Genomic DNA, 51,234 nt, shown 5'->3' on the forward strand with positions numbered 1-51,234 from the left:
TTTTTATATTTATAATTAGGTATATTGAAATTTTCCTGACTTTGAGGATAAGTCATTGAATTATGACAATTAATATTTTTGTTTGCGCTGGGCAGATGAGCCAATATTCATCGCTTCACGATATTTGGCCACCGTTCGGCGAGCAATATCGATACCTTCAGAAAGCAGCTGATCTTTTATGCGATTGTCAGACAGCGGTTTTTTGGGGTCTTCATCCGCTATCAGCTTCTTAATCATCGCGCTGATAGCCGTCGAGGAGATGTCGCCATCGCTACTACTGACATGCGATGAGAAGAAATGCTTGAGTGAAAACAAGCCTTGCGGTGTCAAAATGCTTTTGCTAGTGGTCAAACGCGAGACGGTCGATTCGTGTAAATCAACCTCTTCAGCGATGACTTTTAGGATAAGCGGTTGCATGGCAGTCGCGCCGTGCTGCAAAAACTCTTGCTGATAGCGCACGATACTGGTCGCTACCTTTAACAGGTTTTGATTGCGCTCTTCGATACTACGAATAAACAGCCGCGCATCGGTGAGATTTTCACGCAAATATTGATTGTCAGGGCTGTCATCGCCACGTTTGACCAAATTGGCATATTCTTGATTGACCCGTAGTTTTGGTAATGTCTCAGGGTTCAGTCGTACCTGCCAGCCATCTATTTGTGCAGTAGCATTGGCTCTATTGCTATTATTGGTGTTCTGAGTATTGTGGCGACGAATAGGCGTGACTAGCACATCAGGAATGTCATAACTGGCAGGCGGTTGAGCGTAATCTGGCTGATTACTTTGAAACAGCAAACCTGGCGAAGGGTTTAAGCTGCGTAATAGAGTGAGCGCAGGGGTAATATGCTCAGGTGCCAACCCTGTCCGTTCAGTCAGCGCTTTGATATTATTACTGACTAAATGCTCACTGGCGGACAATAGCGCTTGCGCCTCTTTGAGATAGTCAGTATCAGCATCGAGCTTGACCAGCTGAATCGCTAGACACTCACTTAAATTGCGCGCACCGACGCCCAATGGATCGCACGATTGAATAACGCGCAGTACCGCCATGACTTCATCATGCTCAACGCGCTCCTCCCATTGATAAAAGCTTGCCATGGTCTCAAAGCTTTGTAATAGCTCATCAATATCAAGGCGCACAAAACCCATATCATCCATCGAGTCCATCAGATATTCTGCAATCAGCATGTCCGTCTCTGAGAGACGCTTAAAGTTAAGCTGCCAACGCACATGATCCTGTATCGTGGCGCAAGTAGCGCCTTGATAGCGATCAAACTCATCGTAATCTGATTTTGCTAAAGCACTAGAAGCACTGCCAGCACTAAAATGACTGGCATCAAAACGGTCAGTATCAAAGCGACTATCGTCATCACTGTCTAACGCTTGATAATCTGTCGCACCCTCATCGATACCTGACTGCTGTAGTTTATCGAAGCTATCCGCTGAACCATCACTGTAATCGCCCGTACTATCGTCGTCATAGCTGGAAGTAGTAGATGAGGCGGTAAATGAATCAGCGCCAGCAGCTTGGTTCCAAGTATCGAGGGTTAATGGCTCGCTAAAGTCATCCACCATCGTATCGTTATTGCTCTCGTATTCGTCTTCCTCATCCTCGATACGTTCAAGCAGCGGATTACTATCCAGCTTGGCCTGAACCTCTTGTGCGAGCTCAAGACTAGAGAGCTGCAACAATTTAATGGCTTGCTGCATTTGCGGGGTGAGCTTTTGTGATGTACTTAGCGTGGTCGCCAATCCGAACGACATACTCATAGGTAGCTTATTACACTCCAATCGTGGTGATATAGTCTATAGTTAATCCTGTATAAATCAGATACAGCGTTTGGCTTGCTTAGCCTACTGTTTGTAGCACTTCCAATCGCCTGCTTTGTATCTAAATTATGTTGAACCAACTATATGTTATGCTGATTAAGGTCGTGAGTTCATATTATCAGGTCATGACGATAGCATTTTTTGCCACAATTTTGCTATGATAATTTATACCCCATGCGCACGAGCTTTTAATACCTTTTTTATAAAAATACCGAGATACAGATTTTACTGCCTGAATGAATCAAGATTTCAGCACATATAACCTGTTAATAATGACAAGCTTATTATGATAAGAAAGATGAGATAAGCGCCTTGTCAGCTCAAGAATAACTGAGGAGCAAACTATGAATAATCCTATAAATAATACGCAATTCACCATTGCTGCGATCCAAATGAACAGTCAGCAAAACACGGATAACAACTTAGCAGATATAAAAGCCGCCATCATTGATGCCCGTGCCCAAGGTGCTCAGCTGGTTGTGCTACCAGAAAACTGCTGCAGCATGGGTGAGCAGTTTGCCACTGCTGAGCAATTTGATGCACTATCAGCGACGTTGGCGGATTACGCTCGTACCTACGGTATTTATCTGCTGGTCGGCTCTCTGCCCTGTGTTTATCGCCCAGATGGCATGGTCGTACCTGATGGTAGATTGCGTCAAGTCAGCCAGTTATTTGCCCCTGATGGCAAAAGGGTTGCACGCTATGACAAAATTCATTTATTTACAGCGACGGTGGCAGATAAGCAAGGCAACTATAATGAAGCCGCCACGTTTGAGCCGGGCACACAAACCGTCATCGCACCGATTGAGGTAAATGATGCCGTGTATCAATTGGGGATGATGGTTTGCTTTGATTTGCGTTTCCCCGCCTTGGCGCAGCGTTTGCGGCAAGCGGGTGCTGACATATTGAGCGCGCCGTCAGCCTTTACTTATTTGACGGGGCAAGCACATTGGTCGCTGTTGCTGCGTGCGCGTGCGCTAGACAGTCAATGTATGGTGATTGGCGCGGCACAAGGCGGTGACCATCTCTATAAAAATGGGAGTACACGGCAGACGTGGGGACATACCGCCATCACCGCTTTTGATGGCACTATTATAAATAGTTATGATGATAGTGCACTGAGTAAGCAGGCTATGGGCAAAGAAGCTGTTGTTCAAGAACGGCAAAATTATGAAATCGTCTTGGCAACTTTTGATAAGGCTGCCCAAGCGCAAGGTCGGCAAAAGATGCCCATCTTTGACTGCCATCGTTTGGCCTAAAGGTAGCGCTGGTTTGTTTTAGAAGAAAGCTTTTAGAACTTTAGACTTTATAAAATTTATATTCTACATTGAGTCTTTGTCATTTTGCGCATGAGTCGCGCGCGGATGGGCGCGATCATAGACTTGCGTAAGCTTAGCAAAATCCACATGGGTATAAATTTGTGTGGTGCTAATGTCGCTATGCCCAAGCATCTCTTGTACCGCTCGCAAGTCACCGCTGCCCGACAGCATGTGCGAGGCAAAGCAATGGCGCAATAGATGCGGATACATATTTTGTGCGATACCCGCACGGGTAGCAGCGACCTTTAAGCGTTGTTGCACTGCTCGCGTTGACAAGCGTGTGCCCAATTTTTCACTGATAAATAATGCGGTGTCCATCTGCTCTACCCACAGGTTACGATGCGGTAGATAGCGCGTAATCGCTTCTGCTGCTTTGACGCCCAATGGTACTAGGCGCGTCTTATTGCCTTTACCTGTCACTCGTACCCGCAAATCAGACAAATCCACATCTGCCATATCTAGGGCGACCAACTCGCCGACACGTAGACCGCTGCTATAAAGCAGTTCAAACATCGCTTTATCACGCAACCATAAGCGCGCTTGCTCCGGCGTATCAGGGATTTCTTGATCCAGTAATTGCGTCAGTAAGTCCACGTCAGCGATCGACGGTAGTGGTCGAGGACTGCGCTTAAGCTGATAGCCGGTTGTTGGATTGATACGTGCTAAATCCTCTTCGATCAGCCACCCATAAAAATGGCGGATGGCGGACAGCTCTTGCTGGACACTAGCAAGTGCTAGCTTATCTTCATCGAGTCGTTGACTGATATGCTGGGCAAGTTGGCGCTTATCACAGCGCGTCCACGTCAAGCGCTTGCCGCGTAAAAACAGAGCCAGTTGGTTCAGCCCCGCAAAATAAGCGGTCAATGTATGAGGTGAATGATTGCGCACTGACAAAGTGTTTAGCCAACGATGCACAGGTGCGAGCAGCTCTCGTAACGCAGCATCGGACTCGATAGTGGCCGCCAGCTCGACTGATAGCCATGATTTTGACTTAGAATCTACTGTAGGCGCGGTCGTCATTGTCTATTAGCCTTCTGGATTGGGCTTGATGCCCGCTTGCGCCATCAGACCATCTGGGCTAAATACGCCCTCGTAGACAAATGCCGTTGGCCCCGTCATCATGACCGAATAGCCCGGCTGCCATTTGATAATCATGCTACCGCCATAGAGCTGTGCGCGCACATCTTCGCCTTCATCGAGCCAGCCTTCACGGATACCGACCGCCACTGCCGCACATGCGCCAGTACCACAAGCTTGGGTCTCGCCGACACCGCGCTCATAGACACGTAGACGAATATGACGCTGGTTCATCACTTGCATGAAGCCGACATTGACACGGTCGGGAAATGCCGGATGTGACTCAATGGCTTTGCCCAAAGTTTCAACATCGGCATCGAGTACGTTGTCGACTTTTATAACGGCATGCGGGTTGCCCATATTGGCAACATAAAGCTGTACAGGCGTTCCATTAACGTCTAGATGATAAGTGTTTTGAATTTTGGTGGTGGCTCTCGGAGTAAATGGAATCTCGTTTGGCTCAAATTTCGGCTTGCCCATATCGACTTCTACCCAACCATAACGATCAGTGGTCAAAGAAATAATACCGCTCGCTGTCTCAACACGCAGACGCTGCTTAAATGACAGTTTACGTGCTTGCACAAAACGTGCAAAACAACGTGCGCCATTGCCACACTGCTCGACCTCGGTGCCATCAGTATTAAAAATACGATAACCAAAATCGACATCAGGGCGCATGGGCGGTTCAACCACGAGCAATTGATCGAAGCCAATGCCCAAATGACGATCACCCAACAACTGCACCAAATCCTTGGTTAATTCTAAGCGCTGGGTCACCAAATCGATGACCATAAAATCATTGCCCAGACCATGCATTTTTGTAAATTCTATGAGCATATCCTTGAGTCCTATCCTATTTTTATGTATGTGTTATATTAGCACGCTGTCAGATACAATCATAATTATCACCGCTATCAAATACTAAGTTATATTTATCCTTTAAAACCAATATCTTGATAAAGCTCTGCTATAAAAAAACCCACTATCAGTACGATAGTGGGTTTTTTTATATTCAAATGTCATGGCAGACATTAATAATATTACTCGGCTTGCCACAGCGTTTCGTCTGCATATAACGCTTCAATGGTTTCGCGTTTGCGAATCAGCTGATGGCGATCATTAGCCACCATGACCTCACTAGCACGCGGACGCGAATTATAATTGCTACTCATGGTAAAGCCATAAGCACCAGCGCCCGTTATCGCTAAAACATCACCTGTAGCAAGCGACAACAAACGGTCTTTCGCTAAGAAATCCCCTGTTTCGCAGATAGCACCAACGATATCCCACGGCTGCGTACCGTCACTATCTAGACCATTCTGCGGTAATGTTTCAGGAATCACAGCCATTTCAGCTTGGTATAAAGCTGGACGAATCAAATCGTTCATCGCGGCATCAACAATGGCAAAATTCTTATGCTCGGTTGGCTTTAATACGTCAACTGTGGTCAATAAGATACCGGCATTGGCCACAATACTACGACCCGGCTCAAAGAATACCGTCAGGCCAAGCGCGCTTAATTTAGGCAATAACGCCTCGGCAAACTCATCGATAGTCACAGGCGTTTCATCAATATAACGCACCCCTAAGCCGCCGCCCAAATCGATATGGAGTAGCTCGATACCTTTGTCGCGCAGGCTATGCACCAGTTCAATGATTTTATCGAGCGCGGCAACAAATGGCTCAACCTCAGTCAACTGCGAGCCAATATGACAATCAATTCCGACGATATCGATATGCGACAGTTCTGCCGCTTGCTGATAGACAGCAGCCGCATCTTCATGGGCGATGCCGAATTTGTTGTCTTTTAAACCTGTTGAGATGTACGGATGGGTGTTGGCATCGACATCTGGATTGACCCGTAGTGATATCGGCGCAGGCTTATCAAGTGACTTTGCGACTTCATTGATTAAGGTCAGCTCGCTAATCGACTCGACATTGAAGCAACCAATACCTTGGGTCAGTGCATATTCGATATCACCGCGAGTTTTACCCACGCCGGAGAATACCACGCGCGCAGCTTCGCCACCTGCTGCCAACACTCGCATCAGCTCGCCACGCGAGACAATATCAAACCCTGCACCCGCTTGCGCTAGGATACCGAGCACGGCTAGATTAGAGTTGGCCTTAACCGCATAACAAACTTGATGCTTTAGACTAGAAAAGCTATCCGTATAGGCTTGATAGACGTCTAATATCGCCTGTTTTGAGTAAACATAACAAGGCGTGCCATAATGCTTGGCCAACGCTGCGACACTAACTTGCTCCATATATAAAGCGTCGTCGCGATAGTGTAGTGCTGGTAAGTGGGCAGTTAAAGCGTTAGGGTCGATATATAACCCTTGCTCAGTCTGGGTGGTGACTGACTCACCAATAGTAACATCGGTTACGCCTGCGTGTTGCTCAGAATGACTCATATAAACATCTCTAATTTCATCAGGTTATCAAGGGTAAAGGTTGTCGGTTGCGGCGAGCAAGAACGGCTCTTTGACAAACAATTTTTCTATAAAATTAATAATCGTTAATATCGGTACTCGGCTCAGGCAATACTTGCTGCTGTTCTAGGTAGCGCGTTTTTTGATAGTCATCATCATCGACACTAGCGAAGGCAGCGTCTTGTGGATTGCTGGTACTGTCGATTTTATCGGTACTCTCTTGCACGGTCTGGCTACTGGAGTCTACTAAATACAAATCGCCTTTTTGCCCGCAGCCTGACAAGCCCAACATCATGGTACTGCCAATAATGAAAGTATAGAAGACACGGCGGCTACTGCTAACCAATACGTTAGTAGACTCAGACTTGGAGAAATGGGATTTAATAAACATAGAATAGATGACCTTTAACATTGCAATGGTGTGGAGGCGCTAAGAGCAAGCAGTATTGGGGCTTATCTTCAATTCAATCGATAGTCATCTAAATGGGCTAAAAATGGCTAAATCTTGCCCAACATCGTCAAATAGCTGGTTAATATCCCGATATTATCTGCGCTATTTTTCTTGTTTGACGGCAATTTATCTCATTTTTATCACCATTTTTGAAATGAAGACACGCCCTAGTAAAAACCAAATTAAAAATCGAGCACCAAAACAGGAGGATACGACAAGGTTTTAATCATAGCATTATTCTATAAAGCTGTGCGCATAGTGGCTATTAATAATGACCATTCATAATGGCTATTCATAGTAATTGTGAATCACTCAAAAATTTATTAAGCGTTGGTATTATTTTGAGGGGTTACTTTATTTTGGATGTACTACATTACCTTTAGAACTATTACGAGAGCACCATTTTAGTTAGCAAATAGCGATTTGGCAGCTTTTTGACAAACTTTCTTACAATTTATATTGCTCATGGTTTTAGTGCTTTAGCAGCTATTAAACCCCAATGATACTCGGTGCACAGTTGTATTTATTACACGCTAAGTACTGAATTTAAACCTTATCGTGGTCGTGGTATAAGCAAAAAAATATGTTACATTATAGCCCGACCTTGCAGCTGTGACGAGCGCGCTAGCAAGCGCCTCATCGACACTCGACAAGTATGGCCGTGCAAGAATGACCAAAATCAGCCCTATTTTTGTTTGACGGATGTCAGCATGAATACGGCTGGTTTTTGTTTATTTAACCCGTGTTAATCTATAATGATTCAACACTTATAAAATATAATCTAAGGATAGAGTATGAGCGCCAGCCTGACCACCACTTTTGATGATAAAAACTCTGACACATCAACCCTGACCAGTCCTACTTTAGTCCTTAATTGTGGCTCTTCTTCTATCAAATACGCATTGATTAGTGATGACAACTCTACTCGTATTACTGGTCTTGCCGAAAACTTAGGTCTGGATACTGCCCGTATCAAACACACCACTCTAAATGGCGAAAAACTCGAAATCTCTATCCCGGGTGGTCGTCATAAATTGGCGCTACAAAAAATCCTTGAGCTATTAGAGCAGTACCATTTCATCGCGGTCGGTCATCGCGTGGTACATGGTGGCCGTGAATACTCAGCAGCTGTGCGAGTCGACGATCATGCACTCGCAGAAGTCAAACGCCTCAAGATACTGGCACCACTACACAATCCTGCCAATGCGTTGGGTATCGAAGCGGTGCAAGCCATTTATCCTGATATGCCGCAAGTTGTGGTGTTTGATACCGCCTTTCACCAAACGATGCCGCCCGTTGCGTTTCGTTATGCCCTGCCAAAGTACCTGTACGAAGAACACAAAATCCGTCGTTATGGTTTTCATGGCACCTCTCATGCCTATGTCTCAGAGCGTACCAGCCAAATCACGGAGTCTAAAGGGCCACATGGTTGGCTAACAGCACATCTCGGTAATGGCTGCTCGGTGGCTGCCGTATACGATGGCAAGAGTCTCGATACCAGTATGGGTCTGACCCCACTCGAAGGTCTGATGATGGGTACGCGTAGCGGTGATGTCGATCCTAGCTTGCACATGCATCTAAAGCGTCAACTCGGTATAAGCCTAGAAGAGACTGATAAAATGCTCAATAGTGACAGTGGACTGCTGGGCATATCAGGCTTATCTAACGATTTGCGTACTATCGAGCAAGCAGCCAGTGAAGGTCATAAAGACGCGCAACTTGCGATCGAGATGTTCTGCTACCGCGCTGGTAAATACCTTGCCAGCTTGAGCTGTGCGCTACCGGAGTTTACTGGTATCGTCTTTACCGGTGGTATCGGTGAAAACTCAGTGACCACGCGTGCCAGCATCTTAGCAGTGATGCGTCATTTTGGTATCAAAATAGATGCGGACAAAAACGCGGATTTATCCCGTGGTAAAGAAGGCAGCTTCCATGCAGATGACAGTAGTATTGAGCTGTGGGTCGTACCAACGGATGAAGAATACCGTATCGCGCAAGAGACGCGTCAGGCCTTGAATTTGGTATAAGCCTATTTAGATATTATACTCAGCGTTTATCATTCTTGATGGTTATAAAAAACATAGAATAAAACGCTCAGTATTTTTTATGCTGCCAATAATAAATCGAAGTCTAAAACAAAATAAATCGTAGGAAACCTTATGCAAACCATTTTACTTGTTCCCATCAGTCGCGGTATCGGTGTGACATCGGCTGCGCTTGGATTGATTCGGGCGTTTGACTATAACGGTATAAAAGCGGGCTTTATGAAGCCGTTTTTGCAAGATGACACCCTTGATAAACAACACAGCTTGGACAGCTCAAGTGCGTTGGCCATGCATGCCTTTGGTCTAAAGCCACCCAAATCTATCAGCCGTCAGCACGTCGAGCGCATGATCGGCGATGACAACCTCGATGATTTAATGGAAGAAGTCGTCGGCAATTATCATACGCTCGGCGATGATTATGATGTGGTCATCTGCGAAGGTTTGGTACCGACCACCGAGACCTCTTATGCCTCACAAATCAACCGAGCAATCGCTCACGCTTTGGATGCCAAGATTATATTTGTCAGTACCGCTGACATCAGCAAACCTGCCTATTTAGCAGACAAACTGGATGTGCACGCCCGTGAGTTCGGTGGTGTCATCGATTCGCGTACGTTAGGCGTGATTTTGATGCGTGTGCAAGATGTGCCCAACACTTTTGACAATCAACCTGTCGCACCTGGGGAAGCCGTCGTCAGCTTGGACCCGAACTTTATGCAAGAGGTTCAGCGCTTATCGCCTTCGTTCAATACCGAAGCGTTTCGCCTTATCGGTGTGGTACCCTTTAGTGACTCACTATCTGTGCCGCGTACATGGGATATTGCTACAGAGCTTGATGCCACATGGCTAAATGTTGGGGAAGCTAAAACACGTCGCATCAACCGTATCAGCCTAACGGCGCGCTCAGTGTCACGCGTCAATGAAGTCTTTAAGCGTGGCACCTTAATCGTGGTGCCGGGTGATCGTGATGACTTGCTGCTGGCCGCTGGATTGGCCTGTATCAATGGGATTCCACTGGCAGGCTTGGTATTGACTGGCGGTATCACACCCAGCCCGACGGTTACAGAGCTTTGGCATTCAGCGCTCAAAACTGGCATCCCTGTCATGAGTGTCGAAAGCGACAGCTATGAGACGGTACAGAGCCTTGTACACATGAGCTCTGAGATTCCAAGCGATGATATTGATCGCGCTGAAGAAGTGGCTCGTTATGTGGCTGCGCACTTGGATCTAAGCTGGATTAAGGAATACTTTAGCCGCAATCATGAGCCGCGCTTGTCACCTTCTGCATTTCGCCATCAGTTGGTCAAAAAATCCCAGCAAGCCAAAAAACGCATCGTGCTACCAGAAGGTTCTGAACCACGTACTGTAGAAGCTGCCTGCATCTGCCAAAGCCGTGGCATCGCTAACTGTGTACTGCTTGCCAAGCGTAGCGATGTCGAGCAAGTCGCCAAAAACCGTGATTTGACGCTGCCTGAAGGTCTAGAAATCATCGACCCTGACAGCCTCGACATGAGCAAATATATCGCCGCCATCGTTGAGCGCCGCAAGGGTAAAACATCCGAAGATGTCGCTGCCGAATACCTAAAGGACACCGTGTACTTGGGTACCATTATGCTTCAGTTAGATGAAGTCGACGGTCTGGTTTCAGGTGCGATTCATACGACTGCCAATACGGTACGCCCAGCATTTCAGTTAATCAAAACCGCGCCGCAGTATTCCTTAGTATCGTCAGTCTTTTTTATGCTATTGCCTGAGCAAGTGGTGGTCTATGGTGACTGTGCGATCAACCCTGATCCCAATGCTGAAGAGCTGGCAGAGATTGCTATCCAGTCGGCTCAGTCTGCCGCAGCCTTTGGTATCGATCCAAAAGTCGCGATGATCAGCTACTCGACTGGCTCATCAGGCACAGGCGCGGATGTCGAAAAAGTCGCCCGTGCGACTCAAATCGTCCGCGAGCGTGCGCCAAATCTAAAAGTCGACGGCCCACTACAGTACGACGCGGCCTCTGTCATGAGTGTCGGCAAGCAAAAAGCACCAGACTCACCTGTCGCGGGACAAGCCAATGTCTTTATCTTCCCAGATCTTAATACGGGCAATACCACTTATAAAGCAGTACAACGTAGCGCCAACGTCATCAGTGTTGGGCCGATGCTACAAGGCTTAAATAAACCAGTAAACGATCTATCACGTGGTGCCTTGGTCGATGATATTATCTATACCATCGCGCTAACTGCTATCCAAGCCCATAGCGACTTAATTTAAGCGACTTGATTTAAGCATCACACGGTTTTCTGATTAAAATTTTAATGATTAGCAGTATATAACACAGCCGACTGTCACTATGATGGTCGGCTTTTTATTGCCATTTTAATGACAGACGCTCCGTTGCCCACTACAATAGCGCTATAGTCAGGTCAATATAAAAAATAGACAGTGTGACTGATATAAATTTTTTGTAGCCTCTGTCTGCGTAGGCACAGCAAGCAAGAAAAATTTGTACCAGTCACGCATTATAATGTCGTGTATCTATTTTATTTAGTATCGACTATTTTTAATCCATCATAACGTTTTTTTACTGACCATTTGACCCGTTTATTTATGCCAAACCTTACCAATGACCGCCTTGCAGAAAATACTGCCCCTGCCATTCGTGCCTACTTGGGTGGCTCATTTGATCCCGTACACAAGGGTCATCTGCAAATGGCGATGTACGTCTACCAGCATTTATTGCCAATAGCGAAGCAGCAACAGCGCGCACTGCATGTGTCCTTACTGCCCAATGCCCGCTCGCCTTTTAAAAATGAAAGCACCAACCCTAAGCACCGTCTGGCAATGCTAAAGCTCGCAACACTTAATACCCCATTACAGATTGATGAGCTGGAGCTGTGGCAAGCACCGCCCGTCTATACTATCGATAGCGTCCGCACGTTACGGCAGCGCTATCCGCATGACAGCTTGATATTTATTATGGGGATGGACAGTGCACGGAGCTTAGATAAATGGAAAGACGGACTCAAGCTGACGGATTATGTCGACCTCTGGGTTTTTAACCGTGGTGGCTTTTCTGACAGTGATGACCATCTTTTTGACATCAATACACATCTTGCTGATAAAAAACCAGCGATGCAGACGTTAGCTAATCTACAAACCCAGCTGCACGCCCAGTTACCTATTGAAATGCAAAACAAAACAACCGACTCTCCTGCTGAACTGGTCGCGCTACCCACACCCACTCAAACTCAAGCAGATAGTGGCGTCTTGAAAAATCCTCATCAAGGTCGCATCTATATAGACCCGCGTCCTATATCGGCCATATCGAGCACTCAAATACGCCAGCAGCTACAAAAACTGGGCAATCAACCAAATATAATGCCTTCAGCCGAAGCGCAAATCACATCTATCCCGTCAATAAATGATATCATTGGCAATACTGAATCCAATCCATTCGCTAAATGGCTAAATCCTGCTATTTATCAATATATTATTGCCCATCAGCTATATTCTGCTGCTCAATTCCGTTAAAATTGTCTTATCTTTGTTTTTTGCCTATTATATCTCTATACGTCACTGCCTCTATCTGGTCAGTGCGAGATGGCAAATTGACAATTAACCTATTTATTTTAATATTTACGATTCAAGAGATTAAATTTTATGACCAACACCATGACTGAAGAACGCTTAAAAGAATGCTTAACCGTTGTAGAAACTGCGCTAGACGATATGAAAGCGAAGAACATCACTGTAATGAATGTAGAAGATTTGACAGACGTGATGGAGCGCATCGTGATCGCTGACGGTACCTCTAAGCGCCATGTACGCGCAATGGCTGACAGCGTTGGTGCTGAAGCTAAGCAAGCGGGCTTTATGCCACTTGGCCGTGAAGGCGGTATCGACTCTGACTGGACGTTGATCGATTTGGGCGCTGTTGTCGTCCATATGATGACACCACAAGCACGCGAGTTTTATGACTTAGAAGGCCTATGGTCATCACCTGAGCAGTTGGCTGAGCTGGTCGCTGTGCCACGTGAGAAGAAAACGGCCGGTCGTCGTAACAAAAACAAATAAGAGTGTTGATTACGACAATCATTCAACATTGAAAAACGTATTACCAAAAAGACCAGATGATTATTCTGGTCTTTTTTTATGTAAAAATAAGCGGCTCTGTGCCTAATAAATATTCTGAAAATGGTTAAAGATTACGCTAAGATATCAGCAACCAGTCAGCATTACTGCCTCAAAAACAACCAACCATCAGAGCGGCTTATGAGCACAGAACCGATGATATCTACGTTACCAGCAACGGCACAAAGCAAACAAGACTTTAACCAAGACTTGCCGCTACATATTGCCACCCTAACCTGTGTGCGTGCTGGCAAGTCCATGCCATTCACCCGTGAAGAAATGAGCGCCATTGATAAAGCACCTATCAAATCTTCTGTCGCCGTTAACTTTATGGGCTTAACCACTGATGAGCAAGCCGATCGCAAGCATCATGGTGGCCCGCTAAAAGCCGTGCATCAACTAGCACCTGCAACTTATGAGCATATCAATACAGAGTTTGGTCTAAAAGTGCGCGTCGGTACATTGGGCGAAAACCTCACGACCGAAGCCGTCAATGGTCTACCGGAAATGACTGAGTCTACGGTTTGCATTGGTGACGTTTATCAGTACGGTGGGCATTTTGAGAACGGTCAAGACAATAGTAATGATGGCGATTGCGTTCAGCTACGTATCGTCCAACCGCGACGCCCCTGCTACAAAATCAATGATCAAATCGGACAATTTACTAAAGTGCCAAATATCGCAGCATGGGTCAGCAAACAAGGTATCTCTGGCTGGTACTTCCAAGTCGTGACAGACGGTCTAATTAATGCGGATTTGCCAGTTTACTTGATAGAACGCCCCTATCCGTTCGCAACACTTGAGACACTGTGGCAATTGGCAAACTCAAAAGAGAAATACGATGCTGAGGTGATTGAGCCGTGGCTCGCGATTGAGTGTTTGGAGGAGAGTTGGAAAAAGGTATTGGCTAAGAAGATTCGGAAAGATTGAGTGCTATAAGTTCTAATAACGCTATGTCACTACTATTAGTTAAATAATGAGAATATTAATATGAGTATTTATTCCTTAGAGGATAAACAGCTATTAGCAATCACGCCTACTAGCTTTGTAATTGAATCTATTTTTGAACGAGATGATTTACAAGAAGCTTTTAAAAATAATATTAATATTATCGCTCCTGATTGTATGGTTATAGCAGAGGAGTTCTCTGACTGGCAAGGCTCAAGAAAAAGAATTGATTTGCTAGCGATCGATAAGCAAGCCAATTTAGTCGTTATTGAGTTGAAAAGAACTGATACAGGCGATCATATGGAGCTGCAAGCTTTGCGTTATGCCTCTATGATTTCTACTATGACATTTGAGGATGCTATAGAAGTATTCCGCAAATACAAAAAACAAAATGGTTATCCTAACTACTCTCTAGAAGAAACACAGGATGAAATTGAAGACTTTGTTGAGGTTAACATTGATGAATCAGGTTTTGCAGAAGATGTTAAAACTATCTTAGTCTCACAAGATTTTTCTGCCGAGTTAACGACTTCCGTCATTTGGCTGAATGAACGTAATTTAGACATTACTTGTATGAAGATACAGCCCTACAACGATAACGGAAAAATACTGATCGATATTCAGCAGATCATTCCTTTACCTGAAGCAGAAGACTATCAAATCAAGGTAAGACGTAAACTAGAGGAAAAAAGAGATATTCGTAAAGACAGCTCACGAGATTATTCAAAGTACCGATTTAATGATATGGAATTAGGTAAAGGTAGACTTGCACTAGAAATTATTAAATATCATTTTAACCAACATAGAAATCAATCTATTGATGCACTAATCAATGATTTTGATAATATTGCTCACTCTCAACCGATTGTAGAAAATTTAAAGGCAGCTCAAGATCATGCTAGAGCTAAGGGTAGGGCTAGATATTTCTTGAATGATAGTGATATTTTGAGAACGGGTGATGGTTCTCAGTATGTCGTATCAAGCCAATGGGGTAAAGTGAATATCGAAGAGTTTATTGAATTTTCTACTGACACACTTGGTTATGAAATCGAAAAACTTCTAACTTCAAATAGTCCAGAAAAAAGAAAAGTCCAAATTGAAGATTATGAAATTATTCAACTCGAAGACTCAACAATCCTTATAAGTAAAAATAGTACTGTAGTCAGTGCTAAGCCCGTTCTAAGATATCTTTCTAATCAGTTCAATATTAAGCTTGATAATGGTAGTGGTAACCAAAAAAATACTCGTAATCTAGGTAATGAGATTATTAATGCTATTGAGCAAAGCAAATTATAAGTAGGCGAAACACGAAAAACTATTATCTCAAACATCTTATCTACCCTCCCCTTACAGAGCATTTCATGGTAAAAAACATATTTTTAGCATTTGGCCTAACACTACCGCTGATTGGCTGCGTGACCACGACCTCCCCAGTCGCGACCACCAAGAGCTACATCGTGGATAGTAAAACCTACCAAGCCACTGGCAAAAGCGAACGTATCAAAACCATTGTGCTGCACTATACGGTTTCAGACAATGACCGATCTATCAACACACTGACCACAGGCAAGGTCAGTGCCCACTATCTAGTGTTAGATAATGACGATGATAAAATTTATAATTTAGTACCAGAAAATGAACGAGCTTGGCATGCAGGTGATGGCAGTTTTGCAGGACGGACCATCTTGAACGATACCTCTATCGGCATAGAAATCGTCAATACAGGCATTGCGTCTGAGTATCAAAATGCACTAAAAGACGGCAAGTTAACGTATCATCCTTATGAGCATTATGTGGCTTTTGATGAGTTACAGATTAAAAAAGTCGCGGAGCTGGTGCAAGATATCACCGCCAGATATGGCATCTCACCAAAGAATATCATCGGTCATTCTGATATGGCAACCTCACGTAAAATAGACCCCGGTGCCAAGTTCCCTTGGCAGCAGCTGTATAAGCAATACGGTATCGGCGCTTGGTATGATGACGCTGATAAGCTTGCTTTTATGGATATAGACACATTTGCAGCGGCCACGATACCTGAGATCAAGCAGCAATTTCGAGATTATGGCTATCAGATCAATAATAGCGACGAATGGGACAAAGCCAGTCGCGATGTAGTCTATGCGTTTCAGCTACACTTTCGACCTCTGAATCCAACGGGCGAAGTAGATTTAGAGACTTATGCTATTTTAAAGGCATTGAATAAGAAGTATGCTGATACCAACGATTTTTATTAGCCATTAACAACCAAAAATCTATCCATAACAACAATGAAAAAGGAAATGCTATGAGCACATTGTTTAGCGTAAATTTGAATAAATTGGCTTTAATCCGTAACTCTCGCGGTACTGACTACCCTAACCTGTTGTATTTTGTGAAGAAGCTGATTGATCTAGGGGTCAAAGGCTTTACCGTACACCCAAGACCCGATGAGCGTCATATCAGATACCAAGACGTCTATGATATCAGTGCATTCTTAAAGGATTATCCAGAGATTGAGTTCAATATCGAAGGTAATCCGAACGAGCAGTTTTTAAAAATTATCCGTGAGGTAAAGCCGCATCAATGTACGCTCGTGCCAGACAGTGACGATCAGCTGACCTCTGATCATGGCTTTGATATCATTAAACATCATGAGCTTTTATCCACGTTAAGCAAAGAGCTGGAAGCGTTCGGTACGCGCTGTGCGGTATTCATCGACCCTGATATCGAACAAATCAAAGCAGTCATCGAGAGCGATGTACAGACGATCGAGATGTATACCGAAGAATGGGCGCGCGCTTACAGTAATGGTAAGAGCGATGACAATATTGATTTTGATGAGGTCAAGCAACGCTTTAGCGACTGTATTAATCTAGCCAATCAAAACGGTATCCGCGTCAATGCTGGTCATGATTTGAATTTGGATAATTTGGCTGATCTGCTCGACCTCAGTGATATCGCTGAAGTGTCAATTGGTCACGCCTTTACGATTGAATCACTGGAGCAAGGCATGGATAATGTCGTGCGTCAATATTTAGACATCTGTGCTTAACCCGTATTAATAAGCAAATAGTTTATTCACTTCACACTCGATGCGGTGATGCTGGGATATATTTTATGCAGCCTCTGTCAGCGTAGACACAGCAAGCAAGTAAAATTTATACCAGTAGCACGGCAATATTGGCGTATCAATTTTATTTTAAAATGACTACAGTTTGGTTCTATCAGCAGTCCTAATATCTGCATTATCAATACAAAAGCTAATAATATTAAAAAAGGAATCTTTATGTATCAAGACTTTCAGAAACACCTACAACAAGAAATCAGCGACATACGCGCAGCAGGACTGTATAAAAACGAGCGCGTGATCACCTCTCCGCAAGATGCGCTCATCAAGATCGCCGATGGTCGTGAGATGCTTAACTTCTGTGCCAATAACTACCTTGGACTGTCTGACCATCCTGAGATTAAAAAGGCGGCTATGGAAGCCATCGAAAACTCAGGTTATGGCATGTCATCGGTGCGGTTTATTTGTGGTACGCAAGATTTGCATAAGCAATTAGAAGCGGCAATTTCTAAGTTTTTTAATACTGAAGATACGATTCTTTATGCGGCCTGTTTCGATGCCAATGGCGGTGCCTTTGAGCCACTGCTAACTAGCGAAGATGCCATTATTTCTGATTCGTTAAATCATGCCTCAATCATCGACGGTGTGCGCCTATGTAAAGCGGCGCGTTATCGTTATGCTAATGCAGATATGCAGGATTTGGAGACGCAATTGCAAGCGGCGCAAGCTCAGCGTTTTCGTTTGATTGTCACCGATGGTGTGTTTTCAATGGATGGTAATGTGGCGCCAATGGATGAGATTTATGCGTTGGCACAAAAATATGATGCCATGGTGATGATTGACGAGTCGCATTCAGCAGGCGTGGTCGGTCACACGGGTGGCGGCGTGACTGAATTGTTTGATCTACGTGGTGATATTGAGCTGATCACTGGTACCTTGGGCAAGGCCTTTGGCGGTGCTATTGGCGGCTTTACCACGGGTAAAAAAGAAATCGTTGAGATGCTGCGTCAACGCTCACGCCCGTATCTGTTTTCAAACTCCATTCCTCCTATGGTAGCTGCCGCTGGGGTAAAAGCGTTTGAAATGCTATCACAAGACAATACCCTACAAGACCAATTGCATGAAAATACCACCTATTTTGTGAAGAAAATGCAAGATGCAGGCTTCGATATCAAGCCCACCGCATCGGCAATTTGTGCGGTCATGCTTTATGACGCCAATGTCTCCCAGCAAATGGCAGACGCACTGCTGAAAGAAGGCATTTATGTGATTGGCTTCTTCTACCCTGTCGTACCCAAAGACGAGGCTCGCATCCGCGTCCAGCTCTCTGCCGCTCATACTCGCGAGCAGCTCGACCAGTGTATCGCCGCCTTTATCAAAGTTGCTAAGCAAATGAAGGTGATTGATTAAGCGTCGTTCGGTATTTGTTCGGTATTCACTCGCTAGATTCAACCATTAAGTACAACACCGTTAAATAAGAGAAAAGTATGAAAGCACTGGTTAAAGCCCATGCCAAAAAAGGCATCTGGATGCAAGACATGCCAGAACCTACTGTTGGCATCAATGACGTTAAAATTAAAATTAAAAAAACCGCCATTTGCGGGACAGATTTGCACATTTACAAATGGGATGAGTGGTCAGAAAGAACCATCAAGACGCCGATGATCATCGGACACGAATACGTCGGTATCATTAGCGAAATGGGCGATGGCGTGAAGCATTTTGAAGTGGGTGATCGAGTCACTGGCGAAGGACACATCGCTTGCGGGCATTGCCGAAACTGCCGCCGTGGTAAGCTACATGTGTGCGAAAACACCATCGGCGTGGGCGTTGATCGCGATGGCGCGTTTGCCGAATATTTGGTGATACCTGCCGATAATGTCATCAAACTCGATGAGCGTATCAGCGATGAGATGGCAGCCATTATGGACCCCTTTGGCAACGCTACTCATACTGCCCTTTCATTTCCTGTCCTTGGTGAAGATGTACTGGTTACGGGTGCGGGGCTGATTGGCTCAATGGCAACGGCGATTTGCCGCTTCGCAGGGGCGCGTAATATTGTGGTCAGTGATATCAGCGATTATCGCCTAGAGCTTGCCAAAAAGATGGGCGCGACGATGACCATCAACCCAGCCAAAGGTGAAACCATCGAAGGCGCTATTGCTGAGTTAAAAATGCACGGCTTTGATATTGGGCTTGAGATGTCAGGCTCGCCTCAGGCCTTTGATTCGATGATTAGCAATATGTATAACGGCTCTAAAATTGCGCTCTTGGGCATTTTGCCTAACACCACCACGGTGGATTGGAGCAAGATTATCTTTAAGGCGTTAACCCTAAAAGGTATTTATGGCCGTGAGATGTGGGAGACGTGGTATCAGATGGAGCAAATGCTGATCAGCGGTATTGATCTATCGCCTATCATTACCCATCGCATGCACATTGATGACTTTCAAGAAGGCTTTGATATCATGGAAAGTGGGCAATGCGGTAAGGTGATTTTAAGCTGGGATTGATAACGTAGCGCATCAGTAGTTGATGAGTCGTGGTTAGGGTTTACATTATCACGACTGATAAAACGGCACTGATTTCAGTGCCGTTTTTTATAGGGTAAAAATTATACGGAGGATTAACTATGGGCGATTCTGAAGCCTATAAACTTGAAAAGTATTTAGCAGAAAAAGCCAAGCAAGATCAGGAAAAAGAACAAGAGTCTGAGCCACTTTCTGCTTATGATGCTTGTGTGTTAAAGGAAAGTGCTAAGATTCATGAATTGATTGCTGAGGCTCGGAAGGGTTTTGAGGGTAAGTGATAAGGCAATCACTATAGAGTATAGTTTTTCATCAAACTATTGTAGATAGTAATATCAAAACATAACTCACCAAAATTATGAATATTTCATTAACAATCCAGTATATCTACTGATAAAATCATTGCTATCTAGAAAATAGTTCGGATAGGCTTCTTTAATGTTATTAACCTCATCTACAGACACAAGCACAACATCAAACATCTCACTTCCTTGATAGGTCTGCTCTAATCGCACATAATCTTCATTAGCATCATGTTCATCGTTATATGGCAAAATTATTGTCTCACGAGTATGTAAATCTAACTGTATTAGATAATACTTTGCTTCAATATTTTTCTTAGGTGAAGGTATGGAATTAATACCCCTTAACATTTCAATAACCTGTAATTCTTTATCTAATTTATTTAACCTAGCACATACTTGTGCTGGAGTTAGCTCTGCATAGACAGCAACAGTGGGAGTACCTTCTTCTATTGAAAATAGAACACTGGATAATTGGAGGAATTGTAAATAATTTTCGTCTCCTTGGCCTGATTTAAATGAAACATGCTTTAAAGACCCAAGTATTTCTACAACCGTCGCCCACTCATGCTGGATTTTAGTCCGTATTTGCAATTCTAATCTAATGTAATTATTTCCATTAGTTTTACATTTGAATATTTGATGTATTCCTCTATAGCCATCAGACTTCGGTTCTAGAATATAATTTGTAGTGTGAAAGTCCTCAAAAACGCAGTCAGCATTGATTATTTCGCAATTGCTATTGTTAGCTAAAAATTGATTTAAAACCTCTATATTAGGTAAAGTAACTCTTATACCGACTAGATCGTCCATTTGCGCTAATCTCATTGTTGGCTGTCTTACTAACTTGTTAGCTATAGACTCTAATCTTTTTGAACGAGAGGAAACAATACTTTTTTCAAAAATTTGCAAACGTTTCAACTTACTGTCTAATAAAGAAGAAAAAATTTTTAGATGTGGAATATGGTTTTCTCGGTGCTGTTTAAGTACAAGCAGTGCTTCTCTAAACTCTTCTTCTCTTATAGTTTTTATACCAATTAACTTTAATTCTTCCATGTAGGAACGTATGATATTGCCAGATTTTGTAATAGCACCGTTAGAAATGGAAAAAGAGAGTGGCGTTTCTTGATTAACGCTACTCTCTTCAATATTTTTAAAAGTTGTTTTTATATCTAAGGCAATATTCACCCTATCACACTTTCCCTTCAGTCATTTCTTGAAAGTTGATGAGAGTGCCCACCTTCCCTTTTGACCATGCAGTTTCTGGCTGATGTGTCATCCAAGATAATTGAGTACCACTATAGTCACCATAAGCATTAATTATCTGCTCTAGAAATTCGGTTACTTGGTAATCATTTGAATCTACTGTCTGATATTCAGACCACATGCTGGAGCCAAACTCGTTAATACTTTTAGCACCAAAACTTTTAAACTCATGGTAAATTTCAGGCAAAACAGGGCCGTACTGCCATCGCTCAAAATATCCATCAAATAGAGCACTATGGTTTGATTTTAAGTACCATGATTGAGCAAAAAACATTAACTTTTGTAACTTCATTGGAGTTAAGTTATTAGTTTTCCCATTATTAGATTGTTCAATAAAAGCATTTGCAATAGCAATAGCTGAATATCTCATAATAACCTCCTTACGTAAGTTACTGGTTGTTTTCAAATATAGAAAAAGGAATGTTGATGAGCTCAAGTGTGGAAAAACATACTAGTCAATGCATGCTATTTTTTAGAAAATACATTTAAAAATGTACTGTAATGTTAGTTTTAGAAAATAATCAGCTCTTCACTATTTTCAAAAAAGCTGTATATTATATCACAGGTGTTCGTATGATAACACATCCAATACATAACTTTGAGTTCTACAAATTGAAGTAATAATTAACAAATTATATTTTCTGATAAGATACATTTAATAAAATTAGTCAGTACATAGTAGAGCTACTAACATTACTATAACATATATATTTTATCTCGGAAGCTTAGATAGGAGCCAGATATAAAATTCACTTCAAGAAAACTTCACTTGCGAAGCTAAAATTACAGTGCAATTTTTTAAAACTTTTCAGGAATAACTCTCTACTTTTAAACACACCCAAAACCAAAACCCCAAACACAAAAAAGGTGAGCTTCACGCTCACCTTCTTATTTTAAAAAACAGCTATCTAACACAATATTCTAAACTAACTTAGTAAGTCTTAACGATGCAACTAGAAGCGTCAAAAAACATCATATATTACTCAGCTCTTTTAACGCAGATAGCGCCTGCTCCGCCTTATCGTCCGACACAAATATATGGTCATGATAATAGGCAGCGATCACATTGGCACTGATACCTTTTGAGGTCAGTTTGGTTGACACAGCTGCGGTTAGACCTACCGCTTCTAGGCTTGAATGCACCGTTAGAGTGATTTGCCGAAATACGCCTTCGTACTGCAAACCTGCCTCATCAGCGTTGTCTTTTGTCAAAACCAGAGTCAGCCCTTCTGGCTCCACAAACGTTGCTAGTGGCGCTAATTTTACGTATTCCGCTAGCTGTCCTTTTACAGTACAAAACACAAATAACTCATCGACCAATGCTGGCTGCATAGAACCCAATAGCTCATTGATATCTGTAATTCCTGACATTTTCTGATTCCTTATTTTGCTTAATTCTAATCTTTGTCGACCGCAATTTTAGCATGGGTCTCATTATTTATATTCTTGAAAAACGATATAAGCGCTAACCTTTACTTCCAAAAACTCAAACCTCAAACACAAAAAAGGTGAGCCTAAGCCCACCTTTTTTATTATCTAAAACAACTCAAACTGTATTGGCAAATATTAACGCAACCAAGCACGAGCGTTACGGAACATACGCATCCACGCGCCGTCCTCATCCCACTCTTCTGGTTTCCAGCTGTGGTTATAGGCTTTTAGGTTACGCTCAGGATGCGGCATCATGATAGTGACGCGACCATCAGTGCTACACAGACCCGTGACACCGCCGACAGAACCGTTTGGATTGAGCGGATACGTCTCAGTTGGATGACCTTGGCTATCGACATAACGCATCGCAAGCTGACCGTGTTTTGCCATACCGTCGATTTCGTTGTTGTCTAGTGTGGCATAGCCTTCACCATGCGCTACAGCGATTGGCAAGATGCTGTCTTGCATGCCTTTGAACAAGATAGACTTGGTACGCTCGACTTTTACGTTGACCGTACGCGCTTCAAAACGAGCCGATTGGTTGGCGATGAAGCGTGGGAAGTTATCTGCACCTGGAATAAGGTCTTTTAACTGAGCCATCATCTGACAACCGTTACAGACACCTAGTGAGAAGGTATCAGGACGGGCAAAGAAGCGGACAAACTGCATGCGTAGCTCGTCATGGAACAAGATAGAGTTCGCCCAGCCTGAGCCAGCGCCGAGTACATCACCATAACTAAAGCCACCACAAGCGACCAGACCGTCGAAGTCACGCAGATTGATGCGACCATTCAGTAGATCGCTCATGTGTACATCGACCGCTTCAAAGCCAGCTTGGGTAAAGCCTGCTGCCATCTCTGTCTGACCGTTGACGCCTTGCTCACGTAAGATAGCGACTCTTGGTTTATTCTCGCGACTGGCTAAATATGGTTCTTCAACTTTTTGATTCAGATCAAAGTTCGGCGCAGCGATTAGGCCTTTATGGCTCGCATCAGCAATCAAGTCATACTCTTGCTGTACGCACGCTGGGTTATCACGACGACGCGCGATTTGATAGCTGACCTGCGTCCATGCTTGCTGTAATTCAGCACGGCTAAAGCGTAGAGTGTCATCACCCATGAGCGTTGGCGTTTGGATTAGTAAGCTGTCTTCTTCAGAGCTTTGTCCAACGAGGCTTAGCATGTCGCTCACGTTATGCTGATCTGCTAGCTCCATCAAAGTAGCAACGTTTTCTGGCAATACTTGGATGACCGCGCCCAGCTCTTCACTAAACAGTTGACCGAGTAAGTTATCATCGGTCAATGACAGTTTGATGCCTTGACGACTGGTGAACTGCATTTCAGCAATAGTCGCTAGTAGACCACCATCACCGATATCGTGATAGGCGCTGATGACGCCTTGTGTATTGCCCGCTTGGACAAAGTTAAAGAAGTCGACCAAGTCGCTCGGCTGTGCTAAATCTGGGCAATCGTTACCCAATTGGCTAAGCGTTTGCGCAAGGATTGAACCGCCTAGACGTAGCTTACCTTTAGACAAATCAATACGATAGAACGCGCTATCGCCATTGATTAGCTCAGGGGTTAGCGTTTTTGCCACGTCAACCACAGGGGCAAAGGCAGTAATCACAAGGCTCATTGGTGATACGACTGATTTATCTTGGCTATCGCCGTTGTCGTTGTCAGTCCAGTTGGCACGCATCGATAGCGAGTCTTTACCGACTGGAATCGCGATACCCAGTGCTGGGCACAGCTCTTCACCAACTGTATAGACAGCGTCAAACAAAGCTGCGTCTTCTGCATCATCACCACAGGCGGCCATCCAGTTCGCTGACATCGTGATATCAGACAACTGAGCAATGCGCGCACCAGCGATGTTGGTAATCGCTTCGCCAATTGCAAGGCGTGCTGAGGCTTGTGGACTGATTAGCGCAACTGGTGTACGTTCACCGATACTCATCGCTTCACCGCTCATCACCTGACCATCTAGTGCAATCAAGCCTGACGCTGTCACCGCACAATCTGATACTGGCACTTGATAGCGACCAACATACTGATCGCGCACGACCATACCAGTGATAGAGCGGTCACCAATGCTGATCAAGAATGATTTGCTAGCGACCGTTGGGTGACGCAAGACGTCTTTGATAGACTCAGCTAGATTGACTTCACCTAAATCTAATTCAGGCAAGCTGCTCTCTTGACGCTCAAAGCTACGCTTCATCTTCGGTGTGCCACCTAGCAATACTTGCATCGGCATATCAACAGGCTGCTCAGCGAGCAAGGTATCATCAACGACTAGCTGACGCACATCCGTGGCTGATCCCAAGATGGCATACGGGCAACGCTCACGCGCACAGATCGCATCGAACTGGGCTTCGCTTTCTGGGCGAATCGCGAGGACATAACGCTCTTGCGCTTCGTTTGACCAAATGGCCATTGGTGACATGCCAGCTTCTAACGATGGAATTTTACGCAGGTTTAGTACCGCGCCCATCTCATGGTCATTAACCAATTCTGGCATTGCATTAGAGATACCGCCCGCGCCCACATCATGCAATGACACGATAGGGTTGCCGTCTTTGCCATTGTTGCTCGCATCGACATCATTGCCGGCTAGTGCCCAGCAGCGATCCATCACTTCTTGGCAACGACGTTCCATTTCAGCATTGTCACGCTGAACTGAAGCAAAGTCCAAGCCTTCATCGAGTGAACCACTATCAACAGAAGACGCTGCACCACCACCCAGACCAATCTGCATGGCAGGGCCACCAAGGACGATTAACAAATCACCTTGTTGAATAGCATTTTTTTCAATGAGGTTGCGTTTAATATTGCCATAACCACCTGCCAGCATAATTGGCTTATGATAGCCGCGCATCTCGCTGCCGTCTTTTGCCGCTGAGGTATCAAGCTGGAAACTACGGAAATAACCGCATAGATTAGGACGACCAAATTCGTTTGAGAAGTTGGCTGAACCGAGTGGTGCTTCAGTCATAATCTCCAGACTGGTTGCCATACGGTCTGGCGTGCCATAAGCCTGAGTGCTCAACTGACCTGACTGCTCCCATTTTTCAGCGAGCTCTGGGATATGTAGGTGTGATACGTGGAAGCCTGTCAGACCTGCTTTTGGCTTACCGCCACGACCTGTTGCGCCTTCATCACGAATCTCACCACCAGCACCTGTCGCTGCACCCGCATACGGCGCGATAGCCGTTGGATGGTTATGCGTTTCGACTTTCATCAGAATATCGATTGCTTCTTGATGGAAGTCATAAGGATGGGCAGAGTTTGCATCCATCGCATCAGTTGGGATTGGGTAAAAACGCATACCGTCAGACCCTGCCATCACAGCAGCGTTGTCTTTATAGGCAGACAAGATACCTTGTGGATTCGACTGGTAAGTATTCTTAATCATTTGGAACAGTGACTTTGGCGCCACAATGCCATCAACTGTCCACTCAGCGTTAAAAATCTTATGACGGCAATGCTCTGAGTTGGCCTGTGCAAACATCATCAGCTCAACGTCAGTTGGATTACGCTTTAGTTCATTGACATAAGCATTCATCAAATAATCAATGTCTTCACTTGATAACGCAAAACCAAACTGGGTATTGGCAGACTCTAGCGCTGACTGACCTTGTCCGATGACGTCAATATGATTCAATGATGCTGGCTGCTCATCATCAAACAGTTTGTTCAAATCATTCAAATCATAGACCAAGCTCTGAGTCATACGGTCAAACAATAATTGCTCAGCGTCTACTGGTAGTTTTTCGCCTGCTTCACCATCGATTGTTAGGGTATAAACAACCACACGCTCGACACGGTTAAGCTCAATTTCACAGTTATTAAAGATATCCGTCGCTTTACTTGCCCATGGCGAAATCGTGCCAAAACGTGGACCAACAATGACTTGTATCTGATTAGCTTGTGGGTCGGCAAGCACTGTCGCACTGTCAACAGCGAGTAGGTCTAACGCCTTTTTATGTTCATCACCTTCGAGCTTGCGTGATAGCACATACACTTGCTGGGTACTTATTTGACTGACATTGAGCTCGGTTTTTTGCTGAAACTGACTGATGAGTTGCTGCGTCTGAAAATCGGTAAGAAACGGTTGTCCGGCGATGGTCATCATAAAGGCATAATCCGTAAGATCAAGGCATCTCTGCCATGCTAAGTAAATGGTCTGCGTATTATAACAAGAAGCCCTGTAATAAGCAGGTCTAAACCAAGATAAATTGCCGATAAGTTGCGCTCTGCTGCTATCAAATATTTGCAGAATAGCGAGCTTACGCTGACCTCTAATCGCTACCCTTTTAACTTCGCACTGGATAATCAGACAGCAAAAATACACAGCGTCACACTTTTTACCTAACCCTCATACTCCTTACAAACACTCACATCGCATTACTGGTCGCCTATATAAATGTATGGGTACAACTCGGTATTCTAGTTCCAGTTGTTAGGACGATGATTGTTTTCACTATGTCGAAAGTATCTAGGCAGAATAAAAATTACTAATATATAAACAACCAATTATTTAATCACTATTATTATTTAATCACTATAAAGAAAAGGATATTTCCTATGAGTAGACAAGACCATATTGATAAAGTACAAGCACTGGTAAAAGAAGTGAAATTTGCCATGATGACCACTCGCACTCACGAAGGCCATTTACATGCCTGCCCAATGACAACGAGCGAGACGAGCATTGGCGCAAAAGAGATTTGGTTCATTGGTGATAAAAGCACTGAAACCGTCAGCGATATCCAAAAAGACCCACAAGTGAACTTGGCCTATGTCAGCCAAGATGCAAAAGACTATGTGTCAATCAACGGTAAAGCAGAGTTAGTAGAAGACCAAGAGAAACTTGATGAGCTATGGTCACCAATTTATAATGCGTTCTACGAGCAAGGTAAAGAAGATCCAAACGTACAGCTAATCAAAGTCGTACCACATGGTGCCGAATACTGGCTTAGCGGTAGTTCAGTCGTCAATATGTTTAAGATGACAACTGCTGCAGTAATGGACGGCAAAAAAGCGACTAATTTGGGTGAAAACAACTCAGTGACGCTATAAGAAATAGTTATCTAAAAGAAAATAGCAAAAACAAAAACGCCAGTGGCTAATGCGACTGGCGTTTTTTGTTGTCTAACATTTATGTTTTTGATACTAAGGTTATGAACTTAACCGCTTTGCTTTAGGTATGGCCAAGCAGCTTTTAAATAAATCATCATAGACCACAACGTCAGTATCACAGCAGCGACCATCAATACATAGCCAATCATTTCAAGCGATTCCCAGTTGAGCAGTAACACTGTGATAGCCACCATCTGAAAGGTCGTTTTTAGCTTGCCGACATAGGACACGGCGACACTGGTACTTTTACCCAATTCTGCCATCCACTCACGCAGCGCTGATACCGCGATTTCACGCGAGATAATCACAATCGCTGCTATCGCCATAATGATGTTGGGATGCCACTGAACCAATATAATCAACGCAGCGGCGACCATGAGCTTGTCCGCAACGGGATCTAAAAAGCGCCCAAACGCCGACATAACATTGAGCTTCCGCGCAAAGTAGCCATCCAACCAGTCGGTAATCGCCGCGATAATAAACACGCCAGTCAGTAACAAGTGCCGCAATAAGCTGTCGCTGAATTCACTCATGCCAACTCGGGCAATCACGTTATCTGAAATGGCTGGCATTCCGATACCCATGGCTGGTGGCCAATAGGCAATCGCCACAAACAGCGGAATCATTAGGATACGCGCGATAGTAAGGTTATTGGGCAAGTTAAAAATACTTTTGGTATTTTGCGTACTTGACGGCTCCTGCGTATGCACTTGCGTATTCTCAGTCATGGCAAACCCAGTTTAATAGAGACATAATAATGGCGGATAGCTTAGCATTTTTCCAGCACGTCGTCATGCCATCTCTTGATGTATTGTTTTACTGCTCGTACTCAAAGACAGCCATTACTTTTATCTCAATACATCAATCTTGACTATCCACTGCTGAAATAGTGATAGCGCTATCTATTTTATAACACAATCACACGTCGTAAACACATGCAATTTGCTAAACCAAATTCCTCGTTCAGCAACAATTGCTCAACGCATAGCAAGGGATGAGAATATCGAGAAACGTAATGTCATGTAACTGAAATAACCAAATGAGAATTATTTGCGCTATGATAGCGAAGGTAATAAAACAGTTGTACACTTAAAGTTGTAAGCAAATATATGCATCCATTGAATTCTCCATTATTACCCTAATCTTAGTTAAACAATAGCAAAGAAAACCAATAATAATAAGTCATCATCACTGCCCTGTAGTCAATCTACACGATCAGTTTTCCTCAGCCCACAGCACCTCCTCTGTGGGCTCTTTTTTTGTCTGTAAATTCTTGATATAGCCAAAAAGGCTATGAATAACGTCGTTACGTTGGCTTTTCAACTTTTACTTTTTAACTTCAAAAGGTGCTGAGAATTGTAAAATGGAGAAGCAAGCAAGACGATTGAAAGCACGGCAAATAGTAGGCTAAATGAGCCTGACACTGTATTTAATTGATATAGAATTGATGATATCCTGCTTATTTATGGTGTGAATTGTTTGATTGCCTGAACCGTTTCTACTGCCACTTGATAGCAACTTTCTATATTGCCCTGTCCGCACCAGTCACCACTGACAATCCATTGATGTTGTGGATCGACCAAGATACCCAGTGCCTCGTTATTATCGACAATCGTTGCTGCATAACGCCAGCGATGGCAGTCTACTTGGCTTGGAGCACTATCTTTTTCCCAATGCAGCGCGTGCTGCGCGGCTTGCAATAACTGCTCTGTTATTGTGTCGATGTCGTCATCAACGTGTGTCTCTGACCAGTCGTTACGTGCATGGATCGTGACACTGGGCAGCAAATCATTATGAGCAGGCTTTTGATGCTCGATGAATATTCTGTCTAATGGTGAATCATTTACGTAAGCCACGTCCCATCTTGATGGTGTTTGACTGGTCAATGTTGCAGGTAATGATTGCACCTCACCCCAGCCTAACATTAAGGTATAACATGCCTGCATCTTTGGCTTGGCGATGTTGGCTGACTCCGTAAAGCCGCTCTCTGCCATCAGCTCTAGTGCTTGACTATTTGGCGTGGTACAAATTACCCAATCAAAGCAGCCTAGACTGTTGCCAGATTCATCGAAAAGCTCAGTCTTGTCATCAGTTTGGTTTTGGGGATATTGCGCAAGGGGTGCAACGCGAGTTTTGAATATGATGCTGGTATGTTGCAAATTATCGGCTAATGCGCGCCCCCAACTGGTCATTTTTGGCGTACTGATGTAGCGAGCTTGGGCAGTACCCCATTCATCTTTGTGCTGTATATCAGATGACTCAGTATTATCATTAGCGGGCGTTAACGCAACCACTTCGGCACACCACGGTTGTAACAAATCAGTCTCAAGCCAAGGTGCAATAAACTGCTGAAAGCTAGGCGTTTTTGCGGTAAAAAACTGCGCCCCAAATGCCCATTGCCAATTTTTACCAGTTTGACTATCGGTACGATAACGGGTGGCTAAGCGCCCTACACTGCGTGACTTTTCAAAAATGGTTATTTGCGGTATAGAGGATTGGTCTGTGCTTTTAATGGCTATGCTTTGAATAAAGGCACGCTCTAGTAATGTGGCGGTCAACAATCCTGTCAAACCACCACCGATGATGGCTATTTTTGGGAAAGATTCATCAGTTGAGAGTAAAGTGTGATCAGTCATAATGACAGTAGACCTTATAAATTATTGGATAAAAAGAGACTTATATTCAAAATATCCCAAAACTAGTCGAAATACCCCAAGAACGCTACGATACTGATGATGTATCGATATTACTTTGCACTGACTATATAACAATGGCAGGGATATTTTGAATAATATGTCTATCAATCATATTTAACCTTTGAAAGGCTTCAATATCAATATTATCTCCGTAAAAAAGCCATGCTACCCTCGATAACATGGCTTTTACTCAGCTGTGATAGACGAATGAGAACAACTGGCTCTCAACAACTCTTTTAACAATATAGCCCTATTAACCAGTCTTCTCTGCGCGACCAGCTTTGACCACATCGACCAACTGATTGATCACAGAGCTGTCTGCAAGCGTAGACAAATCACCCAAGCCAACATACTGTCCCGCCGCAAGGTTACGCAAAATACGGCGCATGATTTTCCCTGAGCGCGTCTTTGGTAGCGCATCAACCATATAGATGGCATCTAAAGTGGCAATTGGGCCAATTTCAGTGCGCACATGACGTTTTAGCTCAGCTTTGAGTGCGTCTGTTTTTTCTTCACCAGATTTCAGGATGATAAAAGCGCAGATACCTGTACCGCGAATCTCATGCGGCATACCGACGATAGCGGCCTCAGCAGTAGCAGGATGAGCGACCACCGCGCTCTCAATCTCCGCAGTGCCCAAACGATGTCCAGCAACGTTGAGTACATCATCGACGCGGCCTGTGATCCAATAATGACCATCTTCATCACGCTGGGCACCATCACCGGTGAAGTAAAAACCTGGGTAATCACTAAAGTAGGTCTTCAAAAAGCGTGCGTGGTCATTATAAATGGTACGCATTTGCCCCGGCCAGCTACTATTAATCGCCAGATTTCCTTCTGCAGCGCCTTCTAGTACCGCACCATCACCATCGATAATCTCTGGTTTGATACCGTATAGTGGCGTCATCGCTGCGCCTGGCTTGAGATCAACGGTGCCTGGAATAGGTGCCATCAAAATACCGCCAGTTTCGGTTTGCCACCACGTATCGACGATTGGACATTTACCATCACCAACGACATTGTAGTACCAGTCCCATGCTTCTGGATTGATAGGCTCTCCAACCGAACCAAGTAAGCGTAGGCTTGAACGATCTGATTCTCGTACAAAAGCATCACCCTCTTTCATCATCGCGCGAATCGCTGTCGGTGCGGTGTATAAAATCGTAATGTCGTGCTTGTCGACGATATGACCGATGCGCGCCCACGTTGGATACTCTGGCACACCCTCGAACATGACTGTCGTTGTGCCATTGGCAAGCGGTGCATAAGTTGAGTATGTGTGACCAGTAATCCAGCCCACATCTGCCGTACACCAATACACATCGTCTTCTTTGATATCAAAAACATCACGAAAGGTAGAGAGTGCATAGGTGATATAGCCGCCGGTGGTATGCAGTACGCCTTTGGGCTTTCCTGTAGAGCCGGAGGTGTATAATAAAAACAGCGGATCTTCGGCATTCATGACTTCAGGCTCGCAGTGCTCTGATTCACCGTCTATCAGGTTGTGATACCAGACATCACGGTGACCGCTCATCGGTATGGCACTACCCGTGCGATGGACGACGATGACTTTTTCCACACTGTCCGTGCCATCTATATCTAACGCGTGATCGACATTGGCTTTGAGCGGTGTATGCTTGCCACCACGTAGGCCTTCATCAGCAGTAATGACGACTTTTGAGCGGCTATCGATTAGGCGATTGCCCAAGCTCTCCGCAGAGAACCCACCAAAGACCACTGAATGCACCGCGCCAATACGCGCACATGCGAGCATCGCTATCATGGCTTCTGGTATCATCGGCATATATAGCGTGACGCGATCGCCTTTTTCGACCCCAAGCTTACGCAGTGCATTGCCTAGACGACAGACTGATTCATATAGCTCTTTAAAGGAGATGATTTTATGTAGTGAGGGATGATCGCCCTCCCATATGATGGCGGGCTTGTAAGGGCTTTTTTTCATATGTCGATCAAGGCAGTTGACGGAGATATTCAGTTCACCATCTTCGAACCATTTAATATGGAAATCATCTAGATCATAATTAACGTTGCTGATTTTGGTGGGTTTTTTGATCCAATCGATTAGCTCAGCACGCTTCGCCCAAAAAGCATCACTTGTCTCAGTTGATTCGATAGAGTGTTCGTAGTCTTTGAGGTACTGCTCAGGCGTGGTATTGGCAGCAGCCATGAACTCGGCGGCGATAGGAAATGATTTCTGGGTCATAGTGTTCATCCTTTTTAATTATTATGACCTATATAAATAATCGTCTATAACGACCATCTATACGGGCAATAAGAGTCATCTTCCATAATGTGTGACACTTAATGATAGTTTGACAAATAAGCGCAACGGTTGCAAGGCATCAACAGTCAATCATAACAATTTCGCTGTACATCTGTATACTTAGACACAGATAGTCTAGTCTTTATAAAGCGACTAATTTGTCATCCTAGTTAATTTTTATTATCGGTAGCTCATCGCTTATTTTGTATTAAGTACGGATTTTAAACTTATAAAACAGTTAAAATATAAAACACAACGTTTATAAACGATACAAGCCATACTTATGTATGGCTTGTTGCTATCAAAATTTCACTAAATGAATAATGCGTACTTATTTGAGCTGTTTAACGGTTTTCCATGCGCCGCTTTGTACTTGCGATAAGTAAACATCGTTAAAGGCGACATGGCTTTCAGGAGTAATCGCAATAGTAGATCCTGTGATGCCATCTACAAAACTAACGGTTTCCATACCGGTATTAAAAGTATCGGCATTTAAATCTTTGCCTGCAGCTTTGAGTCCTTCAACAGTGATTCTGGCTGAAGTATAGCCAAGGATAGCACCTGCTGATACATCTTCCCCTGTGACTTTTTTATACTTTTCAATAAAGGCTTTGGTCTCAGGCTCATTCGCTCTCAAAGCCAAATCGTTATAGTAAGAAACCGCATATAGACCTTCACTTGCGCCACCTGGTGCCTCGGCAACTGCGGGATGGAAACCCGTTGCAGGAGCGATGAATTTCACGTCAGTCCAGCCCATAGCGTTCGCTGTCCCTACCGCAGTAATAGCGCCGCGTATCGTAAGAGATAGGCCAATTAACTCGCAATTGGCTTCTTTTAATTTAGCAATTGCACCAGCAAAGTCTGTTTCATCAGGACGATGTGAGCTGGCCTGAACTAACGTGACATTAGGATTGTTATCGCTGATATCCTTAGCCGCCTCATTGGTCTCTTCACCATAATCTGAGGGGATATACATGACACATAAATTTTTAATATCATTTTCGGCAATCAAATATTCCATACCCATTTTCATGGAGTCGTAATAGGTACTACCCATCGTATAACGGCGATTGAAAGCCCCTTCTTCTTGCATAGGTTTTGCAAAAGTGATCGGCATAATATTAGGGACATTGGCGCGATCCATAATAGGGAAACTCGCTAAGTTATGCGGCGTACCAAGCGACATCAGCATACCAAATACTTTATCGCGACTAACGAGCTTATTAGCAGCCTGTACCGCCTTTGGTACTTGATAAGAATGGTCCTCGACGACGTAACGAATCATGCGACCGTTAACGCCGCCTGCCGCATTTACCTCATCGAAATACATATTGGCACCCGCGACCGCAGGATTACCGAATCCTGCAAACGGACCTGATAGATCATTCGCACCGCCCAATAGAATCTCGGTATCCGTAACACCTTGCACTGGCATATCACTCGTTGAAGCGGTTTCAGTATCTGTACCAGCTGCTGCGGGCGTTTCTGAATTGCTACACCCTACTAAACCTATCGTACCGACAGATAGTGCCAGTAGCGTCGTCTTGAATGTCCATTTCATTGCCTTTCTCCTTGCGACTTCAGTCGCTGTTAGTTTGATGCTTTTGAGATTAATACTTTTGAGGCTGATACTTTTAAGATTGATACTATCAAGGTTGAGATAACGTCAAAAAATCTGAACGGTGCTAATTGATGACAAGCCCCAGATCAGTACATAGAGTCGATAAGAGCATGATGCTTTTTCTCAACCAAACTTCTTTTCAATTTCATGGTCGCGGTCAATTCATCGTCTTCAGGGCTGAGCAGCACATCAATGAGCCTGAAGTGCTTGATGGTTTCTACCTGTGCTAACGTCTGATTGGTAGATTGGATAACCTCATCTATCAAGGCAATGACTTCTGGTGCATGACACAGCGAGCGAAAATCTGAGAACATCACCTGATTGTCTTGCGCAAACTTTTCGACATTTTCCTGATCTATCATAATCAGGCAGGTCAGATACTTGCGTCTATCGCCGATGATGACGGCGTCTGAGATATAAGGCGAGAACTTAAGCTTGCTCTCAATCGCAGCTGGTGTGACGTTTTTGCCACCTGCGGTGATAATGATGTCCTTGATGCGGCCCGTAATGAATATATAGCCCTCTTTTATCTCGCCGACATCACCAGTATGTAGCCATCCATCCCGTAAGTCCTCAGCGGTTTTTTCGGGCTTGTTCCAGTAACCTGCAAATACGTTCGCCCCTTTTACGAGTATCTCCCCGTTGTCGGCAATACGGACTTCAGAATCGGGTAATGCCTTACCTACGCTACCGGCCATCTGTGCTTCAGGCGTATTGACCGATATCACACCTGCACTTTCAGTCATGCCATAGCCTTCATAGATAGGCACGCCTATCGCATGAAACCAGCGGATAATATCTAGCGATATGGGCGCGGCCCCAGTGGTGGCACGGCGAATATTACTCATGCCTATCAGGTCACGAATTTTATATAGCACCAGCTTGTTCCAAAACTCGTAACGCAGTCGTTGACCTGTTGTGGGCGTATTGCCTGCCATCACGATATCAGCGTGGTCATGACCTGCTTTTATAGCCTGATCAAATGCCCAGCCATTAAGCGCACTCGCGTCACTACGCATATTACTGATGGAGGCGTACATTTTTTCCCATAGTCTAGGCACAGCGGTAAAGGTATCAGGCGATACTTCTTTCATATTCTCAAATACCGTCTCTGTGCTCTCTGCAAAGTTGACGATACAGCCCCGATGAATAGGCAGATCCACTGATGTTAGACGCTCAAGCACATGGCATAAGGGCAAAAAACACAGCTGCTCATCAGTGGGCAAAATCGGGAGGATATCAATGCTTGTTTTTAGCTCAAAGAGGACATTGGCGTGCGTTAAAATCGCGCCTTTTGGATTGCCTGTCGTGCCAGACGTGTAGATTAAGGTGCGTATATCGTTCGCGGTACCTTGATCGATATAATCGCCAAAACGCTCTCTTGCGTTTTCAATACTTCGACCGATCGTATATAGATCATCGAGGAAAACAACCTGATCATCCTCTAGGCTACGCAAACCTTTACGCTCAAAGACAATAACCTTTTTAACGTTAGGCGTCTGTTCACGAATCTCTAAAAACTTATGCAACTGCTCATCGTTCTCTACGATCAAAAACTTAGAATGGCTATCATTTAGTATATAGGCAAGCTGCTCGGGACTGTCTGTCGTATAGACACCATTGGGTATCCCGCCGACAGCGCAGATGCCCATATCACAATAGAGCCATTCTTTATTGTCTTCGCTCAAGATAGAGACGGTATCGCCTTTGCTCAGACCAAGCTCGATGAGTGCCATGCCGATATCGCAGCCATGATGATAATAGTCAAGCCAACTATAACTCTGCCAAATACCAAAGCTTTTTTCGCGATGCGCAATCCTATCGCCTCGGCTCAAGCAAACCTGTCGCCAGAGTTTGCTCAGCGTATCGCACCCTTCTAGGATTTGAAGTGGATGATCGAAAGGCGCATTGCGTATCTGCTGATCAGCCTCATCATAATGATTGTTGGAGGAATCATAAGACGATACTGGCGCGGCAGATGTGTTCGTCTTATCCGCAGGAGAAAGTGAAGTATTGTTTTCAGTAGGAACATCAATAGAGGTCGTCATGATTATTATCGCCAAGTCTTTTTGCGTTTCCACCGAGTGGCTTCCGCAGTGTTGTCTTTGGTTTGTCCCAAATAGAACTCTTTAATATCATCAGAGTGCATCAGTTTGTCCGCTGAGCCTGCCATGACAATACGCCCTGTCTCTAACACATACCCATAATCCGCTGCTGCCAAGGCAACTCTGGCGTTTTGTTCAACCAATAAAATCGTGACGCCTTGTTCTTTATTAAGCCTGCGAATAATCGCAAATATCTCTTGTACCAATAAGGGAGACAGTCCAAGAGACGGCTCATCGAGTAGCATAAGGGAGGGTCTTGACATCAGTCCGCGACCGATAGCTAACATCTGCTGCTGACCACCGGACATCGTGCCCGCTGCTTGTGTACGGCGATCTTTTAGGATGGGAAAATATTCATATATCATCTCAACATCGCGCTGTATCTCAGACTTGTCACGCCGAGTATAAGCGCCCATTGCCAAGTTTTCGGCGACATTCAAAAAGGGAAACACCTCGCGCCCTTCAGGTACATGCGACAGTCCTTTTTTGACCAAGCGATCAGGTTCAGTGCCATCGATACGCTCACCATGGAACCACACTGCGCCCTTGCGGGGATTGATGACACCAGAGATAGTCTTCATTAGCGTCGTCTTGCCCGCACCATTCGCGCCCAAAATAGTGACGACTTTACCTTCGGGCACCTCTAGACTCACTCCCCTCAATGCCATTACCGGACCATAAGCGGATTCTAAATTCCGCACTTCAAGCACGTTGTTCTTTACTTCAGAGTCGACCAAATTCATTTCAGTAGCCGGCGCGGCAGAGGATAGTGATTTTTTAATAGCTGACATTACACACTCTCCTGTCCAAGATAGGCTTCAATAACCTGTGGATTGGCTTGCACCTCAGCTGCTGTGCCCTGAGCCAAAAACTTACCTTCAGCAACGGCCAATACTCGATCTGACACCCGATTCACAAGACTCATGTCATGCTCTACCATCAAGATAGTCAAACCAAGATCCTTTTGCATGTCCTCTATCCACCATGCCATCTCGGACGTCTCCTCCACGCTTAGACCAGAGGCAGGCTCATCGAGCAAAATAAGCTTGGGATTAGCGGCTAATGCGCGCGCAATCTCAACCACCTTTCTAATGCCGTAAGGCAAACCTGCAATGAGCTTATCTCGATAAGGGGCTAACTCTAAAAAATCTATAATCTTTTCAACTTGTAGACGATGCTCGCGCTCGCTACGGCGCACCTTTGGCAAAAACAACAAATCCTGTATCCACGACGTATTGCGCTGCGAATGGCGACCGATAAGCAGATTCTGTAACACGCTTGAGTGATCAAATAACTCAATGTTTTGAAACGTACGGGCAATGCCCAGTTTTGCGATATCGTGAGCGGGTAGCTTGGTAATATCAGTCCCATCAAAAGTAATACGACCACTGAGCGGTTCGTACAAGCGACTGATTAAATTAAAAATCGTGGATTTACCAGCGCCATTAGGCCCTACGATAGTGAATACCTCGCCCTCGTTTACTTCAAAGCTAATGTTATCAACGGCTTTGACACCACCAAACGCAATAGATAAGGAGTCAACTTTTAATAAGCTCATCGCATACGCTCCGTTTTCAGATAAGTTTTGGAACGGCGAAATAGACCTTTTCGATATAACGGAAACATCTGAAACCAAGTCCGTATCTTTATCCAAATACCGTATATACCGCGTGGCTCATAGATGATCATAATGACAATGACTAAGGCAAATAGCGCCGTATCAATCCCAGGAACACTGGTGATACTAGAGCCCGTACTTTGACCAATGACATCGCCTAAAATAGCAATGACTTGTGGCAATAGGACAACGACAATAGCACCAAAAAACGCACCATGTATGGAGCCTAAACCGCCGATGACAATCTGCAGGAGGATGGTTATGGAGATAATAACGGTGAAGCTCTCATAATTGACCGCTTGCACAAAGTGCCCGTACATAGCGCCGCCAATAGCAGTAATCGCACAAGATATGCTAAAAGCGAGCGTTTTGGCTTGCGGTACATTGACACCAAGAGCACGGGCAGAGACTTCGCTGTCTCTGATGGCTAAGAACGAGCGTCCAGTGCCGCTCCTAAGCAAATTGATATACCCTAAGGTAACCAGCACCACGAGCGCGAGGCACAAGTAATAAAAGGCCTTTGGTGTGATATAGCGATCGATGGTGTAGCCAAAGAGATTAATAGGAGAGGCAAAGGTACCAGAGATGCCGCCAGTAATAGGCTCAGCGACGATAGCGATGTCTTCGACAATAATACTAAGTGCCAAGGTTGCGATGGCTAAATAGATGCCGCTGGTTCTTAAAATCGGTCTGGCAATGATAGCGCCGATGACCCCCGTAATGAGCGCGCAAGCAATCAAGGCAGGGAAAAAATTCCACCCTCGAGCCATCAGTGCCATATGGCTAAACGCACCGATAGCCATAAAGGCGGCGTGACCTAAGCTGACTTGTCCGGTGTGACCCGTCAAGAGCATCAGACCCAGTCCAGAGATAGACCAGATCAATATGGCACTGAGCTCACTAACGTAATAGTTACTCAGCAGCCAAGGTGCCATTAAAAGGAGTAAGAGGAGTACGCCATACTTTATGAGTTGGCGCTTGTCATCGAAGATATTGATATCTTGATCGTAACTGTGTTTAAACTGGGCTTTCATGGGCAGTACTCATCCTTGAAATATTTTAGTCATCCTTGACTCAAAACTTCTATACTTTTTTCTGTTTGACCTGAGAAAAAATACCACCTGGACGTACGATTAGCACGATCAGCATAACCACATAAGGCGCAATTTGACTTAAGCCTAGCGGGAGATAGCGACCAGCAAAGGGCTCTATCACCCCTACCAGCAACCCGCCTGCCAGCGCACCAGGCAATGAGCCTAATCCACCGATTACGGCAGCGGCAAAGGCCTTGATACCGAATAGTAGTCCGACAGAAGGCTCAATCGCGCCTTTGGCGGCAAATAGTATGCCGGCAAGCGCAGCAACCACTCCTGATAATGCCCAAACGATACCATTGACGCGCTTCACAGGAATACCCATATAGTAGGCGGCCATTTGGTTCTGACTACTGGCTTGCATCGCAATACCGAGCCGCGTGTGGGCAAAAAAGAAGTATAAAATGGAGGTTAGTGCGATAGTAGATATGATGATAATGATGTCGACATAAGCAATGCTAAGCGAGCCTAATGCCATCATCTTGCCTGAGAATGGTGTCTGTAGTGAAACTGGGCTATGTCCCCAGATAACTCCAGCGACAAAACGCATCAAGAAACCAAGCGAGATGGTAAGAATGACCATAGCAAATTGCGGTTGACCAAAGATACCACGTAGGACAAAGCGATCGAGTAAGTAGCCAAATGCGCCCATGATAATAGCCGCAAAGGTGATACCTAATAAGAAGGGAAAGTTTGCCTGATCGGCATTAATGAAAGATATGCCTAAAAAGGCACCGAGCATAAGCATGTCGCCTTGGGCAAAGTTCACTGCCTCTGAGGCTTTGTAAATGAGCACAAAACCCAGCGCTAACAGCCCATATATACAGCCATTAGCAATCCCGCTAATGAGCAGTTGTAGGATATCCATAAAGTCCCTTTTGTCTTAGCATTGTCATCCGTGACAATGTTTGAATAAGCCGTTCAATCGGCTGGCTTTTTAACTCAACTACTTTTGAAGAAGTTCATTTCCTTCAAATAAAAACGACTAAAATTCTAATAGGTAACAAAAGTGGCAGCAATAGGTGCGAATAACATTCATATTTTTACATTATACCAATCATCAATTGTTGTCTATAGAAAAAGTAAAGTTATTCAATGATTTATAGCAAGTGGGCCAAAGCTATTTATATTACTCACCTAAAAACACTGACATTGTGCCATGGTATAATTGAGATACTTTATATCGTTTATTCAAACCTATTATCTTAACCTACCCTATAAGTCATTATCATGAGCCAAATGCAAAACCAAGCGGCACCCGTTAAGTCAAACAGCCAATACGATGTCATCATCATCGGTGCAGGCGCTTCAGGGTTATACTGTGCGCTCACTGCGGGTCGCCGTGGTCGCCGCGTGCTGGTATTAGACCATGCCAATAAAGCTGGCAAAAAAATCCTCATGTCGGGTGGTGGCCGCTGTAACTTTACCAATTATTTTGTAGAGCCTGAGCACTTCATTGGTGCCAATCAACATTTCTGTAAGTCAGCCTTGAGTCGTTATCCGAGTTGGGAATTTATTGGTATGGTGGAGGCGCACAAAATTGCTTACCACGAACGTGAGCATGGTCAGCTGTTCTGTGATGATTCTGCACAAGATATTTTGACCATGCTGCTGGATGAATGTAGCGCGGTAGGTGTGCAAGTGAAGCTGAATGCGCAAGTTGAAAGCGTTCAAGCCATCGAAAATGATAAAAATGCCCGATTTGAATTACTGACAACCAAGCAACTCAGCAAAAAAGAAAAGCAAGAGAGAAAAGAATCAGGCAATCAAACCAAGCTGCCGCAAACAAGCTACCGCTGTGAATCTTTAGTGGTGGCGACTGGCGGGCTGTCTATCCCAACGATGGGCGCTAGTGGCTTGGGTTATGAATTGGCGCAGCAGTTCGAGCATACGCTTGTCGCAACCGATGCCAGTCTCGTGCCTTTTACTTTCACTGATAAAACTGGCGAGCTCATCCGTGCTTTGGCAGGTATTAGTCTGCCAGTCATTGCCAGTAATGAGCGCATCTCCTTTAAATTGCCTGTGTTGTTTACCCATCGCGGACTCTCAGGTCCTGCTATGCTACAGCTTTCAAACTATTGGCAAATTGGCGAAACCATTAGCATTAATTTACTACCAAATATCGATATGACAATGCTACTTTTGGCGCATAAAAAATCGCATCCCAGACAGCTCATTCGTACTGTCTTGGCTGATTATACCGATAGCGCATTACCCAAGAAGCTATTGGCAGCGCTACAAACGCACTTGTGGGATGACATCAAAGACACAGAGCTGGCCAATATTAAGGACGAGCGTCTGACTGAACTTGGTATGACGCTCAATGGCTGGCAGCTTAAGCCGTCTGGCACTGAAGGATATCGTACCGCGGAAGTGACACGCGGCGGTGTCAAAACAAATGAAGTCTCGTCAAAAACCATGCAAAGCAACTTTCAGGACGGACTATACTTTATCGGAGAAGTATTGGATGTCACAGGTTGGCTCGGTGGCTACAACTTCCAGTGGGCGTGGGCCAGTGGCTTTGTCTGCGGCGAAGTGGTCTAATAGAAGTGGATTTTATTTAGGGTCTATTGATAAGTTTAGAAATAAACCCTAAATAGACCCCAGATAGACAGTTATCGTCTCGGGACATGTCAATCCGTTGTATACACGATTGACTGTGATGACCATCATTATAATAGTAAATATAAACACGGGCTTACGAGGTGAACAATGCGTGCAATTAAACATATTCATGGTGACAAAGCACCGCATTGGGTCGGTGACGGTTTTTATGTGAAAACCTTAGTCAATCATCTTGAGGATGATCCCAATTTTAATTATAGCCACACTGACCCATTTTTATTATTGGATTATGGCAAGCCCACGACCTTTGCCCCAAACCCCAATTATGAAGCGCAGCCTCACGGTGTCGGACAGCATCCACACAAAGGCTTCGAGACCGTGACCATCGCTTACTCTGGTGAAATCAGTCACAGGGACTCAGCTGGCGGTAACGGCATCATCTTCGAAGGTGATGTGCAATGGATGACTGCAGGGCGCGGTATCTTGCATGAAGAGTTCCACTCTGAGGCATTTGGACAGCGCGGTGGCGTCTTTAGTATGGTGCAAATGTGGTTAAACCTACCAAGCGCCCACAAGCTGACTGAGCCAAAATATCAGTCCATCAGACGGACTGATATGCCGATTATTGAATTGCTAGATGATAGTGAGGCCGCTCAAACAACCATTGGTAAAGTGGCTATCATCGCTGGTGAGTGGCAAGATATAACTGGAGCAGCCGATACCTTTACACCCATTAATTTATGGGATATCGAGCTGCATGCAGCAGGATCGATGACGCTACAGGTGCCAAACAGCCATAATGTTCTATTATTGGTACAAGAAGGCGAGCTACTCGTTAATGACACCCCTATCGCAGCGGGTCAACTGATTCAGTTTGTAGCACCTATCAAAAGCACTATAAACTCTCAAGCTATAGATTCACAAACAGAGCAGTCTGCCTCATTTATTACCGATGCCACTGACACTATTCAGCTGACTTATCCAGCAACATCTGATACTGAAAAAGCCGTCGCACCTGTTAAATTACTGCTATTAAGCGGCGAACCCATTGGCGAACCTATCGCCAGTTATGGGCCGTTTGTCATGAATACCCAGGCCGAACTAAAACAAACTTTTCGCGATTATCAAACAGGTAATTTTGGTAAATAGTGATAGCAAATCTAAAAAATACATTTAGCCATGTCCAGTTTTTCTAGCCTGCAATGCGTCATACTTGCATGTATTTTCCTTGTTACTCTGGCTTTTATGAATTACTTTGGCTTTTATGAATAGTATAAAAGCCATAAGAACTGAACACAGTAAACGTTCAAATTATTGACAATAAAAAAGCCACCTCACTATTGATAGTAAGGTGGCTTTTTAATGGATATACCTTTTAGGGATATTATCGGCTTAGCATTTACACGAGCTGACAGTCCATTATGCTTGGTTTAGAAATGGATAATCGGTGTAGCCTTCAGTACCGCCGCCGTAGAAGCTTTCTGGATGCTGCTCGTTTAGCGCAGCGCCTTCGCGGATACGTTCGGCCAGATCAGGATTGGCGATATAGTCACGACCAAAGGCGACCGCATCGATATAACCTGCTTTGATGTTTCTCTCTGCTTTTTCAGCAGTATAACCACCAGCCGCGATAATCGTCTGACTAAAAGCTTGGCGAATGTGCTTACGGAATTCATCATTATAAGGCGTGCCACCTGCCCAATCAGGCTCTGACAAATGTAAATACATCAAACCACGGTCATTAATCTGCTCAATCATCCAGATGTTTTCATCTTCATTATAGCCAGCTTCGACATTATTAAAAGTACCAAGTGGCGAAATACGAATGCCCACATGGTCGGCATCCCAAGCATCGACACAGGCATCGATAACGTCTAGCGTCAAACGTGCACGGTTTTCGCGGCTACCACCGTACTCATCATCACGCTGGTTGGTTTGCTCAACCCAGAATTGATGCAACAGATAGCCATGAGCACCATGAATCTCTACCCCATCAAACCCTGCTTCTTGAGCATTTTTGGTTGCTTGTGCAAAATCAGCAATGACTTGTTTAATTTCATCAAGTGTGGCTGGACGTGGTGTCGTTGCTTCAACGCGGATGGCTTGATTGTTGCTATCGCGCAATGAGGTACGGATACCAACATGAACATCTGACGCAGAAATTGGCGCTTTGCCATCAGGCTGCACGCTTTCATGAGAAACCAGACCGGTATGCCATATCTGTGCGACGATTTTTCCGTCTTTGGCATGAACATTATCAACGATGGTTTTCCATGCTGTAATTTGATCTTGGGTATGAATACCCGGCGCGCCAGCATAACCTTTCGCTTGAAAAGAAACCTGAGTCGCCTCAGTGATGACAAGCCCAGCGCCACTACGCTGTGAATAGTATTCGCTTGCCAATGCTGTCGGAACATCACCTGGCTCGACAGAGCGCAAGCGCGTCAATGGTGCCATGATAATACGGTTTTTTAGGGTTTGAGTGCCCATATCGAGTGGTTCAAATAAGTTGTCGTGTGCCATGATATGCCTTATATCTAATTGGTTTGTTATTACAAATGAGGATCGTTGTTGTAGATGCCCGTTACTATAAATCAATCCGCTCAGCGCTATGAAAAGTTTATGAGTTATTGAGTTCATAAAATGTATCCATGCTTGCGATTGAATCATGCAATCGATACACAAAGTATCTTGTGAGCAGTTCGACTACATTATGGGGAATAAGACTTTATATTCAATGATAATTTATCAATCCTGTTGTTTGATAAAGCTAATCTTAACTATCAACGCCTTACTCCACAGACTTCCGAGCCCACCTTATTAAAAGTATCAGGGAATGTTTGAGTGACGAGACGGAAGGTTAGATTTTTGCTAGGTATTGAGAACAATTGAAATGGTTGAATCTTTAGTACGGTCAATCGCTTTTACGCTAAACAGTGCCTAAATTTGCATATAGACGACATGCTTTGACGAACTTAAGTTTGATTTTTAACGCTTTAGGCCTCTATAATGTCAGGCAAATAATAGATTCGCGATAAGCGTCTAAACGTTGAGCATTTAAGCAAGGTAGCACTATGGCAGCCTATATCACAGTCGGCGCAAAAACCTCTCATGGTGGGACGGTCATCTCCGGCTCACCGCACACCACTCATAACGGCATCCCTATCTCGCGTAAAGGCGATAAAGTCATCTGTAAAAAATGCAAAAAGGTCACGACTATTCTTACGGGTGACCCGTCGTTTATTGTCGATGGTGCACCCATTGCACGTGGCGGTGATGTGACCAGCTGCGGGGCGAAGCTGATTGCGGTTCAGCAGTCTTTTGCGGAGTCGGGTTTTGAGGTGTTTGGGGTTGAGCAGGCGGCGGCGCTGGTGTTTCCTAAGTTGGATCCCGAGGCTTTGTTTGCAAATTTAAAAGCTTCTGATGAGATGAGCGACGAAGAGCTATATGCAATGAACGATCAGATGATAGAGGATGCTATTGCAGACGGTGGTATGGTGGCAGCAAGAAGTCCGGAAGAGCTTGCAGCGTTTAGAAGGGCAAAGCAACAAATGGGGGGAAATCCTTCTTCTAGACCCTATAACCCAGGGAAAGCATGGGATAATGATAAGCTTGCGCGAACGGCAAACATTTATGGTGAGAATTCAAAAACTGGACAGGTTGGTGTTGAGGGCTTGAAGGAAAGAGGTAAGTTAGCCGATTACAACGCTGAACAAGCACGACGGGATAGTATCGAACAGCAGAGCATTGCATCACGTGCACGTAACATTCAGAAAAATTCAGCACAGAATAATGCAGCACAACAACGACCATTAGGTATTCAACAGGGTCAGCCTCCTCCTCTTTATGATGAAATTGGTTATGAAAATCCAATGGCAAAAGTTCGTGATGGATGGAAAAGTGAAGCTGTTGATGGTATTAAGAAGACTGGTAGCTCATTAGATGGTGCAGGAAGACAAGTTAACAAAGGTTATGATGCAGGACGAACTGTTTTAGATAATGTATTAAAAAAGAATAGTGATGCTCTAAAAGATCAGGCGGTTGATAAAGCTACAGAGACAGGAAAAAGCAAGCTTGTAGATAAGGCTAAGGATTTTGCACCTAAACCAGTTAGAAAAGCATGGGATGCTTATGATGATTATAATGCGGTAAAAGAGAAAGGGAGTGAAATTCAGGATGCAATACCAAAAGATAAGTAAAGTAATTGTTTTAAAAACACTACTCATACTGTCATTATCAAGCGCGACTATGGTTTATGCAGATACTGGCTATATTACGAACGATACTACACTAATAGAAACAAGCTCTATTAGTCTTATAAGTCAGTTAGAGCAACTCGAAGATCCAGAACATCTTCGGATACTATGTGATGATAAGAAGGCAGCTGAGTATTGTTTTACCTATGCAGCGTATCAAGATTTAGTATTAGAAAATTATCAACTAGCTTATGAGTATCACATGAAAGCCTTTAATTTAGGTCAAAAGGAATCTGGATATTATATAGGCGCTTATCAGATCAATTATCCAGAAATATTTGAAAATGATACTCAGTTAAACATAGATGAAATCATTGTTTATTTAGAGTATGCCTTTGACGTAGGCTCGCATGATGCTACTAAATTACTAATGACTATCTATCGAGATCCAGAGTTTAATCGTATCGACTATAATAAATCAGAGTCCTACAACAAAATTGCTATAGAGCAAAACATAAAAAAATCAAGAGTCAATTTGGCATATTTGTATATGCATCATATGAAAAATAAGTCTAAAATAATTAGAACTATTGAGTTATTGAACGAAGATCTAATGTTAGAGAAAAACTGGGAGTCAGCATTAGCACTTATGACTATTCATTTATATCCAGAAGAATATGGCGCTAATCTAGAACCTGATCTGGTTAGAACTCTAGCCTATGCTTATGTCAGCAGTGACTTACGTGATGGACGCTATGAAGATGAGTTCAACGGTGTAGACACTAGATTTGCCGAAGCTATGCAAACAGAACTTTCATCTGAAACGTTAAAGCAAGCAAAAGCAATGTATTTAGAGTTAATGATTAAGATAAATAGTAAACAAGTAAACAAGTAAACATACTGAAAAAGAGCATTATAGTAATTTTTTTCATTTATATTCTTTCAATAGTCTTCAACTTTTTAACAAGTCCACATATTAAAATTACCAATACGCTAAGCACGATTAAAGTAGCTATAATAAGTCTGGGCGTTTTTCCCGAAACCAAAGCCCTATATTACTTTATGAGTGTCCAAACTATAAGCGTCCATCTCTACTTAAGCTTTGTGCTTCAATTATAAAAGTCGGTGTGCCAAATCCTTACAACTTAATACTCATTGAACCCATAGCACAAACCTCTGCAACTGCCGTCATTCGGTAATCCCCGGCAGCGCTGGCGTCAATCCGTATGTGTTTATCACCGGACTTGCGGAGCGTAATATGGCGGCTATTTTGAAGAGAGATTTTGGGTAGGTTGTTGGATATCTATAAGAATTAGTTAGATAAAAAGCGCTCTTGAGGGGCGTTTTTTTAGTTTGAGGTGAACTTTTTTTATGAAGTCAAATAATCGCTATCTAATGGTAATTTAAATCTCTTTAGTCTACTTTACACTTGCCCTTTACTGATATTTTTTAAAAAACTTATAAAATACTTATCCTAGACATATTAGTATCTAGTGCTATAGTGAAAAGCAGATTAGCTGTAAGTATTATCGGGAATTAAATCAATAAACATTCTAATTTTAAAAGGTAGAAATAAGTTATGTTAACTGAATATCAAACTAAAGTTCTAAAATATATTGTAGATAATAATGAAGAATATATTGTGGACTCAGCAAGAAATAATGGCATTAATAAACCAGATGCTAGTGTTGGTGTAGCTAAGTTCTTATCAGCAGATTCTGGAAACTTTGCAAAGATGAGCACGAGTCAAAAACATCATTATGATAATGCAATTAAACCTTTAATCATCGATGTACCTTGTGACGGAATGATTAATGAAGATGGGTCGTGTATAGGTAATGGTAGTATTGATGAAGATAGTCTATTGGGAGCTTATATAGGGCAAGATATGCGTTGTCAGCATTGCGTCTCTACAAAAGATGCTTGGTTTGCTAATAATCCTTAAGATAAAATCTTAATATATGAACAATAGTTTGTTTTTTTTGAACTCTCAAAAAGAGTATTGATAAAACATAACTACATAGATTTCTTGCAAAAGTCCCATTCTATTGACTGTTATTAACAGAGCTTCAAAGACTAGCGACAACTTATGCAAAAGATCTATTATTTAAAACAGGTAATTACTTGGTGGGTTACGCTATCGCTAACCCGCCCTGCGCCAAACTCAAAATTATATCTAAGCTTTGTTCAAAATATCAATGGTCGACTTAGGGAGTGGTTTAGCCCTGATAGCAGCGGTATCCTAACGCCGACGATGGCGATGCGGACTATGGCTGGGGGCGGTCGCTCGAATGTTGGAACGCCACCAGACAAACCAGTCCGCACGTCATCGACAAGTGAGATACAAGCGGATAGCAGGATTAGCTCCACCAAACCTTCAAAATCTATAAGCCTTCGTCCGAACATTAATAAAAATACTCCGTCCTATCCTCACATTCCAATCCAAACTCCCCTTATCACACCCCCATTGAATTAAAGCCCCGCATCAGCAACAATAGCTTCTACTAACAATCTTCATAATAACAAGGACAAATAATGAAACTGCGTATCTTAAAGTCTGCCGTGACCAACCCTTGGTTTAACCTTGCGACCGAGGATTGGATATTTAATACGCTCAATCCCGACTCGCACACGCTATTCCTATGGCGCAATAGCGAGACCGTGGTCATTGGGCGCTCGCAAAACCCATGGGTAGAATGCAAAATCGATAAGATGGAAGCTGACGAGGTGTTTTTGGCGCGGCGTCAGAGTGGCGGCGGCGCGGTATTTCATGATTTGGGCAATACCAACTTTACCTTTTTGTCGCCCAAAGCCGACTACGACCAAGACGCGAACTTCACCATCATCATCAATGCGCTAAAAAAATTAGGCATAGACGCGGATTTATCAGGTCGTAATGACATGCAAGTCGGTGACAAGAAAATATCAGGTAGTGCCTTTAAGCATGCGGCCGATCGTAGCTTTCATCATGGTACGTTACTCGTAAATGCCAATATGCAAAAGCTCGGTGAGTATCTCAATCCGCATCCACTGAAACTCAAAGCCAAAGGTATCAAATCTGTCCGTGCACGCGTCGCTAATCTGAAAGAGTTCAATGAAGACATCAATCATGAGACGCTATCCGATGCGATTATCGAGGCGTTTTGTGAATACTATCGCGACAAAGATTATGGCGACACTACGCCAGTAGAAGAATTGGATGAAGCCAGTCTCGCCAAGCAGCCATCGCTTAATAAATACTATCAACAAATGGCAGATTGGGATTGGCGTTTTGGTAAAACCCCTGAATTCACCCATCACATTGAAACGCGCTTTGATTGGGGCATTATTGATTGTCACCTTGATGTGAAGCAAGCAGTGATAAGCGATGTCGTCATTTTCTCTGATGCGCTAAATGTTGAGTTGATTGAGCTATTAAAAGATACATTGACGGACATTAAATATGACAAACATGAGATTAAAGCTAAGTTTGATGAGTTAGGCAAAGCACATCCTGAGTTGGCAGCGCAGATTGATGACGTGTCTGTGTGGTTGGTTAGTGAGATGGAAGGTTAGATTTTTGCTCGTTACTAATGCTATATAAGAACTCTCACGTTCTTATTGCAGTCAATTACTCGAAATATTTTGTGCTTTACCCCGACTAAGCTTTCCATATAAACCACGTCTTTAGACAAACTTAAGTTTTATTTTTAACGCTTTAGGCTTCTATAATGTCAGGCAAATAATAGATTCGCGATAAGCATCTAAACGTTGGGCATTTAAGCAAGGTAGCACTATGGCAGCCTATATCACAGTCGGCGCAAAAACTTCACATGGTGGGACGGTCATCTCCGGCTCACCGCACACCACTCATAACGGCATCCCTATCTCGCGTAAAGGCGATAAAGTTGTTTGTAAAAAATGCAAAAAGGTCACGACTATTCTTACGGGTGACCCGTCGTTTATCGTCGATGGCGCACCCATTGCACGCGGCGGTGATGTGACCAGCTGCGGGGCTAAGCTGATTGCGGTTCAGCAGGCGTTTGCGGAGTCTGACTTTGATGTAGGCAGTATTGCGCAGGCAGCGCCTTTGATATTTGCGAAATCTGAGCCTGATAGTTTGTTTGCAAGTTTGACGGCTTCTGATAATTCAAATGTGGTTTATTCTAGCCCTTTTGACAATGGAACTGAAGTGAATTCACAATTAGCTATATTTAGTGAAACCAGTTCAGCAGCGGAATATACGGGAACTGAAAAAAAGCTATTCAAGAGGCAGTGATTGAGCAAAACAGAATGCTTAATAACACTAAAAATACCCTTACAAGGTGGAATTCAGATGACCAACAAGAATTCAAGCAGGCATTTGGCGATGTAAAGGATATTGAAAAATCGAGAGAAATGAAGTTATCTCAAGTAGATAAAATGCTTGATTTAAACAAAAATTTAACTTTAGATAATTTCAAGGACGTAAGAAGCTCTTCACAAGTACTAGGCGGAGGTTACCTTGCTAGCGATCCACGTGTCGGTGCTTATGTTACAACAAAAGATACTACTCATCGCATCAATACGGGTAAAGCATTTTTTGAAGACCCATATACAGGAAAACCTATAAACAAGTCGACTAATGCTAGACTGTTAACTCATGAATTTTCTCATTTTGATGATATTGCTGGAACAAAAGACTTGTTCAACAACATAAAAACTGGCGAATTCTACAACAACGGTAAGAGTGTATATGGAACTATAGCTTCAAAAAAACTGGCTCAAGATAGGCCAGACCTAGCATTAAAGCACGCGGACAGTTTCTCTTATTATGCGTCAGGAATGATAAAAAATACTTATTAGGAAGTAATATGCTTGAAAATTTAAAATGGGTATTTGTAATTATTAGCAGCATTATTATACTTAGTAGTTGCACCAATAATTTCAAGAGTTTACATCAAAGTGATACAAAGATGGTGTCTGAAATGAATATGGATAACTTTAAAATAATTGATAGTTATAGTCTATTTGAAGAAAATGGTGACTTGATTTTCTCAATTAACTTAAAAAATAATACTAATAGTACTATAAATTTTGATACTACTGTTCAACCATTTTCTATCTACTATAATGACGAACAACCCCTAGAA

Annotated in this window: 41 protein-coding genes; 22 read left to right on the forward strand and 19 right to left on the reverse strand. The window is 43.8% G+C overall.

Features of this window, described 5'->3' with window-relative positions; translation table 11 throughout:
• Positions 1-69: 69 nt before the first annotated feature.
• Positions 70-1,770 (reverse strand): RNA polymerase factor sigma-54, encoded by a 1,701-nt coding sequence (rpoN, locus tag JMY08_RS10730; protein ID WP_201593276.1) that lies wholly within the window; start codon positions 1,768-1,770, stop codon positions 70-72.
• A gap of 404 nt (positions 1,771-2,174) precedes the next feature.
• On the opposite strand from rpoN, the gene JMY08_RS10735 reads away from it, so the two are divergent.
• A complete protein-coding gene (locus JMY08_RS10735; protein ID WP_201593277.1) occupies positions 2,175-3,089 on the forward strand; it encodes a nitrilase-related carbon-nitrogen hydrolase in 915 nt (304 codons plus the stop codon).
• Between the two features lie 63 nt (positions 3,090-3,152).
• On the opposite strand, the gene JMY08_RS10740 is transcribed toward JMY08_RS10735, so the two are convergent.
• The 4 genes from JMY08_RS10740 to lptM all read right to left on the reverse strand — a co-directional run bounded on the left by JMY08_RS10740 (position 3,153) and on the right by lptM (position 7,052).
• Positions 3,153-4,169: a tyrosine recombinase XerC gene (locus tag JMY08_RS10740; protein ID WP_201593278.1), complete on the reverse strand. Its 1,017-nt coding sequence runs from the start codon at positions 4,167-4,169 to the stop codon at positions 3,153-3,155.
• A 6-nt stretch (positions 4,170-4,175) separates the two neighbouring features.
• Complete coding sequence (gene dapF / locus JMY08_RS10745) at positions 4,176-5,063, reverse strand: diaminopimelate epimerase (protein ID WP_201593279.1); 888 nt, start codon at positions 5,061-5,063, stop codon at positions 4,176-4,178.
• Positions 5,064-5,266: 203 nt separating this feature from the next.
• Complete coding sequence (gene lysA, locus JMY08_RS10750) at positions 5,267-6,643, reverse strand: diaminopimelate decarboxylase (RefSeq protein WP_413786700.1); 1,377 nt, start codon at positions 6,641-6,643, stop codon at positions 5,267-5,269.
• A gap of 94 nt (positions 6,644-6,737) precedes the next feature.
• On the reverse strand, positions 6,738-7,052 hold the full coding sequence (gene lptM / locus JMY08_RS10755) for an LPS translocon maturation chaperone LptM (RefSeq protein WP_201593281.1): 315 nt from the start codon (positions 7,050-7,052) through the stop codon (positions 6,738-6,740).
• Positions 7,053-7,906: 854 nt separating this feature from the next.
• On the opposite strand from lptM, the gene JMY08_RS10760 reads away from it, so the two are divergent.
• From JMY08_RS10760 to JMY08_RS10810, 11 genes are all read left to right on the forward strand, one after another.
• Complete coding sequence (locus tag JMY08_RS10760; RefSeq protein ID WP_201593283.1) at positions 7,907-9,139, forward strand: acetate/propionate family kinase; 1,233 nt, start codon at positions 7,907-7,909, stop codon at positions 9,137-9,139.
• Positions 9,140-9,271: 132 nt separating this feature from the next.
• Positions 9,272-11,419 (forward strand): phosphate acetyltransferase, encoded by a 2,148-nt coding sequence (gene pta, locus JMY08_RS10765; RefSeq protein WP_201593285.1) that lies wholly within the window; start codon positions 9,272-9,274, stop codon positions 11,417-11,419.
• A gap of 336 nt (positions 11,420-11,755) precedes the next feature.
• The gene (locus tag JMY08_RS10770; RefSeq protein WP_201593287.1) at positions 11,756-12,679 is read left to right on the forward strand and encodes a nicotinate-nicotinamide nucleotide adenylyltransferase; all 924 of its coding nucleotides are present in this window, start codon (positions 11,756-11,758) and stop codon (positions 12,677-12,679) included.
• A gap of 129 nt (positions 12,680-12,808) precedes the next feature.
• Positions 12,809-13,222: a ribosome silencing factor gene (gene rsfS, locus JMY08_RS10775; RefSeq protein WP_010195955.1), complete on the forward strand. Its 414-nt coding sequence runs from the start codon at positions 12,809-12,811 to the stop codon at positions 13,220-13,222.
• 213 nt (positions 13,223-13,435) lie between these two features.
• A complete protein-coding gene (locus JMY08_RS10780) occupies positions 13,436-14,209 on the forward strand; it encodes an MOSC domain-containing protein (protein WP_201593328.1) in 774 nt (257 codons plus the stop codon).
• A 60-nt stretch (positions 14,210-14,269) separates the two neighbouring features.
• Positions 14,270-15,523 carry a hypothetical protein gene (locus JMY08_RS10785; RefSeq protein WP_201593289.1) on the forward strand — a complete coding sequence of 418 codons (1,254 nt, stop codon included), beginning with the start codon at positions 14,270-14,272 and terminating at the stop codon, positions 15,521-15,523.
• 65 nt (positions 15,524-15,588) lie between these two features.
• Positions 15,589-16,464 carry an N-acetylmuramoyl-L-alanine amidase gene (locus JMY08_RS10790; RefSeq protein ID WP_201593291.1) on the forward strand — a complete coding sequence of 292 codons (876 nt, stop codon included), beginning with the start codon at positions 15,589-15,591 and terminating at the stop codon, positions 16,462-16,464.
• A 50-nt stretch (positions 16,465-16,514) separates the two neighbouring features.
• Complete coding sequence (locus JMY08_RS10795; RefSeq protein WP_201593293.1) at positions 16,515-17,261, forward strand: pyridoxine 5'-phosphate synthase; 747 nt, start codon at positions 16,515-16,517, stop codon at positions 17,259-17,261.
• A gap of 234 nt (positions 17,262-17,495) precedes the next feature.
• On the forward strand, positions 17,496-18,686 hold the full coding sequence (gene kbl, locus JMY08_RS10800; protein ID WP_201593295.1) for a glycine C-acetyltransferase: 1,191 nt from the start codon (positions 17,496-17,498) through the stop codon (positions 18,684-18,686).
• A gap of 77 nt (positions 18,687-18,763) precedes the next feature.
• Positions 18,764-19,789: an L-threonine 3-dehydrogenase gene (tdh, locus tag JMY08_RS10805; RefSeq protein WP_201593297.1), complete on the forward strand. Its 1,026-nt coding sequence runs from the start codon at positions 18,764-18,766 to the stop codon at positions 19,787-19,789.
• A gap of 119 nt (positions 19,790-19,908) precedes the next feature.
• Complete coding sequence (locus tag JMY08_RS10810) at positions 19,909-20,085, forward strand: hypothetical protein (RefSeq protein WP_201593299.1); 177 nt, start codon at positions 19,909-19,911, stop codon at positions 20,083-20,085.
• 75 nt (positions 20,086-20,160) lie between these two features.
• Here JMY08_RS10810 and JMY08_RS10815 read toward each other — a convergent pair whose 3' ends face one another.
• The 4 genes from JMY08_RS10815 to purL form a co-directional block, all read right to left on the reverse strand.
• Positions 20,161-21,294 carry a RelA/SpoT domain-containing protein gene (locus JMY08_RS10815; RefSeq protein ID WP_201593301.1) on the reverse strand — a complete coding sequence of 378 codons (1,134 nt, stop codon included), beginning with the start codon at positions 21,292-21,294 and terminating at the stop codon, positions 20,161-20,163.
• Positions 21,295-21,298: 4 nt separating this feature from the next.
• Positions 21,299-21,742, reverse strand: coding sequence for a Panacea domain-containing protein (locus JMY08_RS10820; protein WP_201593303.1), 444 nt, complete (start codon positions 21,740-21,742; stop codon positions 21,299-21,301).
• 602 nt (positions 21,743-22,344) lie between these two features.
• The gene (locus JMY08_RS10825; RefSeq protein ID WP_201593305.1) at positions 22,345-22,743 is read right to left on the reverse strand and encodes an ACT domain-containing protein; all 399 of its coding nucleotides are present in this window, start codon (positions 22,741-22,743) and stop codon (positions 22,345-22,347) included.
• Between the two features lie 195 nt (positions 22,744-22,938).
• Entirely contained in the window at positions 22,939-26,937 is a 3,999-nt protein-coding gene (gene purL, locus JMY08_RS10830) for a phosphoribosylformylglycinamidine synthase (protein WP_201593307.1), read from the reverse strand.
• A 452-nt stretch (positions 26,938-27,389) separates the two neighbouring features.
• Between purL and JMY08_RS10835 the strand changes: the two genes are divergently transcribed.
• Positions 27,390-27,884: a pyridoxamine 5'-phosphate oxidase family protein gene (locus JMY08_RS10835; RefSeq protein ID WP_189583168.1), complete on the forward strand. Its 495-nt coding sequence runs from the start codon at positions 27,390-27,392 to the stop codon at positions 27,882-27,884.
• A 107-nt stretch (positions 27,885-27,991) separates the two neighbouring features.
• Here the strand turns inward: JMY08_RS10835 and pgsA are convergent, their stop codons facing one another.
• The 9 genes from pgsA to JMY08_RS10880 form a co-directional block, all read right to left on the reverse strand.
• Positions 27,992-28,672, reverse strand: coding sequence for a CDP-diacylglycerol--glycerol-3-phosphate 3-phosphatidyltransferase (pgsA, locus tag JMY08_RS10840; RefSeq protein WP_189583172.1), 681 nt, complete (start codon positions 28,670-28,672; stop codon positions 27,992-27,994).
• A 735-nt stretch (positions 28,673-29,407) separates the two neighbouring features.
• Entirely contained in the window at positions 29,408-30,580 is a 1,173-nt protein-coding gene (locus tag JMY08_RS10845) for an NAD(P)/FAD-dependent oxidoreductase (protein ID WP_201593309.1), read from the reverse strand.
• Positions 30,581-30,893: 313 nt separating this feature from the next.
• Positions 30,894-32,864, reverse strand: a complete 1,971-nt coding sequence (gene acs / locus JMY08_RS10850; RefSeq protein WP_201593311.1) for an acetate--CoA ligase — start codon at positions 32,862-32,864, stop codon at positions 30,894-30,896.
• 391 nt (positions 32,865-33,255) lie between these two features.
• Positions 33,256-34,485: an ABC transporter substrate-binding protein gene (locus JMY08_RS10855; RefSeq protein WP_189583181.1), complete on the reverse strand. Its 1,230-nt coding sequence runs from the start codon at positions 34,483-34,485 to the stop codon at positions 33,256-33,258.
• A gap of 146 nt (positions 34,486-34,631) precedes the next feature.
• On the reverse strand, positions 34,632-36,593 hold the full coding sequence (locus JMY08_RS10860; RefSeq protein ID WP_201593313.1) for an AMP-dependent synthetase/ligase: 1,962 nt from the start codon (positions 36,591-36,593) through the stop codon (positions 34,632-34,634).
• Between the two features lie 5 nt (positions 36,594-36,598).
• On the reverse strand, positions 36,599-37,393 hold the full coding sequence (locus JMY08_RS10865) for an ABC transporter ATP-binding protein (RefSeq protein ID WP_037032897.1): 795 nt from the start codon (positions 37,391-37,393) through the stop codon (positions 36,599-36,601).
• A gap of 47 nt (positions 37,394-37,440) precedes the next feature.
• On the reverse strand, positions 37,441-38,208 hold the full coding sequence (locus JMY08_RS10870; RefSeq protein ID WP_010196014.1) for an ABC transporter ATP-binding protein: 768 nt from the start codon (positions 38,206-38,208) through the stop codon (positions 37,441-37,443).
• Entirely contained in the window at positions 38,205-39,302 is a 1,098-nt protein-coding gene (locus JMY08_RS10875; protein ID WP_201593315.1) for a branched-chain amino acid ABC transporter permease, read from the reverse strand. The genes JMY08_RS10870 and JMY08_RS10875 overlap by 4 nt, the downstream gene beginning before the upstream one ends.
• A gap of 49 nt (positions 39,303-39,351) precedes the next feature.
• Positions 39,352-40,230 carry a branched-chain amino acid ABC transporter permease gene (locus tag JMY08_RS10880; RefSeq protein WP_189583195.1) on the reverse strand — a complete coding sequence of 293 codons (879 nt, stop codon included), beginning with the start codon at positions 40,228-40,230 and terminating at the stop codon, positions 39,352-39,354.
• A 362-nt stretch (positions 40,231-40,592) separates the two neighbouring features.
• On the opposite strand from JMY08_RS10880, the gene JMY08_RS10885 reads away from it, so the two are divergent.
• Positions 40,593-41,906: an NAD(P)/FAD-dependent oxidoreductase gene (locus JMY08_RS10885; protein ID WP_201593317.1), complete on the forward strand. Its 1,314-nt coding sequence runs from the start codon at positions 40,593-40,595 to the stop codon at positions 41,904-41,906.
• Positions 41,907-42,074: 168 nt separating this feature from the next.
• Positions 42,075-43,076, forward strand: coding sequence for a pirin family protein (locus tag JMY08_RS10890; protein WP_201593319.1), 1,002 nt, complete (start codon positions 42,075-42,077; stop codon positions 43,074-43,076).
• Positions 43,077-43,346: 270 nt separating this feature from the next.
• Here the strand turns inward: JMY08_RS10890 and JMY08_RS10895 are convergent, their stop codons facing one another.
• Positions 43,347-44,450, reverse strand: coding sequence for an alkene reductase (locus JMY08_RS10895; RefSeq protein WP_010196024.1), 1,104 nt, complete (start codon positions 44,448-44,450; stop codon positions 43,347-43,349).
• 551 nt (positions 44,451-45,001) lie between these two features.
• Here JMY08_RS10895 and JMY08_RS10900 point away from each other — a divergent pair.
• The 7 genes from JMY08_RS10900 to JMY08_RS14050 form a co-directional block, all read left to right on the forward strand.
• A complete protein-coding gene (locus JMY08_RS10900; RefSeq protein WP_201593321.1) occupies positions 45,002-46,126 on the forward strand; it encodes a PAAR domain-containing protein in 1,125 nt (374 codons plus the stop codon).
• The gene (locus JMY08_RS10905) at positions 46,104-47,018 is read left to right on the forward strand and encodes a hypothetical protein (protein WP_201593322.1); all 915 of its coding nucleotides are present in this window, start codon (positions 46,104-46,106) and stop codon (positions 47,016-47,018) included. Before JMY08_RS10900 ends, JMY08_RS10905 begins: the two co-directional genes overlap by 23 nt.
• A 684-nt stretch (positions 47,019-47,702) precedes the next feature.
• Positions 47,703-48,068: a hypothetical protein gene (locus JMY08_RS10910; RefSeq protein WP_201593323.1), complete on the forward strand. Its 366-nt coding sequence runs from the start codon at positions 47,703-47,705 to the stop codon at positions 48,066-48,068.
• A 590-nt stretch (positions 48,069-48,658) separates the two neighbouring features.
• Positions 48,659-49,678, forward strand: a complete 1,020-nt coding sequence (locus JMY08_RS10915) for a lipoate--protein ligase (protein ID WP_201593324.1) — start codon at positions 48,659-48,661, stop codon at positions 49,676-49,678.
• 220 nt (positions 49,679-49,898) lie between these two features.
• Entirely contained in the window at positions 49,899-50,381 is a 483-nt protein-coding gene (locus JMY08_RS10920) for a PAAR domain-containing protein (RefSeq protein ID WP_201593325.1), read from the forward strand.
• Between the two features lie 14 nt (positions 50,382-50,395).
• Positions 50,396-50,947 (forward strand): M35 family metallo-endopeptidase, encoded by a 552-nt coding sequence (locus tag JMY08_RS10925; RefSeq protein WP_201593326.1) that lies wholly within the window; start codon positions 50,396-50,398, stop codon positions 50,945-50,947.
• Between the two features lie 8 nt (positions 50,948-50,955).
• Positions 50,956-51,234: hypothetical protein (locus tag JMY08_RS14050; protein WP_227679661.1), on the forward strand; the 279-nt coding region annotated here is incomplete at its 3' end.

Origin of the sequence: Psychrobacter sp. Pi2-51 (genome assembly GCF_904846665.1) — a bacterium.
Classification (GTDB): Bacteria; Pseudomonadota; Gammaproteobacteria; order Pseudomonadales; family Moraxellaceae; genus Psychrobacter; species Psychrobacter glaciei.

What these genes read in the sequence shown, in the direction of transcription:
- rpoN (WP_201593276.1), bottom strand. Translation starts at nt 1,770, where the DNA reads ATGAGTATGTCGTTCGGATTGGCGACCACGCTAAGTACATCACAAAAG.
- JMY08_RS10735 (WP_201593277.1), top strand. Translation starts at nt 2,175, where the DNA reads ATGAATAATCCTATAAATAATACGCAATTCACCATTGCTGCGATCCAA.
- JMY08_RS10740 (WP_201593278.1), bottom strand. Translation starts at nt 4,169, where the DNA reads ATGACGACCGCGCCTACAGTAGATTCTAAGTCAAAATCATGGCTATCA.
- dapF (WP_201593279.1), bottom strand. Translation starts at nt 5,063, where the DNA reads ATGCTCATAGAATTTACAAAAATGCATGGTCTGGGCAATGATTTTATG.
- lysA (WP_413786700.1), bottom strand. Translation starts at nt 6,643, where the DNA reads ATGAGTCATTCTGAGCAACACGCAGGCGTAACCGATGTTACTATTGGT.
- lptM (WP_201593281.1), bottom strand. Translation starts at nt 7,052, where the DNA reads ATGTTTATTAAATCCCATTTCTCCAAGTCTGAGTCTACTAACGTATTG.
- JMY08_RS10760 (WP_201593283.1), top strand. Translation starts at nt 7,907, where the DNA reads ATGAGCGCCAGCCTGACCACCACTTTTGATGATAAAAACTCTGACACA.
- pta (WP_201593285.1), top strand. Translation starts at nt 9,272, where the DNA reads ATGCAAACCATTTTACTTGTTCCCATCAGTCGCGGTATCGGTGTGACA.
- JMY08_RS10770 (WP_201593287.1), top strand. Translation starts at nt 11,756, where the DNA reads ATGCCAAACCTTACCAATGACCGCCTTGCAGAAAATACTGCCCCTGCC.
- rsfS (WP_010195955.1), top strand. Translation starts at nt 12,809, where the DNA reads ATGACCAACACCATGACTGAAGAACGCTTAAAAGAATGCTTAACCGTT.
- JMY08_RS10780 (WP_201593328.1), top strand. Translation starts at nt 13,436, where the DNA reads ATGATATCTACGTTACCAGCAACGGCACAAAGCAAACAAGACTTTAAC.
- JMY08_RS10785 (WP_201593289.1), top strand. Translation starts at nt 14,270, where the DNA reads ATGAGTATTTATTCCTTAGAGGATAAACAGCTATTAGCAATCACGCCT.
- JMY08_RS10790 (WP_201593291.1), top strand. Translation starts at nt 15,589, where the DNA reads ATGGTAAAAAACATATTTTTAGCATTTGGCCTAACACTACCGCTGATT.
- JMY08_RS10795 (WP_201593293.1), top strand. Translation starts at nt 16,515, where the DNA reads ATGAGCACATTGTTTAGCGTAAATTTGAATAAATTGGCTTTAATCCGT.
- kbl (WP_201593295.1), top strand. Translation starts at nt 17,496, where the DNA reads ATGTATCAAGACTTTCAGAAACACCTACAACAAGAAATCAGCGACATA.
- tdh (WP_201593297.1), top strand. Translation starts at nt 18,764, where the DNA reads ATGAAAGCACTGGTTAAAGCCCATGCCAAAAAAGGCATCTGGATGCAA.
- JMY08_RS10810 (WP_201593299.1), top strand. Translation starts at nt 19,909, where the DNA reads ATGGGCGATTCTGAAGCCTATAAACTTGAAAAGTATTTAGCAGAAAAA.
- JMY08_RS10820 (WP_201593303.1), bottom strand. Translation starts at nt 21,742, where the DNA reads ATGAGATATTCAGCTATTGCTATTGCAAATGCTTTTATTGAACAATCT.
- JMY08_RS10825 (WP_201593305.1), bottom strand. Translation starts at nt 22,743, where the DNA reads ATGTCAGGAATTACAGATATCAATGAGCTATTGGGTTCTATGCAGCCA.
- purL (WP_201593307.1), bottom strand. Translation starts at nt 26,937, where the DNA reads ATGATGACCATCGCCGGACAACCGTTTCTTACCGATTTTCAGACGCAG.
- JMY08_RS10835 (WP_189583168.1), top strand. Translation starts at nt 27,390, where the DNA reads ATGAGTAGACAAGACCATATTGATAAAGTACAAGCACTGGTAAAAGAA.
- pgsA (WP_189583172.1), bottom strand. Translation starts at nt 28,672, where the DNA reads ATGACTGAGAATACGCAAGTGCATACGCAGGAGCCGTCAAGTACGCAA.
- JMY08_RS10845 (WP_201593309.1), bottom strand. Translation starts at nt 30,580, where the DNA reads ATGACTGATCACACTTTACTCTCAACTGATGAATCTTTCCCAAAAATA.
- acs (WP_201593311.1), bottom strand. Translation starts at nt 32,864, where the DNA reads ATGACCCAGAAATCATTTCCTATCGCCGCCGAGTTCATGGCTGCTGCC.
- JMY08_RS10855 (WP_189583181.1), bottom strand. Translation starts at nt 34,485, where the DNA reads ATGAAATGGACATTCAAGACGACGCTACTGGCACTATCTGTCGGTACG.
- JMY08_RS10860 (WP_201593313.1), bottom strand. Translation starts at nt 36,593, where the DNA reads ATGACGACCTCTATTGATGTTCCTACTGAAAACAATACTTCACTTTCT.
- JMY08_RS10865 (WP_037032897.1), bottom strand. Translation starts at nt 37,393, where the DNA reads ATGAATTTGGTCGACTCTGAAGTAAAGAACAACGTGCTTGAAGTGCGG.
- JMY08_RS10870 (WP_010196014.1), bottom strand. Translation starts at nt 38,208, where the DNA reads ATGAGCTTATTAAAAGTTGACTCCTTATCTATTGCGTTTGGTGGTGTC.
- JMY08_RS10875 (WP_201593315.1), bottom strand. Translation starts at nt 39,302, where the DNA reads ATGAAAGCCCAGTTTAAACACAGTTACGATCAAGATATCAATATCTTC.
- JMY08_RS10880 (WP_189583195.1), bottom strand. Translation starts at nt 40,230, where the DNA reads ATGGATATCCTACAACTGCTCATTAGCGGGATTGCTAATGGCTGTATA.
- JMY08_RS10885 (WP_201593317.1), top strand. Translation starts at nt 40,593, where the DNA reads ATGAGCCAAATGCAAAACCAAGCGGCACCCGTTAAGTCAAACAGCCAA.
- JMY08_RS10890 (WP_201593319.1), top strand. Translation starts at nt 42,075, where the DNA reads ATGCGTGCAATTAAACATATTCATGGTGACAAAGCACCGCATTGGGTC.
- JMY08_RS10895 (WP_010196024.1), bottom strand. Translation starts at nt 44,450, where the DNA reads ATGGCACACGACAACTTATTTGAACCACTCGATATGGGCACTCAAACC.
- JMY08_RS10900 (WP_201593321.1), top strand. Translation starts at nt 45,002, where the DNA reads ATGGCAGCCTATATCACAGTCGGCGCAAAAACCTCTCATGGTGGGACG.
- JMY08_RS10905 (WP_201593322.1), top strand. Translation starts at nt 46,104, where the DNA reads ATGCAATACCAAAAGATAAGTAAAGTAATTGTTTTAAAAACACTACTC.
- JMY08_RS10910 (WP_201593323.1), top strand. Translation starts at nt 47,703, where the DNA reads ATGTTAACTGAATATCAAACTAAAGTTCTAAAATATATTGTAGATAAT.
- JMY08_RS10915 (WP_201593324.1), top strand. Translation starts at nt 48,659, where the DNA reads ATGAAACTGCGTATCTTAAAGTCTGCCGTGACCAACCCTTGGTTTAAC.
- JMY08_RS10920 (WP_201593325.1), top strand. Translation starts at nt 49,899, where the DNA reads ATGGCAGCCTATATCACAGTCGGCGCAAAAACTTCACATGGTGGGACG.
- JMY08_RS10925 (WP_201593326.1), top strand. Translation starts at nt 50,396, where the DNA reads ATGCTTAATAACACTAAAAATACCCTTACAAGGTGGAATTCAGATGAC.